Here is a 52405-nt window from a genome sequence, read left to right as displayed (position 1 = left end):
GCCGTAGATGGAGTCAATGAACTCACCGTTGGCGGCCCAGGTGGTCAGGCTGTTGCGAAGCTCGTACCAGTCTTGACCGTCCTCATTCGTATGAAAGAGGAAGCCGTCACGTTGATGGGTTGTGAAGTGTCCGAAGTTTACGATTTCCATGTGTTTCCCCTTAACCCCCAATCGTCCACCAGCCGCGGACAGGGTCGTACATCTGCAGATAGAAGTAGTAGAAGCCGTTCATTTCGTTCGGGAAGCCGCCCGTGGTGGAGCTGAAGCCACCGAGGACGGTCCCCGCAGGACTGTAAGCGTCCTGGTTTGCGCCCATGTAACCTGGTGAGACCCTGCGAAAGCTCAGGCTCGCTACGCGGTCGTTCGCGTGCGCGGCAGCGCGGGCCTCAATGCGGCTGTTAAGGTCGCCAAGCTGCTTCGTCCACAGGGCGCCGTCATCGGTCGAGCGCATGATCCAGTCACCGGCTGCCCCCAGGAACCCGATCAGCCCGCCGTTATGGTGGATATGGCGCGTCTGACCGGCATCGGTGTCGGCGAAGCTGAGATAATTGGCCGCGCTACTGATCTTCAGCGCGCCAGTGATGGTACCGCCGGACTTGTCCAGCTTAGAGGAGATGCTTTCGCCTAAAGAGGCGGACAACGCATCGATGTACGACCTGTCGTGGTAGTCTAGCAGCGCGGACGACAGCACTGATTTTGCTTCGGTCTTCGTGTAGATATCAACAACGTCATTGGCGAGATAGCCACGGAACGCCATTTCGTCCCCAGCGACCAATGGTTCGGTGAGGGTGAATGTCCCGGTAGGACCCGGTGCCAGGATGACGGTGCCGCCATCGCCGCTCCGGAGCTTGTATCCGTTCAGGAAGACGTCGCCGCGCGTGAAGCCCCCGCCAACTGTGAAGGGGCCCGTTCCTTCGGCGCCTGTCGCTACCGGAAAATCGACTTCGCGGGAGCCTCCGATGGATACCGTCACCGTTGGCGTCCAGCCAGCATCCGTCAACACCTTCACCACGTTCGGCGTCGCCGCCGTGTCAAGGTACTGGTCGCCGATATCCGCCACCGGCGGCTGTGACGTTCTAGCTCCATGGTAGCGGGAGGCAACAGCAACAGTGGTGTCCTTCGCTGTTTCAGCGGCGGTGCGGAGGCGGGCGGTTTCATCTCTGATGAGACCAGCGGCGTTCCGGATCTGTCCCGTGTCGGCCCGTATTGAATCGGTGGCGGTCCGGATGGAATCGGTCTCTGCCTTCACCTGTTTGGTGGCATTGAGGATTGACGTTTGCGCGATGGCCTGGCCAGCCACGGCCGCAATGATCCAATCCTGATGAGGCCCGGCGTCGCCTTCCACATGTTGAATCTGAATGTCCATCACACCGGTGTCCCGGTTGAAATAGGACACAATCCCGATGGCGTAGTCGAACGGGCTCGACTCCCGCGTCACGGCCACGAATGGGGACGGTACGAACAACTCGCGTTGAACGCCGGGATCTATGGCGAAGGTGACACTGCCGATATCGAGCGTCGCCGAAGTCGCGGAGCGGACAGAGAGGAAGCCTAGGGCGGCGATGTTCTGGATACGGTTTGCGGCCGGTCCAAGGACTTCATTGATTCGGCCAAGCGCGACGGTGATGCCCTGTTGAGAGACTTCCTCCCACGCAATCTTCACCGCGTCCAACGCGCGGATTCGGACATCGATCTCCTGCACGAACCCATTCCAGAACGGCGGGTTTGCGACGGTTTGCGGGGTAACGTGGAACCGCTCGGCGAGCGTCTTTTGTGCCATCGGTCGCCCCCGATTTATGACTTGATTTCAGAGGCGTCCAGAATGTCCGCCATATTTGCTTCCACTACCTTGCCCTTTAGTTGGACGCGGTTCACCGGTAGGATGACGGTTCGGCCCACCTTAATGGGCCGCGCCAACTGCACGTCATAGAGCGCATCGGGATTGAATACGGGGGTGGTCGTCGCCATTGTCAGAACCCTTAAGAGAACGCGAGGTCGTAGCGCTCGGCCACGTGGTAGACCACCAGCACGTTGTCGGTGGTCCCCTCTATCTGCATTTTGTAGGAGGACACCGCCACGCCGAGGTTGAAGGTGGCGCGACGAAGGATGGTGCCAGGCACCGGCGTGATTTCGTCAACAACCGCGTCCGGCGTTACAATCGTGGTGAACCCGGCACCTGTGCGGAGCTTGATGACGCACGTGTGGCGGTCATCGTCCCAATATTCTAGCCGGGTCGTTACCTCGATGGTGTCGCACGGCGCCGGGAGGGTCCGCGCGGTGGAGATGTGGCGGAGGTCCGAGCGTGGCCGTTCCGTCTTCACCTCGGAAAGCGCACCGATGCCGAAGCCCGGCATCACGTCCGTGGTGCCGGTAAGGACAACACGGAAGTTTACCAGAGGCGGGAGGCCCACAAGCAAACTCTGCTGATACTGCGCCAGCGGAGACCAGACTCCATTCACCTGAATTTCAGGCGTGATAAGCGTGCCGTTTGGCGCCGTTGTATCAATGTTCAAGTCGATATCAGAAATACCGTTTTCGAGAACAAGGGGCTGTAAAGCAACCTCAAGGCGTGGCGTCTTGAACTCGGCATAGTAGAGCGCGAACGGGATGTCGCGGGTCAAGTCACCTTGGACGAAGGCGCCGTCCGTGGAGTAGAACAGCGTTCCTTGGGCGTTCTTATTGCCGTTCACCGTGGCAATGAAGTGGTTGCCAGCGGTCACGATGAAGAAGGCGTAACGCTCGCCCTTTTCCAAATAGGTGGGGACAAGCGGAACCCGCGTCTTCAACGGATAGACTTTGAGGTCGGTCGCCGGAATGGTGACCATTGCCAGGACTTTGTCGAGAAGCGGCTTTCCGTTTTCGGTGCGGACGATACCGACCATGACGTCGCCGGTATGCGCCACACGGGTAAACGCGAGGTCAAGGCCGCTAATATACCCGGCTTCGGAATTCAGGAAGGTTTGCGCAATAAGTGAACCGTTCACGCCTTCGGTGACGTCGACGTAACCCCAATACTCTTCTTCATAGGTGTCCGTCCAAAACTGAGTGACACGCGCGAAGATGTGGTTCGGCGCCGTCCAATAGTTGTCAATCGTAAGATCAACATAGAACGTCTCGCCATTGCGGGTGAAGATGCGGGTAGAAGGGTCATAGGTGCCCGTGTTCCACCACGCGCCGTTCGTGCAGACTGTCATGGACGAACCGTATCGGATACGGGTCCGGCTCCGCGACAGCTTCTTAAGCTGAGACGTCTGAAATTGGAATTGGGAGAGCGACAGCTCGCTGTCATTGCCGTCGATACGGACCCGCTGCGCTTCCGTGAAAGCAGGAAGGACGAAGTTTGACCGGACATCCACGGCGGGATCAATCGGGTTCGCAAGCGCAAGCTGCGCGACACGTTGCGCCGCTGGCGGGAACCTGATCCCTTCCTCAACCTTCGCCAGGAAGTCAGCGTGGACGGTGTCCGACTTATCGTCCGTAAGGAAGCGGTCGGCATCGTAGGAGGTGTAGGTTTCCGGCAACTCCGCGCTCGTCTTCAAACGGCCGATATCGCGCGCCATTTCGAGAACAAGCGTCTTTGGAGCGATGCCGCGAAGCGCGGATTGAATGCCGGTCACGGTGGTGTCGAGTACGTCAAGGCGGGAGCCGGTCCGATTCCGCCAGAGTTCTAGTGAAGCGGTGCGGTCGGCAACGGCGCGTGTGGAGACCACGCGGTTTTCCGTCACCATCGTAACTGACTCGATGCCGCCAGGTGTAAGGCGGATGTAGGCCACGGCAAGAACGTTTGCGTCGATTGCTGGCGGGGTAGGGTCCGCCGCTTCGATGCCGGACACCGTGTTGACGTTTGCATAACGCCTGTTTTCGGTGGCTACCGACCGGGCTTCCGTTTGCTCTGTGTCAACGTCCACAAGAAATGTTCGCGGTTCCAAGGCAGTGTCGACCGCCTGGCCCCACACTACTATGGTGACAATCTTGTTAGTGGCCGCCGGAAGCGCGTTGATGAGGTCAAGGACAACACCGCCTTCATCGTCCCGGAAGTATACGGCACCGTCTACATAGAGGCGGCCGGAACCAACGGTTACTTGCGCCGGTCCAGACTGGACAACTGAAAAGCCGGTGAACTTCTTTCCGGGTTCGATCCCGTCTTTTACGACGTGGTCAAGTGAGGTCCGGGCATAGGCGCCAATGTTGTTGAGGTCTTGATTCGTTATCTGCTGGTCGTCAGAGATGACCACAAGGCGCTCGCCCATAATTCCCTCGCTCTACTTCAAAGTGTTTCGCACCCGGTCGCCGAATTTAAAGCTTCCATCGAACGGGATGCCGCCCCCGAAAGTCCGGCGCCTCAACGTTTGCGTATCCACAAGAATACGGTCGCGGACGGCCTTGCTTCGACGGATTGCAGCATAGACCCATTTGAGTTTCGTTAGATTCTCTTTTGTTGAGAAAACCCCGCCGAAGTAGCTACGGTTTGCGTAGGCGGCCCGGCGTATCTTTCTGCTCTTCGATTCCACAAGTAGTTCCGCATGGAATGGCTTCATGCCGATACGGACCCGGTTGGCGAACGAGTGCGCGCGCGCCCACGGCGCGTCGACGTCAGGGTCCTGCAAACGGACCCTGTCAAACAGGTGCCATTCCGCGCGGTCATCCGTGACGAACTTCCGTTTCAGGAATTGGCCCACGAAGAGCGAGGGACCGGCGGGCGCTGTGTCTGAAATCCGCTCATACTTTACATCGATCGGCTGCAAGCTCGGCGCCGCCGTGCTTAGGTGCAATTCCGATTTCTTCGCATCATAGGTACGATCAAGCGAGAACGTTACGATTTGCGCCGCCGTGTTCCGGCGTGTCACGAAGCGGCCGCGAGCGAAGCCGCCAACGAACAGCGCGGGTCCTATTTCGCCAGGGATGTGGATCCGGTCATAAACGGCGGCCGTCTTCGTTTCGGTGACGGTCTCCACCGTGGAGCGGCGAACCGAGACTTCGCGGCCATCTGGATAGCGGATCACGGCGCGGCGGCCATAGATTGCTTCCGCTCTATCCAGCCTGGCGAAGGCGTGACCGGCGAAGGATGAAGGCGGGGCGATGCCATCCGGGCGACCGAAGGCGTCGGCGCCCGCCATGCCCCGTTCGGTGTGGAGATAGACTCGTATCTCCGGCATCCTGGCGAGCCAGGCGTCGCGCTGTTCCTTCGTCACTGGACGCATCGCGAAGGCGCGTTGCGGGAACCGGACGGTTTCCAACAACGTGGCATCCACTAGACTTAGGGTCCGCCGGATTCCCTCTTCGGTTCCCTTGAGCCGGTGCAACTCGAATTGTTGCGCAACGACGTCCCGCTTCTTCTCTTCGGTCCATTCGTCATTCCAGATATCCACGGCGAAGCGGTAGGCGAGCCACGGCAAAAACCTGGCGTCAATCTTCATGGGGTCCACGAAGCTGGCGAGGCCGTCAATGGGAAGGTCCGGGAACGCGGTTGCCCGTTCCGCGTCCCGCTCAATCTTTGTGGTGTGCGGGATGATGCTTTCAAACATCGAAGCGCTCAACCTCTACGTCAACGGCAACACACACCGGTAGGTCATAGTGGGAGGCCACTACATCGGCCACCGGCGAAGTCAGAATAACGTTCTGTACGCCGCCAACGGTCAAGGCGGCTATGATGCCGGATAGGGTGGCGTCATAGCCTACCTTCCGGATCCGCTGCAGGTAGGCCGCCAGCGAGGTCAAGGCGTTCGCCCTAACGGTTGCCGCCTCTGGACCCGGATAGACCACCAGGCGGGCGCGTATAGAGAAGGGCGCCACGGTCGGCGGCTGCACTGTCACGGAGTCCGTAAGCGGGCGCACCGCTTCGCCTGACAATGCGACCCGGACGGCTTGAAGGACCGCCGAGGACGGCCGCGCCAGGATACGGGAAACATCGGCGTTTACGGGTTGCGCGAACAAGGCGCGGCCGACAAGGCGTTCCTGATCCGAGGCGGTTTCTGTTGCCACATCTTCGGAAGCAAGCACGGTAACGGCTACCTCGCCGGGTGCCGGGGAATGAACTCCAACATCCACCACGGCGGCGTGTGCCGACAACGCGTGGAACTCATAAGATTGCCGAGGACCGGCCACGGCCCCGGTGTAGATCCCCAACTGGACCCGGCGGCGGAACCGTTCGGTGTTTTCCCCTTCCATAGGGGTGACGCCGAAGAAGGCGCCGATGACGGCGAGGTCGTTGCCGAGCGAAGCCGTGATGGTATTGGCGAGGCCCATGTCGTTGATGCGTTGCCGAAGGTTCAATTCACGGTAGGCGAAGGCTTCGATAAGCTTGATGATGGGGTCGCTTTCTACAAGCGCATTGTTCGCGGGGTCCAGAGAAACGAAGTAATCAATCGCCGCTTGCCGAATGGACTCGTAGTTCAACGCCTCCACGAAGTCCGGAACCGGGACCATTGAAAGATCAATGACGCGGAAGAATTCGGCGGGTGCTTCTGTCATCTCACATAGATTCCGGTCAACGTTAGGGTTTGCCCGTCCGGCAGATAATCGCCGGTCAACGCAAACTCTATAGCCCCGTCGCCCATCGCCGTCATTGAAGCTTCCCGCAATACGAGTCGCGGCTCCCATGCCGCCAACGCCTCGGCAACGGCTACATAGATGTCCACGGGCAATTCATCGTTCACCGGTCTGTCTACAAGGTTCGGGACATCGGACCCGTAGTCGCGACGCATGACGCGGGTTCCCTTGCGGGTACTGAGGATGTCCACAATGGATTGCCGGAGGTGGTCTATTCCGTCCAGCGGCTTCCCGGTTGCCGCGTTCATTCCGCGCATCTTGATCCCCTTAAGCTGGCGGCCCCGTTTCATCGGTGCCACGGGTCACGTCCTTGTGGGTGTGGTCGTCGCCGATGTTCTTTCCGTTGTGGGTGAGGGTGGCGGATTCCAGTTCGATGGACCCCGCCTTAATCTTGAGACCGTCACCGGATCCGGTGATGGAAGCGCCACCGCCGATGTTGAGGGAGAAGGCGCCGCCCTCGGCGACGTCCATCTTGTAGGACTTCGCTTCGTGGTCGTACTCAACGGTTGTCCCGTCCGGGTACTTGATGACGTGGGTGTTCCCCTTCGTCCCGGCTTGCGTCTCGCCGGTGGCTACGGCCCCAAGGATGACGGCTTGTGACAGGTCGCCGGACTGGCTGGCAAGAATGACTTGCTCGCCCTCTTCGTAGCTCGAATAAATGGATGTCTTCCCGGCGCGAGGCGTCGCCATCGGAATCCAGTCTGTTTCAAGTTCTCCGGCCTTGACCCGATAACGGCCCTTTTCATGGTCAACGGAAGATACCGTTCCGATGACGATTCCGTTGGAAACTCGGCGCTCGATATCGGCGAGCCGCTTGTCGTACTTATCCGCCATCAAACCATGTCCTGCAGACCGGTGGCGGTGATGTCCTCATATTTGGGTTCGTTGCCTGGCCCGGTCTCCGGGACGAAGCCGAGGAGGACCGTGGTCGGCCGTCCCGTGTCTTCGGTGACGTGGGTCCAATATGCCACCTCAACTTTCAAGATGGACACGTAGAGGGACACCGTGTTGTTTTCCGCAACGAAGAGGTCGACGTCGTTGACCCTTACGCTTTCAACCTTGTCCGCCAGGGTAGCGTTGACGCGCAACGCCTCTTCGACCTGCCAGGCCACGTCAAGCGATTCAGCGGTGACATGGTAGACTTCGATTTGCATCTCCATGACCCGCCGGACCGGCGAGTTCAAACCGAGAACGCCGGGCTGGTGGTCCGTGGATGCATCCTTGCTTTCGCGGATGAAGAGAACGTTTATCTCCGGGAGGTGGTCCGCGTCCGGCGGCGTCGAATCCGTATCGAAGACGCGGCCGCTTGCGGCGGTCGGATACGTGCCTTCTACCGGTGTTTTCAGGTAGTCAGCGACGGCGGCAACAACTTCTTTCCGAGGGCTGGCCACATCTACACCTTCCGAAGTTGGAGCTTCATCATTCCAGACGACGACTCGTCCTTGTTGAGAATGGAGAACCGGCCCGCCGGGACCCGCACGAAATCCTTCGTAGAAGGGACGAAGCCGAGGTCATCAAGCCTGACGTCGATAATGGTCCGCCGGTTCGCTACCGAAAGGCTCCCGCCTTCCGCGCCGTCCACCGTCTCTACGTCATAGATGCACGTCAGCGGTGCCCCGCTCGGCGTCTTGTCAATGAGGACGCCGGGAGCTTCGGCGCGTTCATAGACAAGAGAAACGGCGAAGGTGTCCACCACCACCGCCGTCATGTCGTCTAACAGTTCGTCCCAATCCATAAGCGGGGGACCGCCCCGGCTTAAGCCGAAGCGGACTCCTTGGCTTCGAAGAGAGCTTCCGGCACCGTGCAGATAAACAGCGGGTAGGAATACACTTCGGGACGCATCCAGAAATCCCGGTCCTTGTCGCGGAGAATAAGCGAGTAGACCGGTCGGCCGATGGTGTTCGCCCATTCGAAGGACTCGCCAGGCGCGAAGGCTTCTTGGAAGACACCGGGCGCATTGATGGGGAAGAACTTGCACCGGGTACTGCGGACGCCGAAGGCTTCCTTGCCGGAGTTATCCCCTTCCGCGTCCGTCTTCTTGAAAGTCTTGGAACCCTTGTAGTTGATAAACAGGATCCCACCATATTCAAAGGTGGCGTAGGAACCGGCCCGGAAACCGGACTGTGTCGCCACACCAAAGGCACGGTTCAAGGTGTTCGCCTGAGACTGGTTAAGGTACGTGTCCGTAACCTTGGCGTGGCCCGTCAACTTATCGAAGAAGGAGTCGCCGGCAAGGCCAACAACAGACGAATTCGGAAGCCAGCGTTCGTCAACAACGTCTTGAACCCGGCGGAGGACATCCCGGCACTTCTGCTCAACATTGGTTCCGGCGGTGTCCAGCGCGAAGTCGATCGCAGCCGGGCGGGTAATGGTCCATTCATTGAACCAATCGACCACAACGGACCCGGAGGCGTCCATTACCTTGCCGAAGACGGCGCCGAGGCGCATGAATTCCCAGGTGGCTTCTACTTCGCGCATCAAGCGCTGTTGGTATCTTGCCACGTAACCAATTGCCGTTTCCAGTTCGGACTCGGTGCCGAAGGCGCGAACGTTCTGGATTTCAGACGCTTGAAGGGTGTGGCCCTTGGCGATACGCCGCGTCGGGAACATGCGAATGTTCCGGTCGTCGCGCCGACCTTCGGCGAGCGGTTCGCCGCGAAGAGTGGTGGGAATGAGTTCGAAGCCGTTGCCGCGCTTCTCCACGGATACCGTGGTCGTTGCAATCGGAACATTATCGAACAGGTTCATGCTCGAAATCAGGCCCGGCTGATATTCATACGTCTCAATCGCCGTCGTCATAGACGTGGCGGAGAAAGCGTCGTCGTTGAAAATATCCATATGCATTTGAGAAAGTCCCCGTTTCCAACAACGCCGCGCTTACTTCGTGCGGACGATGATTCCTTTTGCTGCAAGAGCGGTGATGGCCGCCGCCTTGTTCGGTGCCGAAATGCCAGCGGGCCACACCAGTTCGCGGTCGTTCACTTCGCAATCGCGGGCATGAAACACCACGGGTTGATCCGCCGTTGAAGCATCCGCCGATGTGAATAGAACGGCGTAAGCCGTAGCCGAACCGGTGTCCGGGTCCGCAGCGGTGGCCGCCATCGGAACCAATTTCTTGTCGGCCGTAAGTTGAGCCAGGACCATGCCGGACAAACCAACGGCCCCCGCCTTGAGGGTGCCACGGTCACGGGACCGCATTCCGGTCGCACCGCCCGCTTCGCTGATGATATAACCGCCTTCGCGGCGACCGATGTCCGTGAGAACCGTAGACATTTCCGTTTTCTCCTATTGCCGCCGCTTAACGCTTGCGCGCGTGTGCCTTTTTCCAAGCCGCCGCTTTATCTTCGGCGCTCATGGATTTATGTCCGCCCTGTCCGGCTCCCTTGACCTTCGGCGCCGCAATGGCGGAGGTCTCCGGAGCGTCGCCCGAAGCGGCCGCGTCCATGACCTTGGCACGGGCATCCGCTACAGACATCCGGGAGTTGATGGCCGCTTCCGCGTTGAAGGTGACGCCGAGGCGGGCCGCCTGTTTCGCTACGGCGAAGAGGCCGGAACAACGTTCGGTTTCAGCCTTGACGGCGGCATTGGAGAAGGCGGCGGCATTCTTGCCGGCATCACCTTCTTCTTCGTCGGCCTTCGCCTTCTTGCCTTCGTCCTCTTCGTCACCCTTGCCTTCTTCTTCCGTGGCGGCGGCCTTGCTCTTGTCTTCCTTATCTTCCGGCTTGGAAGCTGTGATGTTGGCGCCTGGCTTGCCTCGGTTCGTAGACATAAGTTCTGTCCTCATCTGTGAAGCGCTCATCCGGGTTGATCCCGAAGTTTGCATTTCGTCAACGTGCTCTTCAAAAGCTTGCAAGGCTTCGTCCAGCGTCCCTACTTCATCAGCGAGACCCGACTCCACCGCGAGGCTTCCGCGAAAGATTTCAGCGTTTGTAGCCCGGATTTCTTCGCCGGTCATTCCACGATTCTGCGAAGCGAGGTCCACGAACATATCCATCAAGTGGTCGACGTCCGTTTGCATTCTGGCAAGCGTTCCCTCGCCAAGCGGCTCATGTGGGTTCCCGTCTGTCTTGTGTTCACCCGCAAAAATGTACGTCCATTTGACCCCGGCCATCTTGTCCGCCGCGCTCCGGTCCACATGGGCGCCGAGGACGCCGATGGACCCGACTTCGCCGGTCCGGGCAACCCAAATTTTACTTGCGGATGATCCGAGACCATAGGCGGCGGAACACATGATTTCGTTTGCGTGTGCCCATACCGGCTTCCCGGACGTAGCGGACGCAACCTTGATGAAGTCGGCGCAATCGAAGCAACCGTTTGCTTCGCCGCCGCTACTGTCAATTTCCAGCATGAGTCCGCGAACGGACGCGTCCAGAAGGATTTCCGCGACCGCGTTCTGGATAAGCCCGTAGCTCATCATTCCACATTCGGCATCAAGCCAAGTGCCGCGACGCACAAGCGAACCCACGATAGGAAGCACCGCGATTCCATCACGGTCCATGTAGGCGCCACCGGCGAGGCGACGGGAACCGCCTGGCGCCCTCGCTTCGCGGGACGGCCGTTCGAACGCGGCGACCACTTCCGTGCGGTCAATGCGCTCGCCGCTCAAGATGCGGGGGCCGATGGCGTCAATGATACCGGTCCCGATGTCACCCCGGAAAAGAAGCGGCCGATTGAAAATCAATGACGCCAGGTGTGGAAGGTCACGCATCGTCTTCGGCCTCTTCTTTTTCGTCTTCGTCTTGATCCGGGTCCGGCTCGGCGCCGGGGACGGGACCCGGAGTCGCCTTCGCCCGCGTACTGAACTCAAGGCCGAGTCTGTCCTCTTCCTTACGCTCCTCATCAATCTCGGCGTCTAGGTCTTCACGGTCATAGCCGCGTTCTGCTACCGATTGCGTCCGGCTTTTCAGGCCGCCGCCGATGGCTTCAAGCTCCGCCTTTATATCTTTGGCGGGGTCAATCCATTCCTGGCGTGGAGCGAGGTGGTCGGCGGCCCAATATTGGGTCGGGTCCTCATCATAGCCGGGGAGGTCTACCAGACCGGCCATATAGGCGCGGTCCACGAACTGCATCCACACCATGCGGCAAAGCTGGAAAATCAGGGTGTTGTAATTCCACTGATTCACCCGGCGGCGGAACCGTATGATATCGGTCCGCACATTCGAGAAATTACCTTTTGTCATGTCTCCGGTAACATACGCGTAGGGGACACCAGTCCCCGCCGCTATCTTCAACGCGTTACGATACTGGAAAGGCTCATAGCTTCCACCAACGTCCGCCGGTGTGGCAAACTTCACGTCCTTGTCGTCGCCGAGGTCAATAATCGCGCCGGGCTGCATTGGCGCCACCGGTTCGTCATCGGCGCCGTCTATGTCATCATCATTGGCAATCGGGTTGTCACCACGTCCAACAAGGAACGCGGTGAACAGCGCGGCCGTGCTTTTCCGCTCAAGTTCGGCATCGTCATAAATCTCCATCTTGAAGATTTTAACGAGGACTCGAGCGATGGACGGGACGCCACGGATTTGCCCGGCCTGTTTGGCTTCGATTACGTGAATGACTTCTTCGGCCGGGACCCGGACGCGGTCCCGCATCAATCCACCAGCTTGCGCCGGGACATCGTCATATGGATGGAATCGCCAGAAGTGGTAGGCTACGCGTCGACGGATGGCGTCGTACTCGATACCGGCGCGGATTATGTTCCCGCCGTTGCCGTTGCCGTTGTAGGCAACATCGAGCATTTCGCTTGGCAGAAGTTGCAGTTGAAACGGAACTGTCCACATATCACCAGGACGGCGGGACCGGATCCGAACGAAGCATTCACCGGTTAGTCTGACTTCGCGGGCGACCCGCTCTTGGATCCCGTAATAGTCTGACATGCCATCGGCATCAGCCTCTTCCGTCCACCGCCAGAACAAGTCTATCAGTGCGCGCTTGGCCTTCTTGTTTTTGGTGCGGGGACGCGGCTTGATGCCGTCACCCACGGACGCGCTAACCCATTCATCAATGGCGTTTCCACACATGCTTTCGTTGTCATAAAGCCAACGAACACGCGAAACCAACGTGGGGCCAGCCGCTTGGATCGCGGCATTGATGTGCCGCTTCGGAGGGTTGAATCCCTTGAGACGACGGCCATGTCCGGCTGCTTCAAATGATGGATTAGACGCGGCGCCAAAGCGGAACGCGTTGGCAAACTTCCTAAACGCATTCATCAAAAACCTCGCGACGAATCAATATAGAAGACGCGTTTCCGCTTCTTTCCGGTGCCCTCGGCGATGTCTTCGTCGATGCCATCCAACGCGGCTTGCATCTCGGCAAGGGATCGATACTGAACCCGCTTGTCGCCGTGCTGGACGGACAACGCGCCGGAGCGCATTGCCTTAACGAGCTTCACCCGTTGCGCCCTCAAGGCGTCAAGTTCTTCTTCCGATAGAACCGCCATCGATCAACCCATGAATGGAGACGCAACAACGCGCCGCTTCTTCTTCTTCCTCGCCGTTATCGCACCCGCGTTTTTAGGTGTCGATTCCGCTTCCTGCGAACCCGGCTCTTCCGGCGCGTCTTCTGCCACTGGCTCCGGTGCCTTCTGTTCTTCCTGTTTCACGGGGTTTCCCTTCTCTTTCATGGTGCGCTCAACGGTGGCGGCACGCCGGTTCAAGTTGATGCCGCCGAGGATTAGACCTTGCAAGGCGGCGTAGGCGTAGACGCGGCAGTCAAACGATTCATTCCTGGCTTTGTCCGGAAGGTGCCATTCAATGTGTTTGAAGCCCTTCGTGAACCGGACGACCTTCCGCTCCGCCGTTAGCTGCTGGAAATATTCCTGATCCCGGTCCATCGGGAAGTGGCACGCACCGGCGCCGCTCACACCGGCCCCGACCTTCGCTAACCGGGCTGTCACGACTTCCTTCGCGGAGTCCACGCCGATGGCGTAAAGGTTAATCTTGCCCTTGTTGTTGCGGCTCGGCTTCTTCGGCCACACCGGACGCTTCCCGGCATAACCCTTGATCCCCCAAATTCGGCGGCCTTCGCGGGGACGAACGTAGCGGTATGCGTCCTGTGTGTTGGCGCCGCCGGTATCGATGGCCGTTGCCATAATCTTCATGCCGTCTTCAAGCGCGGGGTGACGGAACCGGGTCCGTAAGATTTCATCCAGTTGATCCCACACCTCCAATTCGGAGGGGTCGCCGGGAAGAACGTGGTAGGCAACGGACCAGGACTCCTCATCACGTCCCCACGCCACCACTTCCAATTCCAAGCGGTCCGGCTGCACGTCGACCCCGGCAGTCAGCAACGCGGTTCCCGCTGGCAACTCGGCGTCGAAGCCTGACATGAATTCTTCGCGCTTCGCGAAGAGGGTTTCCGGGTCCAGCTTTTCGCCGCCGAGGCTTTCCCACTCCTCGCCTAGAACGTTGTTAATGAAAGGTTGCAGCTTGGCGGGATCATCCTTCACCAGAAGGAAGCGGCGAACACACTGTTCCCATGTATACCACTGCGAATACAACGCGGAGAGGTGATAACTACGCGTCTTCGCGTCCACGGGGACCGCTGTCGGGATCCACTCCGCGTCGCCGCCATGCCCCTTTTCCCGGCACAAGTGGCGCTTCCGGTGTTCGGGGTGCCGGTGTTCGCATAGCTCGCCAGTATTGGGATCATGAGCGGAACAGACGAAGGCGGCCGTTTCCGGCTTGCCGGGTTCCCATTTAATCTTATCCCATGTGATGGGCTGCAGGGTCCCGCACTTCTCGCACTTCACGTTGTAGTAGCGTTGATCCCCTTCGCGGAAGGCGGGACCGATACGCGAAGTTTCCTTGTAGAGCGGGGTTGATAGCTTGAAGATTTTCCGCCGCGCCAGGTGCGCCGAAGTTCTGTCCACCGCCAAGGAAACGGGGTCGCCGTCATCGTCCGCGCTTTCCGGGTAGCCGTCGACCTCATCAAGGACAAGGTAGCGCATCGGGAGACCGCGAAGCCCGGCGCCGCTGTTCGCCCCGGTCATCACCAAGACGCCGTTGTCGAAGTCCTTTTGTTCCTGAGTATTGCCGGAGTCCCTGGACCTGGCCGGGGGTATCTTTTCCCGGAGCGATGGCGACCCCTCAATCATGGGATCAATTCGCGCCTTCGAAAACTTCTTCATCATGGAAATGGTCGGCATCACGTACATGATGGGACCCGGCGCATGATCTATGACGTAGCCAACGAAGTTGAACCCGGCTTCGGACATCCCGATTTGAACGCCCTTCATGACGTTCACGGTCTGGATGGGAGAGTATGCCGAAAGGCAGTCCATGATTTCGCGGAGGTAGGGGACGCGGGATGTCCGCCACGGTCCCGGCTCCGGGCTGCTCTTGGACGATAGCTTGCGGTTTTTGTCCGCCCACTCGGAGACCGTGTAAGGCGGATCCGGGCGGAGCGCGGCCATATGGTCGCCGAATATTTGGGCGGCCTTATTGATGGATACGGCATCAACGCGCGCGTTCATTCGTCACCGTCTTCCGGCATCGGTTGATCCGCTGCTTCGTTCAATGCCTTCCTGATATGGGCTTCCAACAGGCCAATGAATGTTCCGGGGTCGACGCCAAGTTCGCCCGCCATTTCGGCGCCGTGGCGCGGCGCGAAGTTCAAGAACATATCGCGGGTCGCTCTACCGGCGGCGCGTTGTGCCCGTCTCACTTCGTCCAGCGAGACAAGGCTTCCTTCAAGGACGGCCAATTCTATGCGGCGGATCGCCAAGTTTACTTCGGCTGTTTCCGTCTTAATGAGGAATTCGCCGCGCGCCATATCGGTATTGCCGGACTTCTTCCCGCGCTTCCCGGTGGTCTCCCCGTCACCCCGGCGGCTCCGCATGTATGACGGGTTTGTGTTGGCGAACCACAGCACGCGTGCCTTCTCTTCATCAAGGCTTCCATCATCAAAGACGGCGTCCCCCATCGAACCGCTCTTGATTCTGGCGTGGACGGCGGGAGGCGTCACGTTCACGGACTTAGCGAAGGCATGGACGCTTATCCCCTGACGTTGTTGACGCGGTGACAATTTTTGATCCCTTATCTATACATGGTGCATATTCTGGCTTATACCTACGTTTGCAATTTGCAAATACACGAAACCGCAACGGGGTCCAACTCGAATGAAATCTTACAGTGTGAAGAGCAATGCAAAGCGCTTCGCCCGTGGCATCGCGGACAAGCATCAAGATATGATAGCGGCGGTCGAGCCGGTGGAGGTCTCGCCGGGCGCGCGGGAGTGGTTTCCCGCCATTGAGGTTCCAAAGGAACACAACGACGCTTTCCGTGAGATGATGCGGGAGACCTATTCCGACGTTGCCGTGCTCACCTTCGAACCATGCGAAGCAGCGGAGACCGCTGACATTCCAAGCTTCCTTCCTAAGAAACCTCACCATGAACCGCAGGAAGGCTCTATTGATGTCCGGGACTTCGGCGCCCGTGGCTCCATCTTCTGCGGGCAACCGGCGGAACCGCTGGTGTTTGATGCCGCCACCATCGCGGCCCGTCCGGAGCTTGCGCAAGTATCGAGGACGTTGACGGTAACGAAGGACGTGGCGGAGGATTGTGTCGAGTATCCCATATCGGACTTCGTTCCGCCGGAGCCTGTCCGCGCGCCGGAGGCGTTGACAAAAAAACAATCCGTTGGCCGCTTTGTCCGCGCATCCAATCCTAAAACGGTTTCCGTTGTCGTTGACTACGCCAAGGAAGCCGCAGAGCTACCGCCGCCGGTTCGATCCACACCGGAGGAAATCGCGGCGCGCCGTGCGGAGCGGCGTTCCCGGATCGAAGCGGAGAAGGAAGCCGGGACCTTCGGCAAGAAGGCGGAACGGATCAATAAGAAAAAGAAAATCATTGATCTCATTTCCCGCAACGGTGGCGCCACACAAGGCGAACTCGAAACCGCAACGGGATGGCAACGCCACACCCTGCGCGGCTACATCGCGGGCACCCTTCGAAAGCAGCTTAAGGTGGTCGGCCGCGTCATCGAATGTATCCGGGGGAAGGGGGAGGAGCCTACCCGGTACGTCGTAAAGATGGCGGAGACCGATGGGAAGGGAGGTGACACATGAAAGCGGTCCCTCTTATCGCCCTCGGCATCGCCTACGTTTGCGGCGCCGTCTTTACCTTCGGTCTCGTCTGGAACCGCATCCAATGCGTGGAAAAGCCGGGCTTGACCTGCACGGAAGTCCGCGTCGCTTCTTCCCTGGCGTCCGCCACGGGGTGGCCGCTGGCTCTCTCCGCCATCTATCAGGAAGGCGGTGACGAATGATTTACGTAGGTTTCACGGACCATTGGAGTTTCAAGCCCACGGACGAAGAACAAGACTTCATCCGCGCGAACTGGCCCGAATACCGAGATGACTACAACGGCAAATTCAGCGTGCCGCATACTAAGGCCCGCATGAGTTGGGATGAGGTTGCAGCGTGGACCGAAGCCGGGTTCAAGTTGGAATTGGAACCGTGCAAGTCCATGATGCTGGTGAAGCGGAAGGACATCCACGGACACGACGAAGATAGCGGCCACGAACAGTTGATGAGTGGGAAGCTCTTCAACGTGACGCTTCCGGATGTCGGCTTGCTTTTGATTGATGAAGTCAAATGGCTAGATGACGCTTGCACGGAAGAACTTCAAAGAAACCTAGATGACGGGTGGCGCATTTTGGCGGTTTGCCCGCCCAATGCGCAACGCCGACCCGACTACATCCTCGGCCGCCGGAAGCGGGGGGATGGCCTATGACCACCATTCGCTACAAGCGGAAGCGCGGCCGCGAAGAGGCGCCGGTGAAGGTCTGCCCATCCTGCTACGTCTATAACATGGCGGCCGTCCGGATGTGCCACGATTGCGGGCATGAGTTCCCACGGGTCACGAAGGCGGCGCGCCAGGAAGGCGAAGCCGCGTTGAAGCGGTGGACCGAAGCGGAGATGGAGCGCCAGGCGGACCGCGAGATGTTGGCCGCCTTGGAAGTGGTGGCAGCGGAGGGTGTGGAGTGATGGCCGAAGATTGGTTGATCCGGAAAAACGGTTACTACTACCGGCCGAACTCGCAAGGCTACACCTGCTTTGTCCACGAAGCTGGACGCTACACGAAGGAAGACGCCGAGGCGGAGCGGGATGGATGCGACCCCGGCGAAATCACAATCATGAAGGCGCCGCCGGTCCCGCCCACGGATGTCATTCCGGAAGACATCATGCGGGAGGCTATGAAGATTGCGGGCCGCCTCTACAGCGAGGTCGTGGATTCCGATGACGGTTCACACTCCATGGAGATGAATGGCGCCGCCATCATCATAGGATCCGCAATGATGGCGGAGCGGGAGCGGGCCGCTGAGATATGCCGGGAGCAACAGCGGACGGCGGAGGCAAGTCCAGAGTATCGGGACGCATGCCGCCGAGTGGAATCCCATATCTACAGAGGTGCGCAATGATTGACCTGGCCACAACGATCAAAGACCTATGCACGGTTCCCGTCATCTTCGCCAACAAGCGGGACAACGACTTGCCCGGCTTCATCGCGGCCTTGGAGAATAGGCGGGTCGCCATTGATGGCAGGATTTACGAACCCGGCGAGACAATCGATTTCAGCGGACTCACTATGGCTTTCGCGTGCGGTAGGATCATGATTATCAAAGGCGGATGGAGTTTTGTTCTTGCCCCGCCAGGCATCGCGGGCGCGTTCCTCGGCGCGACCATAATCATAAAGGCGCCAGTTGATGGCCGTGAGGTCGTCACCAAGGAAGGCACCGTTCGCTTCGGCTTGAAGGTAACGCCTTGCTAGACATCACGAATTAGACTTTAGAAGCCCGGTTGATCCGGGCTTTTTTTATGTCTGGATTACATAACCGGGAGTGATGGAACGCTATGCGTCACGCATAGACGTATAACACTTTGGATATTTCTGTCGCTAAAAAGAGCATGCGCCAGCCATGTCCCCCGCATGGGTGGTGCCCCAGGAAGGACCCGTGAAACAATTGTTTCACGATAATATGTAATGATACCAATGTGTTACCTGCGCATATTGCGTATTACATAGTTATGTATGTTTGTGCGCTGTAATGCATGCGGGGAATTGCATAACCTACAGGGTATGGCCACCCATCAATTGAAGTGATGGGTCACGTCCGCTTCTTGAACTTGCCTTCGGATCCGCGCCGCGTGGACTTGTTCTTATGGAGAGACGTGTAGCGTTGCAGTTGCCGGAGAACGTTGACATGTAGACGCTCGGCGCCATAGGTCTCGTTAGCGTTCGATATAGCATCCTTCGCCATGGCCTCGGCGATGGCGGCACCCTTTGCTTTCCTAATCGGTCCCCGTTTATCCTTGGAAAGCCAGGACGCACCAACTCTAACGAAGACGTGGCCACCCATGGATAGGTCGCGGGTCCTGTCGTCATCAGGGCCGCCATAGATGAAGGCGCCGGGGTGATGGACGGAACCGCACCATATCTTCGCGGTGACGCCGTCACCAGCCTGTTTAGCCCCATATGCCTTGAGCGGGATCACGGACCCGGAACCACGGATAACAGCGGTTAGCGTTGATGCCGTGGAATACGGCCTAATCCATATCCCCTTCTTCGCTCTACGTGCCGTTACGGAAAGGGACTTCGATGTTAGTTGTTCCGCCTTGCGCTCCACCTGGCGCGTGGAGTCATTGACGGCCACAGACAAGGCTTGATGGAGGCGGTGCCCCTGCAGCTTCTCCATGAGGGCGCGGACCTCTTGCGTCTTCCACTTCGCTGTAATTACGAGGCCATCGGCCATGTTGACCCCCTTTCAATGAAAAAGCCCGTCGCATCTGCAACGGGCTTCCCGGATCAAATCTTCTGTCAGTCCTACGCCGGGAACTGGACCTTGAGGTCGGCGATGATGTCCGCCTTCTTCTTCGAAGCGTCTACGGTGTAGCCGTTGGTTGCCGCGAACTCCGAAAGCTGATCCTTCGTCATCGCTTCAAGTTCGGCATCCGTAGGTTTACCCTTGGCTTCGCCATCATCGGAACCGTTGTCATCACCGGAGCGGACGAAGCCGATTCCGTTCTGGCTGTCTGTTGCCGTAGCGGTTTCCGCGTCGGTGGTCATGTTGGGACCACCACTTCCGGCACCATCGGGATCAACGAAGATGACGGCGGCTCCGGCTCGGTTCAAGCGCTGATAGGTGGAAACACTGATGTCCTCGCGGAACTTGCCTTCGCCCGTGGGTTCGAATGTTTCGGCTTCGCCTCTGTCGTTGGCTACCGTCATCTTGCGGGTGATCTGGACTTGCATGACATTTCCTCCCATCGGGGTAACGTAAAGTAATCCGGTGTAATGTGGCCCCGACGTTGCCAAATCGTCAACCCTGTATTTTTTTTCAACCTGTATTTTTTCATTCGGAAAAAAACACAACCGAAAATACATTCAACTTACTGTTTTTACTCAATATATATATATCTATTTTTTTTAGAGAAATATATATATAGATGTGTCTGCGCATATGCATATGCTGCGCTCGCATCTGTGTGTATCGCGCATTTGTGTGTATTTTTTCCGGAAAATTTCATACATCCATACAAAGCCAGCAAATACAGCAGCTTACATCTATTTTGATGTGTATTTTTTGATGTATTTTTCCGATGTTTGCGGAAATCTCGCCAGTTCAGCCGTTGACGCGTTGACAACGTGATATGCGTGGCGCATATATACCCGTGTTGGATGACAAACACGGAATGGAACCACGGACATGGCAAAGCTCACTTTCACACTCTTCGGCAAGACCCACGAAGCCGCCGACATGGCTTCGGCCTCCGCTCTGTTCTCTTCCTTGCGTGACAAGTCCGGGCGCGGTTCTTCGACCATGCCCCTCCCGGAAATCATGTTGGAAGGCGCCGTGGTTGGCCACTTCTCCTACAACGGCAAGGTTTGGGAAAATCCGTCCCGTGACTGGACGCCGGTCGCAACCCCAATCTTCAACCCTCATCAGGCCGCCGCTTGAATGCGCGTCTTCGTCGGCATGGAGACATCCGGCGTAGTCCGCCGCGCCTTCGCCGCGAAGGGTTGCGAGGTGATTTCCTGTGACCTTCTACCATCTCAAGACGGTGCCGACGTCTCCATGCCTGTTGCGATCAATGGGGGGGGGCACATCCAAGGCGATATCTTCGATGTGCTGGACCGCCTCGAGTCTCTTGGCTGGATGCCCGACCTCGGCATCTTCCACCCGGATTGCACCTACCTAACAGCATCGGCCGAATGGGCTTATGCTGATCCTGATTTCGCCAAGTATCCGGGAGTCGGATACCACCAAAACGTTGAACCCGGAACATTGACCGGAGCGGTTCGCCGGGAAGCCCGTGAAGAAGCAGTGGAGATGGTCCGCCGGATCTGGCGCCTCAAAATTCGCCGGAAGTGCGTGGAGAACCCGGTCGGCTATCTGTCCACGGCGTGGAGGAAGCCGACGCAAATTATACAGCCGAACCGGTACGGAGATGACGCCAGCAAGAAGACGTGTCTATGGCTTCTGAATGTTCCAGCGTTGATCCCCACGAAAACGGTGCGTGGCCGCTTCGTGAAGAAGGAAGGCCACCTAACGCGGTTCGTGGAGCGGTGGGACAATCAAACCGATAACGGCCAAAACCGGCTTTCACAGACCGATGACCGATGGCAGAAGCGAGCGGACACCTATCCCGGTATCGCTGCAGCCATGGTCGACCAATGGTTGAACCCATTTCAGGGTGCGCTTTTTGATGCGGTAGATGTTGACGATTTGCAAATAATGAGGAAAACAGCATGACGGAAGATCAATTAAAGAAGTTGGCTTCCACATGGGCGTCGGCCTCCTCCGCTAACAGGAAGCTCCGGAAGCTGGCGGCCGAACTGTTCCCGGTGGGGTCAACTGTGGCCTTCCCCCGTGGGGACTCAATTGTTCATGGGACCGTCCGGAAGCACGCGGAGTCCGTTGCCTACATCTCTGTGACGGACACCGGCACCGGGAAGCCGCACCGCGTCACCATCTCGGAAATCATCGAATACCAGCGGGGACCACGGACATGATGACGGAAGAGGAGCGCAAGGCGCGGCACCGGGAGCGCCAGAAACGATATCTGGCAAAGCCGGAATCGAAAGCTAAGGTCGCGAAGTGGAAGGAAGAGAACGCGGACAGGGTGCGGCTCCATAACTCCACCTACTACCGGAAGAACCGGGAAAGAATGCTGGCGGCGTCGCAGGTCTGGAAAGAGGCGCACCCGGAGAAGGTCAAAGAGCATCAGGACCGCGCCACCGCGAAGAGGCGAAAGACGGGCGAAGCTATGCCAACAGGGTTTGCAGAATGACGATCTCCGGGACCCTCTTTGATGCCGCCACCATCGCCGCCGCCTGGGTCTGCTGGCACCTCTACCGTGGCGCCCGTGATGCCATCTCCGAAATCAGAAAGGATCAACAGAAATGACCGAAACACATAGCGAAAAAGGCATCCCCTTGGACGGTGCCGTCGCGTTGCGGTGCGGCTTCGGGTCAAAGGCGAACCCATTCCCGAAGGGCACATGGCAGTCCCTTCGCTGGCTCGGTGAGTGGTATACGGAAAACGCGGCTTGCTTCCGCTCCCATGTGGAGTCCCGTCCTGTATTCATGAACGGCGGCCCGCTCACCTTCTCCTACCGGAACTGGCGCGGTGAAATCGGCACCCGCAACGTGCAGCCGGTCCGACTTGAGTACGGCGCCACGACCTGGCACCCGGTTCCGCAATGGCTTCTTATTGGGTGGGATATCGATAGAGCGGAGGAACGGTCCTTCGCTATTGCGGACATCAATCCGTCACCAGAGGGGGAGACCCCACCACCCGAGTCACATGTGGACGTGGAAGATGTCCGCGAACAGAAGCTCGCCACCATTGTCGCTCCAGACAACGGAACTCCGCACGAAGTGCTGTCTGCTGTTCTCGCATGTGCGAGGGCATGGGTTCCGGAAGCTCGCATTGTCGGGAATGTCAGAGCCGGTGACATTGTTCGCGCCATTGAATACCTACCAGCGCCCGAAACGAATGTGCAGTTGCCGCGAGACATCAGCACAGCCCCCAAGATGACCGACGTTCTTGTCTGGTGGCCGATCGTTAAGCTTGACGACGACGGCGAGCCGACCGACGAAGTCGTCGACGGTCGGTGGCTGATCAGTGAAGACCAGGGATACTGGATCGAGCCAGAGGTTATGAATGCCATTGGTGATCACCTCGGCGACGATTTCACCTATGCGGATAAGCCGAGCCACTGGATGCCATTGCCCACTGCGCTGTTTACCGCGTCGGAGGACAAGTGATGGAAGCCATAAAACTCGACGAGTTCCGCGCTCGCATCAAAGCCCAAGGCACGTCCGATCGCGCACACGCCGCCTTCAAATGCCCGATGTGCAAAACAATCCAATCTATGACCAGCTTCACCCGCGCCGGTACGGACGCTGAGACGGCCGAAAAGTATATTGGCTTTTCATGCGTCGGCCGCGTGACTGGCGCAGAAGGCCCACGCAAGCAACCTGACGGAAAGCCTTGCAACTGGACGCTCGGCGGCCTTTTCCGTTTTCACGAGCTGGAAGTGATTGACGACGCGGGCAAGGCACACCCGCACTTTGAGGTCGCCACCCCGGAAGAAGCGCAGGCACTTGAAGCGTCCATCACCACCACGGAGGGCCAGCCATGAGCGACCATCAGGAAATCTGGTGCCAGCCGGCAGATCAGCCAAAGCGGCAATTCCTCGTATTGTTCGATGATCCTCAGATGGAATTGGCCGTCTTCGACGATGAAGCGGAGGCCCGCGCCTATTGGGAGACGGCCAATCACAATTGGACCTGCTACCTCATGGGCACAATGCCGCGTTCCCCAGCACCCTCACCGAGGGCGGTGGGGGCACCATCAGTTGATCCCGCCCGCATCTTCCCGAAACCTTTGACCGTGGAGACGAACCGGCTTGCTACCTTCATCACGGAAGACGGGATGTCGGTGGCATGCTTGACCGGTGAAGACCACCATGAACGCGCCCTTGCCTTTGTGACGGGGGTCCAGCCGGGACGCCAGGAATGAAGAAGGCGCGCGGTATCTGTAGGTTCGTCGAGGTTTCGCCGGACAAGGCCGGTCGTATCATCATGCGGAAAGATTTTCGTTACCCTTGCCGCGCCCCGGATCCTCCGGTGCCGGACATCCCAGCGTCAATGTCAAAATCATACGGCTTCAGGTGGCCTCCACACCGGCAACAGATCGGCAAAGAAGAATGCGCTGAGTGTCCCGTCTGGACGCCACGCGAAGAGAAGAAGGAAGATGGAAATGCGCACCAATAACACAAGAGCCACCGAAATCGCGGAAGCCGAAGCCGCGTTGGCCCGCCTAACGAATGCTCAATACGCGGCCACGATGTCCAACGGCCGATACTATACCGATGGGAGCAAGACCAGGGACGACCACGAAATCGCCGAAGCCCGCCGCATCCTCGATGAACTGAAAAAAGATCAAGCCTAGTGCGTTGACGAATTGACAACAGTATATGCGTGATGCATATTCCCTTCATCGAACAAGGGAACATCATCATGCAGAACGTTGAAAGACAGTTGGAAGCCCGCCAGTCCCGCCGCATGCACGCCGAGGACCGCTTTCTAAACCGCATCGAGAAGAGGGAAGCCGCCGCAGAAGCGATGATTGGCGAACTCAACAGCGGCAAGCTCTACGTTTCCCCGGTCGGGGGAAAGTACCGCGAGGGCACCCGCGCCGACCTCATCGCCTTCTTGCTCCGCAGCAACTACGCTTGACCGCGAGCGAGTAGGAAGCGGGCACAGTGCCCGCTTCTATCATCCCTAATGCAGACAATTTGAATAAACATTGGTGATTTCACAACGCACTATGCATTGGGCATAGTGGAGAAACGCAGACAGGGGATATTGACTTATGTCAAACCAGAATTGCGGCGGACGAGTCGGCGGATACCAACGCTCCCGAACGAAAATTAATCTTGGCACCTTTTACAAGATGGAGCCGGTTGACAGGGGAAGGATTACAACCCTAATTGTTCTCCTAACGTTCTCATTTTTGGGTGTCTTGTATGTAACCTGTCATCGCCTATCCGAGATCAACGCGAACCTCGCCCCCCTGTAGCAATTGCCAATCTGGCGCCCGGAAAGGGCTGGACGCCATGCGGGTTATTGCCCGGAAGCCACCAGACGAGGGAACACCGTAGTAATCATGAAGATTGAACAGACACGTGAAGGCTTGCGGAGCCTTCTTAACGCCACGGAAATTAGCACGGAACCCGGACATTGTGCCGCCATAGCTTCGAATATTGATCCGAGCGGAACTGGTGCCCTCCTAAGTGGAGAAAGCTACGAAGAGGTTAAGGCGAGGGCATCCAACGCGGAAAACGAACTTCGGGCGATCCGCCGGGAGCTTGTGGAGCGCGGATTCGGAGGTGACGCCACCCACCTCCGCTTCGCCGTTGGCCTCGCCCTTGATAGCGGCACACCCACGGCGGCACTTGAGGCCGACCGGGATAACTGGAAGGCGCGCGCGGAATGTGCCGAAGAGGCGGTGGAAGCAGTCCGCATCGTCCTGATGTCCACGGAACACCGCGCCGAGGGCGCCTCCGTGGATCTGCTGGTTGATGCAGCCATAGACATCGAACGGGAGCGGAGCCAAGCCGCCTTAGCCGCTAAGGACCGGGAGTTTTCGGACGCCATACAACGGGTGCAACGGTCGCTTGCCATAGCCAAGGGCCGAGCCGAGAGAGCGGAAGAAGTGGCGGCCGCCAGGCTGGCCCACGCCACCAGCCTGATAAGCGCCGTCAACACCATGAACCGACACCTTGCAAAGGAACTCGGTGCCGCCAAAATCGTGCGGCTTTGATCCTTTCTCCGCGTTGATGTGTTGACATCAAAATATGCATGATGCATAGATTAGGCATCAACGCGGGAGAACACGAACATGAACGTAGCAGAAACCATCCTGGCTCAACTCGGCGGCAACAAGTTCCGCGCGATGACTGGCGCGAAGAGCTTCGTGGGAGGCTCCGACCTCCTGCAATTCGACCTTCCCCGTGGCTTCGCCGCCAACAAAGCCACGAAGGTTCGTATCACTCTGGATGTCTCCGACACCTACACCATGGCCTTCTACCAGTGGAACGCCAAGAAGCTGGACATGAAGCAGCTTTCCGAAATTCCCGGCGTCTATGCCGATGACATCCGCCGTATCTTCACTTCCGAAACCGGCCTAGACTGCACTCTAGGCCGGGCCGCCTGAAATCCACCGCCGCCGACTGGAAAAGCCCGGAGTGATCCGGGCTTTTCTTTTGGGAGGAGGTAGGGGTTACGGCCGTCGCCACGGCACCGGTTCGGCATCGCGGGTTGCAGCGGTTCGGAGCTTGCCGGATCCATCGGGAACACGAAGGGAACCGCTACTTCGGTTGATGACGACGACGCGGACTCCGCCGATTTCATGACGGCGAAGAACGGCGGGGACCACCGCAACAGCAACAGGCGTTGAAATCTGTTCCGTGGATGGCTCAAAGGCCGGGACGGCGTGAACCGCCGGAGCAACGGGCGGGATCGCCGCGACCGCTGCAAGTGGTGCCGCTGCCATTACGGCAAGAGCGAACAGTGAAGAAAAGAAACGCCTGGACAATGCCGAAGCCCTCCGGTTGATGGCGGAAGGCGAGGGGTTCACAGTCCTCCGCCTCCCGCGTGGTACGGTGCATATGCATGATGCATTTGCCCCTATACGGCCGCAACTTGATCCTTAGAGGTTAGAGGGATTCCGCAATCTCGGCATCAGGGTCTTGACGGCCGCCGCTGTTCCCGTAGCCGGTCAATCCTTCCACGGGGACCGAAACGAATGGCGTGTTCACCCCGGACGCAAAATAGCGGTTGCCTTTACCCACGGCGGCACCCGGTATCGTTTCCAGTATCTTCCGCCACTTCGTCCCCGCCCATTCCGTCCCCTTGAGGATGCGGCGGAAGTTTTCGTGGGACGTGGTGACATCGCAAAACATCTCGTCAATCTTGGCGCCGTGGACGCGGAAGCCGAGCCGGGCAAGCGAGGCGTGGGCGGAAGCCTTCTTCTTGTTGTCCACGTAGTCCGTGCCGAACTGGCTATGTTGAGCGACCTTGTCCTCTTCCCATGCCGCGATTTCGATAAGCTCGCCTATCGGACGTTCCCATGTGCCGCCCTCCGGCGTGTTGTGCCTGACGATGTGGCCCATGATATGTTGCAGGAAGCGGTCGGTGTCCCTGGCGGAATCCCGCGCGGTATGCTCCGCCCAATCGTTCCCCCGGATCCATTCCAAGGCTTGTTCCACCGTCACCGGCTTCGCACTATTCAACAGGTAGGCACCGGCGAGCATGGGGCCGAGCTGGTCGCCAAGACGTTGCGCGCCTAAGTGGACGGTAGCGGCGGCCGTGAAGACTCTGACGTATTCGCGGAGAACGGGAAGGTTCAAGATGGTCCGGGCGAGCAACCGCTTCGAAAACTCCGGTGTCATCAGGCCCACCATGTCGGACACCAACTTTTCATAGTGAGCCTTACCGGCCGCCTTTTCCTTCGGATCATCCGGAGGGCCGGAAAGCGTCAACTGTGTAAACCGGGTTTCGTCCGCGTAGCCTTCCACTTGCGTGTTGATGGACGCGAAGACGAACATGGAGCGGGCGCGGTAACCCTTCGTCTTCTGGTTTGATGTCCCCTTCAATATGAGGCCATCGCTTTCCGACGCCGCCACTCTAGCAAGGTCAAGGATGGAGCGGATCCGCGCCTGGCTTAACATGTCCTTCGGTTCGGACTCGTCAAAGATGATAGGCAACGCGTCCATGCCGAGGGCGCCGCGAATACCGGCTTCCGTGGTGTTGCCGACAACGGAATGTGCTGTTGATCCCAAAGCCGCCTTCACAATCTTGTCCATGACCGTGGATTTTCCGGACCCCGCTGGACCGTTCACCCATATGTGAGGGCGCCAGTTCAAGAAGCCGCACACCGGCGCCACCACGCACCAACCGGCGAGGAGGTAGCCGGAAAGCGCGGACTGCCATCGAAGCGATTTGCAAAGGGTAAGGAAGCGGCGGGACTCCTCGGTTGTGGCGGGGTCACCAACGGAAACCGGGATGAAGTCGCCTTCATCGTAGACGAAGCGGCTTGTGTGGTCATGGATGGCCACGGGTTCACCGTCAACGATAAGGGAGTCCCCGGAGTGGAATACGGCGGTCCTGCCTTCGAACCACGCGCCACGGCCGCGAACGGCGTTATGCGGGATGAACTTCCGGCGCTTCATACATGCTTGCATGCACGCATTGATGGCCGCGTTCCAGTTGACTCCGCCGTCCTTCGATTTGCCGGGGAACTCGAATTCCCACCATTGCAGCGGAGCCAGGCGGAGCATTGCGGCGCCCTTCATCTGCGAGGCGGAAAGCTCGATGACTTGCGCCACTTTCGCGGGCTGGAAGTAGCAGGTGGTTCCGTCGACGCCGAGGCACCGGAAATGTGGCGCCCCGAAGCCGTCCAGCGGGTGTTCCCGTGGTTCCCGCGTCTTCTCCTCCGGCTTCGCCCTGCCTTCATCCTCGCCGCCGTCTGGACCGTCTGGAATGCTATCCATGGGTGGCGGGTCCCGCTCATCCCGGCGCCGGTTCCGCTCCGCGTTGAAATCCACGATATTGGCAATCGGGTTCAATACGGCTTCGATATCGGCCCGGATGCGGTCAAGGCCGAATTGTTGCACCAGGTCGTCGTAATCGGTACGGGTAATATCCCCATCTTCGAACTGAGGGATGGCCACCCGACCCTTGACGGCGTCCGCCGCTTCCTTGGCTTTCGTGACCCCCGGATTTTCTACCGGCGTCAACGTCATCCGGTCATTATCGGCGGCGAACACGATGCGGGCACCCGGATACTTCTTCCGGATGGCGCGGGCAACCGGGAGGAGGTTGCCAGCATCGAAGGCGGCAATAGTCAGGAAGCCGGTCGCTTCGTGCATCCTGGCGCCGGTGGCGTAGCCCTCGGCGATGATGATGACGCCGTTACCGTCTTCCGGAGGCTTCCCGATGCTGTGATAATTGCCTTCCTTCGCCGTCCCCTTGATGAAGCGCTTCGTTCCATCGGGCTGAATAATTTGCGCGCCTACGATGTCACCAGACGGTGAAAACATCGGAACCACCAGATTACCGGCGCGGGCGACCTTCGGCTCCTCCTCCGGATCAATAATGTATTTGACGTTGGTTTTGAGGACGCGGAGACCGGCGAAGACGGGCAATCCCTTCTTCGCAAGATAGGCGTGGGAGGGGTCCGCCTTGCCAGTGGACTTAAGGATCAATGCAGCGGCGGATGCGGCGGCTTTGTGAAGCTCCGCTTGTGCAGCGGCGCGGTCGGCGGCCGCCTGTTTCATCCGGTCCTTAAGCGCGCGGCGTTCCTCATCTGTGAGGGTGGAAGGCTTCTTCGCGCACCATGTATCTTCAATCCCTAAAGCGTAGTCACCGAAGGCGCCAGCGGCGAGGCCATCGGCGTGGAGAACATACCAGACATGCATATTCCTCTTGCTCTTCTTGCCGAGAGCATTGGCCCTATGCAACTGGCCATCCGGGACCGGGTGCGGCCCCTTCGGCGAGGCGGTGTCGATGTTGACGCCCGCGCTCTTCATCGCGTCCAAGAAGTCCGCGACCACGTTGTTGATTTCCACGCCCTGCGCTTGCATGTCAGTCCTTAAAGAGTCTGGCGGCTACTGCTTCTTGCTCATTCCGGACCACCTCGGCGACGCCGCCAGCATTCCGGACGAACTTTGCAAATTTGATCTGTGCTTCCGTGGCGCGGCCGGTCCCGGACTTGACTTCCCAGGAACAAAAGATGGCGACCCTTGTACCCACCATCTCCGGCGTGATGACAACGGAGTCTATACCGATGAGGTCCCCGGAGCCGACACACAATCCGGCCTTTATCGGGTAAGCTTCCATCACAACACGTTCGCCGCCCTTGGCGCGGTAGACTTCACCGGCGCGGAGTTCGAAGGACTGTCCCGCCCATCCTTGCGCCGTGGTGTTCCGCCAGACCGTTCGCCCGGCTGATGACAACGCCAGCATGATCCGGTTCATCAACGCGGTGGCGGCCTTCATAGCAGTTCACCCAACACGGCCGGTTCCGCTTCTTTCGGCGCCCACTTTTCATAATCCGCTTCGATCTGCAGATAATTTACCGGGTGTTGGCGGCGTAAGCCGATTGGAGCCGTCCCTAAAATGTAGTGCCCCCGGAATCCTTCGCGAAGCGCCAACCATCTCATTTCAAGCCAGCGGCGCCGGCAGATTTCGAACAGCTTGAAATCTGCAATGGTGACGAATCCGCGCCTCTCAAGGATCACGCAAATTTTGATTGCCTTGATCTTCCACTCGGAAAGCGATGACGGGCCGGAAGCTCCGGCTATGACATCGGGGACATACTCCGGAAGGGTTTCCCGCTTCGCCGGGCAATGGTCGACCCAATCCTCGCGCCACACCCAACGTTCGCCATGAACGGGAAGATTAGGCGCGAAAGGCGCCCATTCCCGCGCGGCTTGGCTTTCGGCGCCCGTGCGGCCCCATCCGTGGGAAATATATTTCTCCACAAGCGCTTCTTTGGCGTCCTCCGCCTTGCATTCAAGGACGGTCACGCCGAGTTTTTTGGCAATTACCTTCATTTCATGGGAAGCGGTGCCGTGCGGAACCAACGCGGCGCGGTAGTCTGGACCACTGCAACCGGCCTCCCGGCTGGAATGCAGACCTTCCACGGCTTGCAAGAGAACCTTGGCGTTCAAGGTCATCTTCGCTTCCACGCCGATTTGCGCGCCGTCCACCTGGCGAACAAGAACGATGTCGAACCCGGCCGTTTCCGGGTAGGCCGTCCAACCTTCGGGAAGGGCTGCGATGAAGGTCGCGCACAACGCGGCCTCATTCGCAAACACGGCCTTGGATGGGCGAGGGGCCGTCATTGGGCGACACTCGTTTGCGCCTGGCGCTCACACACCTCGGCGTAATGCCGGAGGACTTCACCAGCGGCGGCCGGGCCGTACCACTTCACCAGTGAAACGGCGATGATGTCCAAGGCACCAAAGGCGGACACCTCCGCTGGCAAGCCCTGTTTCACCGTGGCGTCAAGCGTGGCCCGCATCCCGGCCTTCGAAGCCTCCCGGACGGACTGATGCTTGATCGCTTCTTGCTGCGTCATCTCGCCGGTGCGGATGTAGTCATGATAAGTTTTCGCCGTCATCGCGCGTATCTCCTTTGTGTCTTCTGATTTCGGGCGGCCAATACGTTGCGCGCCCATCCGTGGGGGTTCTTCATGCCGCGCTGTTTTCCGAGCGCGACGAGGTCATCAAGGCTTTGGGCTTTGGCTTGCTCTCGCTTCCGCTCCACGGTCGCCGCGTTGCGCTCGACTTCCTGCAAGTCGCCCTCAAGCTCTTTGACGGTCCGGCCCATGGAGGGATATTCAAAGCCGCACCCCGTGCAGACCGGCCCCGGCTTATGGACGCGGAAGCAGTTCGGGCATTGCCGGGTTGTCACGGCGGCCTCTTCATCCTCGCCGGATCCGCTGCGCGCCTTCTTCTCCCGGCCCGCCAGGGTCCAGTTGCGCTCATCGTCCGGCATGCCGTGGCCGCGTCCGCCTTTCTCCCGATCGATGGTATTCGCGGAGTGGTCCAGAATGAGCGCGTAAGGCTTCGGCCCCGCTGCTATCGCGGCGACGCGTCCCTCTTGCGTGTTGAGGTCGAAGCCGGGCGCGTAGACCGGCCGGAGGACGCGGCCCACCTGCTGCAGGAATAGAGAAAGCGAGTGGGTCGGCCGAAGCAGGATAGCCACTTCGATGGCGGGGAGGTCGAAGCCCTCGGAAACGAGGTCAACCGAAGAGAGAATTTCAATCCGGCCGTCTTCGAAAGCCTTGATGAGTTCGTCACGGTTCGGGCTGTCACCGTCGATGTGGGCGGCCCGGTAGCCAGCGTTTTGGAACTGCTCGACCACAGCAAGCGAATGCTTGATGGATACGCAAAACGCCATCGCCTTCCGGCCGTGCGCCAAGGTCCGGTAGTGCTTGACGACGTCCCCCACTACGGCGGCGCCGCCCATGCGCTTCTCAAGCTCGCCGCGATTGAAGTCGCCGCCAATCTTCTTGATGCCCGATAGGTCCGGCATCGAAGGCGCAAAGAGGCGGTACGGGGAAAGGTAACCTTGATCTATGAGCCAGGCCGTGGACGGACCGGACACCATGCGGTCGAACCATTTGCCAAGCCCGGTTCCGTCAAGCCGCTCCGGTGTGGCGGTGAGGCCAACAATCCGGGATCCTTTTTGCTTGTAGGAGTCGATGATTGACGCCCACGTCGCGGCCCCGGCGTGGTGTGCTTCATCGGGGATGTAGAGGTCGGGGGCACCGTACCAATCCAGCCGCCGCCGAAGCGTTTCGATGCTGGCGATTTGGACAAGCTGATGACGGTCGCCGGTGAACCCGGCGGCGATGATCCCGTAAGGAATTCCCACCTTATCAAAAGTCTTCGCGGTTTGCTTGATAAGCTCTTTCCGGTGGCAACCGAAGATGACGCGCTTGTTCCGCTTCGATGCGGATCCGGACATATATCCGGACAAGGCCGTTTTCCCGCCGCCGGTGGCCATAACAGCCAAGACGGATTGCACATCCCGGAGATTGTCCCGCGTCTCTGTGACGACATCAGCCTGGTAGGGACGAAGAGCGAAGCTCATGCCGCCACCTTCTGGCGCGGCGTGAAGTGGTGGGGACGGGCGGAGATGAAGGCGTTAAGCGAGGCCACGGACGCCATGCGGAGGTGTCTTGCGATGAACTGGACGCCGACCCCGTCCGCCCACATTTCTTTCGCTATTTGGAATTGCTGCTTTGTCATCTCATCTTCGCAATGTTTGCAAAACGTCAACGTTGGGATCAAGAAAAAAGAGGGAGTCCCTCTACGGGAACCGCTTCCGTTCGCGCCCGCTTCTTCTCGTCTGGACCGGCGAGAACCAACTTCATCCGCTTCGCGATATCTGCCTGATACTCGGCTTCGCGCTCGCAAAGGATGGCCGCGCATCCTTCCCAATACGCGGCGGCACCCGTGGTCCCGGTCCCGGCGAAGGGGTCCAGAACAACGCCGCCCTTTCGGCACACCAACCGAACAAGCCAGCGCATCAAGTCCACCGGCTTCACCGTTGGATGATTTGAGCCGAGCCGGTCGTCGCCATCGGCCTTCGCCGAATAGAAGAACCGGGCGGCGGAGCCTCCGGCATCGGTGTGACCGACAAACGCGTCCGTCCCCGCGAAGTCCCCGTATGCATTCGTTCCCTTCTTCGGGGTCTGCTTCTGTCCTGGCGTAGCCGGTGCGCTTTCAGGGAACATCGCCATGACTTCCGGCGAACCGTCCGTGATAACGTTAGCGGGAAATCTGCCTTGGGACGGGCGAGGGGCACCATCCTTGCCGAGGCCGGAGTTCGACTCGTTCCACGTACCGCCGCCGCCAGCGGACCCGCCCCATCCGGTGGCCTTCTCCGCCTCGATCTTGCAAGCCCGAACGTTGATGGCGCCGGTCCCCCAATACAGAAGGTTTTCCGCCACGGTGGCTTCGCGCATGCCGCCCTTGCCATCGGGCACCGCGCACGGCTTCCTTGCGATGCAAATAGGCTCTACGGCGGGTTTAAGGGCTGTTCCCCATCCATCCCATTCCATGGCCTCCGGGAGAATGGACGCGGAGACATCGCGGGAGTAGGCGGCGCGGGCCGCGTCCTTCCCGGTGTTGAGGTGACCGGAATTCCGCATGTCATTGGTGATTGTTTCCGACCCTATGACGTCGCCAATTATCCCGGCGCGGCGTCGGAAGGCGGCTTCAATGCGGCCCCGGATACCCTTGGACACCTTGCGTTTGTCCCGGCTCTTCGCCCATGCATTAAGCTTGGCGTAGCGGGTCCTTACCTCCGGGTGGACATCAAGCCATTCCTGAAACTTATGGGTCTCGATAGCCTTCGGCATATCGTGGGATTTCGGGAACCCGGTCCCGTAAAGCCACTGGCCCATATCCCGGATTTCAAATCCGGCGTCTTCGATAGCCACCGCCATCCGGTGATATGTCCGGGTCCCGGAGAAGGCGACAACGAAGCCGCCAGGCTTAAGAACGCGGAACACCTCTTGCCAGAACTCCACGGCAAAAGCCGTTTCCCCGGTGTCCCAATGTTTCCCCATGAAGCCAGCGGAGGCGCGGGAATAAGCCCCGGCGCTTCCCTCTTGTGGCACCGCTGGCGCCGCTGTAGCGGAGCCGAAGCGCTTGACGATGGACACCAGCGCATAAGGCGGATCTGTAACGGCCGCATCTACGCTGTTGTCCGGGATGTGCTTAAGGCTTTCCCGGCAGTCACCGGGCTTCAACACGACGCGCCCGTCTAAAAACGATTGATCCATGTTTAGAACAAGTCCCCTTGTTTCGGCGGCACCATTGGCTTCAACGGCTCCGGTTCCTGCTTCTTTGCGGGTGCGGCCCGCGTTTGCAAAACGTCAACACGATGGTCAAAGCAACGCCAGTTGCCCGGCTTCCCGTTCCGAAGCGACACATTGAACCCAAACGGCGCATGTGCGGCGCCGCAGACTTCGCAGGGGTGGAGGAAAGCGACGCTTCCACCCGGTATTTGCCTAAGCTTAGGCCTAGTGTCTTCCGGTGCAACCATTGATATTTACCGATATGCGTTGACATTTTGTAACCATATTCACGGTATGTTTGCAACCCTGTTCCGTCAACTTTTCTTCGGCTCCGGAAACAAATCTTGGATGGCTACGGGGACACCCTTGGCGGCCGCGATGCGGACAACCGCACGAACATACTTTTCCGGTATTGTTCCCCGCATCCCTTTGGCGCGGCGCTCCGGGTTGTCCCATCCTGATACCGTGGACCTATGGACATCAAGCAACCTGGCCAGTTCGGAGCGGGAGCCGGAAGCCAATATTTCGGTTATTCTGTCCAGTGGTGTGATATCAGCCAAAATGATAACCCGTGATATGAGATGATAAGAGTTGACAAAACCGAAAGTTTAATGCGAAGAATCACCCATTGCATTTTGCGTATTTTATTGGGGGGCAACAGCATGGCCTTAGAAAATTATAGATGGTTCGCCGAGAGACTCCGGGACAAGCGGATGACGCAACGCGCGCTTGCGAAACTGCTGGAAATGGATCCATCTTCGCTCTCTCTCCTTCTGCACGGGAAGCGGCGGATGCGGGTGGAGCAAGCCGCCGAAATCGCCAAGCTTCTCGGCGTCCCTGTTAATGAGGTCATGCGCCACGGTGGCGCCGATGTCCGCGAAGCGGTTGTGACCGCTCCGGCCACGCTCCCGATAGTGGGGTGGATAGATGGCGAGAACCGGGCGAAGCTGGATTGGAATTCCAAGGGGAGCCGGTGCGATATCCCCGGATATCCGCCAACGGCGGTCTGCCTTCAATGGCGCACTTCTCAAAACTCTGGTTCCCTTGTGGACGGCTGGATGTTGGTGACGACGCCGCCACGGGAGCCGGATGCGGAAGAGATGCTTGATAGGTTCTGCCTGGTCTGCATCAAAGACGGCGACGCCATGCTTAAGACGGTTCGCCGAGGCTACACGCCGGGTAAATACACTCTTCTTGATATGTTTTCGGAGCCGATGCACGACGTTGAGGTCGCGTGGTTCTCGCCGGTTCTGGCTATCCGGCCGAGCTAAAAAACTTCCTGAATATTTATTGTCAACTTTTATCATTACTGCGCATATCTTGTTGACACGTCCCGCTGAGGTTTGCATATTACAAACAATTGTTGATTTGCAAACGAGGTATAAGAGGACATGGGGCAAGCTGATTTTGCCGATTTTGGCCGAACCGACGATATTTCAAGTTCTGAAATTCCATCTATGAAAGCGGTTGTTTCCGTTGGCCGCCTTGTCCCTCGGGTGGTTCCGGAGAAGCCAGCGGATTCCCGCGAACTTACCGTGTCCGTCTGGCTCGGCTTCGCCCCGTGCGTGGCCGATGTTGTTGTTACCGGTGATGTCGTTGCCATCAAGCACGCCCGGCTTGAACCGAAGGCAAATCCGGGCCGCATCGGCTTAACCGACCGCGATCTGGACCGCGTGGCAATCGTCACCGGTTCCGGCGCCGTAAGTCTTCGTGACGCCATCAAGGCGCGCGCCAAAGAAGAGGCTTACGCATGACCCCGCGCAAAGGCCGCCACCAATACACCGAAGAAGCAGAATGGTTTTGGCCCCGCACCGAAGCCGGGTGGCACAAGCACCGGCGCGGTGACATCACTGCCACGGCGGCCGCGTCTCTCTTCGGGGTTTCCCCCTACATGACTCCCTTCGATATGTTCCACCGGATGGCGGGCACCATGGAGGTGGTGATTGAAGAGTCGGAGCGGATGCTTTGGGGTAAGCGTTTGCAAAATGCAATCGCCGAAGGCGTATGCGCCGACAACGGGTGGGAAATCGTAGACGGCTATGAATTCCTTTATGCCCGTTCGAAGCTCTATCCGGGCTGCGGAGCCTCGCCGGATTACATCATCAGGGACCCCGCGAACCCGGAACTCGGAGTCGGCGGCCTCGAAATCAAGAACGTTGATTTGTTCGTGGCGAAGGATGATTGGACCGATGAAGAGGCGCCCCCTCACATCGAATTCCAAGCTCAACACCAGATGATGGTTTGTGGCTTCCGCTGGAACGTCATCGCCGGACTCATCGGCGGCAACACGCCGAAGGTATTCCGCCGGGTCCGTGACGAAGAGGTGGTGGCGGAACTGGCAAAGCGTTGCGCCGAGATGCACGACCGCGTTCTGAGGAATGACCCGCCGACTCCTGACTACCTGGCGGACTATGAGACGATCCGCGCTCTCTATCGCAACGCTACCCCCACGAAGTCCTTTAGCTTGGATATCCCGGACCCGGACTCCGAACTGGACGCCGCCAAACTCCGGGAACTGATCCAAGCCAAGTATGACGCGGACATTGCCAAGAAGTTGGCGGAAGAAGACGCCAAGACGGCGGCCGCCGCGCTTCTCCACTACATCGGGGACACCGAAACCGTGTTTGGCGAAGACTGGAAGGTGTCCGCCACCACCACCCACAAAGACGCTTACACCGTTGAGTATAAGCCCACCAGCTACCGAAACCTTCGGGTATCCAAGCCGAAGCCAAAAGGATCAAAGAAATGAACGAATTGACAACCACAAGCCAGAACCGCAAGCCGCTTTCCGTGTTCTCGGACATGGCGTCCTTCGCTGATGCGCAACGCATGGCGAAAGCTCTTATTCATTCGGATCTTGTCCCCGTGGCGTATCGCGGCGAAGACAAGATGGGGAACGCCTTGATTGCGATGGATACCGCCAACCGGGTCGGCGTCTCCGCCATAGTGGTTATGCAGAACCTTCACATCATCGAAGGACGGCCGTCGTGGTCCTCTTCGTTCATCATTTCCGCGCTGAATTCATGCGGCCTCTTTTCGCCTATCCGCTTCAAGCTGGAAAAGCTCGGCGAACGGGAAGTGTCCTATGACGCCTGGGAAGGCGCGAAGGGTGAGCGCCGGAAGGTTACCCGGAAGATGCGGGTGAAGGATATGACCTGCATGGCCTACGCGGTGGAGAAGGACACCGGCGAAGTCCTGGAAGGTCCGGAAGTCTCCATTGCCATGGCCGTGGCCGAAGGCTGGTATACGAAGCCCGGATCGAAGTGGGTAACGATGCCCGACCTTATGATCCGCTACCGAGCCGCCGCCTTCTTCGGGCGCCTCTATGCTCCGCACGTCATGAACGGTATGCAGACCGCCGACGAAATCTCGGACGCCGTTGAAATCAAGGACATCACTCCGGACGCGGCCCAACAGGCTGCAGCGGGGACCGAAGAGGCGAAGCCAGCGGGCCGCCCCCGTGGCGTCCATGCCGCGATGAATGCGGGCAAGACCGCCGAGGAGGTGAAGCCACGCGGCCGGAAGAAGGCGGAGCCTCAAACCATCGAAGGTGAAGCCGAGGAGGTCAACGAACGCCAGGACGAAGAGCGAAGCTTTGCCGATGGCGTTGACAATTCGCAAACTATTGATGGTGACTACCGCAACGACGACACCTTCGGCGCCCCTGGCGATGACGAAGATGACGACTACACACCGGCGTGAATGACATGACCGAAGCAAAGATTGAAAAGCTCTTCACCCCCGCCGAGGTAGCCGACCGGCTCCGCGCTTCCCTCCCCACGCTGGCACGCTGGCGCGGGGAGGGGACCGGCCCCGCCTACATCAAGCGGCGCGGCCGCGTCTTCTACCGGGAAGACGATTTGGCGGCCTACGTGTCCGACAACTTGCGGACGAAGACGCGGGATTCCAACTAACCGTGCGGCGTCACCGGCGCCGCTAAAGTACCACCCTTTTTAGGCCGCCCCCATGAAGGAACGATTCATTCAAAAGCGGTTCAACCGGTCCAGCGTAAAGATCATTGAACAAGCGAACGGCATCATTGCAGCGTATCAGGCGCAAGGGTTCACCCTTACCCTTCGTCAGCTTTACTATCAGTTCGTTTCACGGGACATCATCCCGAACAAGCAAAGCGAATACAAGCGTCTCGGCTCCATCATCAACGACGCCAGGCTTGCCGGTCTGGTTGACTGGAACTCGATAGAGGACCGAACCCGCAACGTGCGCGGCGTCTCCACATGGGAGGATCCCGCCGAGGTCATCCGGTCCGCTCTTCACAGCTACCGTGAAGACCTTTGGAGAACCCAAAGCTTCCGGCCGGAAGTCTGGATTGAAAAGGACGCTCTTGTCGGTGTGGTGGAACCGGTTTGCCGCCGGTGGCGGGTCGATTACTTCGCGTGCCGTGGATACTCTTCGCAGTCCGAACAATACAGCGCTGGCAAGCGCTTCGCCGCGATGCGTGGCGAGGGTATCCGCCCGGTGGTCCTCCATCTCGGCGACCATGATCCAAGCGGCGTAGACATGACGCGGGACAACCGGGACCGCCTGGCCATGTTCGCCCGGCAAGGTGTGACCGTTAAGCGGCTTGCCCTCAACATGGATCAAATAGAACAGTACGACCCGCCACCGAACCCGGCGAAGGAAACGGACTCCCGCGCCGCTGGCTACATTGAGGAGTACGGCGACTCATCGTGGGAGCTTGATGCCCTTGAACCCACGGTAATTGACGCCCTCATTGAGGCGGCAATTACGAAGGACTTGGACCGCCAGGCGTGGGACCATGCAAAGACCGAAGAGGAGGAGCGGAAAGACCTTCTTCAAGCCACCTCGGATAATTGGGACGATGTTTCCGATATCGTTCGGAAGTCTCCGGACCAAATCGAACGGGTCGCCGAATTCGCGCGAGGTCTCGAATAATGGCCCGCGAGATATTCACCACACGCCTTGAGGTCACGGAACGGCACGACCGCGCCGTTGTGGCCAATTACGGGTTGCCATCGCGTCCAGTCATCATTCCCCTTGCCGGGGTAGACTTCGAACCGGACGGCGGCCGCTTCTACAAGGCCACGATGTCGCGGGAGACCGCCAAGGAATACAGGCTGGACATATGACGGTTCGCGATATCGACCACTTCGCGAACTGGCTAACGGACTGCGGCGCCGAGGTGTTGGAGCCGACGTCGGAATGGGAAATCTTGAGGGTCCGAACATCCTCCGGCCTTCTGGTAGTCCACCAGAACAGGAAGGGAATTCAAACGTGGCCTTCCTCCCTTCTGGATATCGCCCGGTCCTATAACGCCGGTATCAAGCTCGCCCTGGCGGCCACCAGGCGCCGCCGGAAGGCGTCTAAAACATATCAGGACTACGGCGCGCTTGTCCGGCGTGACGGTAACGGCTGCTTCTTCTGCTCCACCATCGTGGCGTCGCCTGAATCTCCGGTGCCTTCGGATTTCGCATGCACTGTTGAACACCTTGTTTGCATCGCCCACGGCGGTCCCGACCACCTGTCAAACAAGTTCCTGGCACATCGGAAATGCAATGAGATAGCCGGAAACCTGTCCGCCCCGGAGAAGATCAAGTTGCGGGAAAGGATGCGCGCGGAGAGATGCGGACAATGAGCAATTCCGAATACAACATGAGAGACCAAAAGACGGCCATGGCCGCATTAGACGAGGAGCGGCGGAACCGGGGGATGTCTCTCGGCGACATGGAAGAGCGGTCCGGCGTGTCCGTCAATTCCGTCTACGCGTGGCGGTCCTGCGCGAGGTCCCCGACGCTCTGCAACGCGGTAGCCATTGCCGAAACATTCGGCTTCGAAATCATCATGAGGAGGAAGACATAGATGCGTGCTTTTCTGCTTAAACTTTTGCGGTGGTCCAGCTTCATCACGTTCGCGTCGACCATCATGATTTTTCTGGTCTTTGCCATGGCCGGAGGCACCGCCATTCTGCTTTCAGTGTCCGGGTATGAACTCGGCTCCGCCGTCATGGCCGACGTGGCTACCGGACTCTTCGGTGCCTTCATCGTGGCTCTAGCGGGCTTCGTTCTGCTTTCCATCATCATCCGGCTCGCCCGCTTCGAAATCGAACCCTTCATAAGCTAGGCGTTGACGTTTTGCAAATAAAAAGGATCAAGAATATGAAAATTGAAAGGATGCGAACGACGGGGTTCTGGTATCTCGCCAGCCCGTATAGCCACCCCGAGCCGGAGGTTAGGGCGGCGCGCGCGGCGGCCGTTCTTCATGCCTCCGGTAAGCTTCTGGAAGCTGGCATCCACGTTTATTCGCCCATCCACGCCACCCATGCGGCCGCCGTGGAACATGAACTTCCGAAGGATCATGTTTTCTGGCTTGCCTTCAACAAGGCGTTTATTGATCCCGCCGTGGGTGTAGTGGTCGCCGGAATCGATGGGTGGACGGCTTCCGAAGGTGTCCGCCAGGAAATCACCTATGCGCAACAGGCGGGTAAGCCGGTCTATCTGCTGGACGATGACGGAACCCTCCGCGCCATCGGCATGCAAGACATCGTAGACTTCGCCGCCATCCGCGACTTCACGAATGACCTAGCCGGTATGTCTCCGGATCATATGGCGCGGGAACTTGAAGAAATCAGCGAGAAGATTGAGGGCGACACCGCTTGGCAAGAAGCGCTTGCGGCCGCTCTTCGTCAGTCACGCTTGAAAGGCGAGAGCCGATGACAAAGCTTCTTGATTACGTGGAGGAGGTCGCCACCCCGGAAGTTGCCGCATCGATCCGGAGGCTCCGGAGCGGCGAGGCGGGAACGCCTGGCGTCAAGATTATCCGGCACATCGCCCCACGCCAACCAGCGGAAGGCGGTGACGCATGAAGGGGATTTTCGCCGTCATCATTTGGTTTTCAATCGGTATGGGAGTTCAAGTCGCGTGGGTTAAGAACCACGGGAAAGAGCTTCCGGAAGATAGGTCGGTGCTATTCTTAGGCGCGGTTCTGTGGCCCGCGTATGTGGCCGTTGACATCTACCGCGCTGTTGGACACGCCCCCGCCAAGGAAGGCGGTGACGCATGAGCCGAGCCGAGCGGAAAGCCCTTGAAGTCCTCCGGGACCGCCAAGCCCGCTTCAAGGTGTCCGGATTGATGTCCGTCCACCTCGGAAGGAATACGGCGCAAACGCTACGGCAACTGGTGGGCGCCGGTCTCGTCGCCATCGAAGGCAACGCGCAACGCTTCGTCTACTCCATCACACCGGAAGGCAAAGCCGCGTTGGAAGGCGGTGGAGTATGAAGCCCGGCGAAGAACTCTCTATGGACGCAAGAGTCCTCATCACCGCGTGGTTCGGCTACGGTTCTAAAACATCCATGAAGGTGGGCGGCGACGGAGCGCAAAGCGTGATGACAGCACGGGCCACGGGCGCCATGAAAGAGCTTGTCGACGGCGGCTACGTCATCGCTTCGGAATTCAATCGCTTCGGCCGGATGCTCTACACCGGCACGGAAAAATGTGACGGACTCCGGCTATCCATGGCGAAGATGAAGAAGTTCGGCCGCTGGAGTCTTACGGAGCCGAACCCGGCGAGGAGAGGCGACCCGGAGGCAGTGAGATGAAGCCCGGCGACTTCTTCTATGAGGCTGGTCAAATCATATCTGGCATCGGGTCCGGTGGACTGTGCGCGTTTCTCTACCACGCCGAGATTGACAGACTCGGCGATTGGCTGGCGGAACGGTCACCACGGTTCAAGCGGTGGAGTCGGCGGTGACCGTCTACGTGGATCCGCCCGGCTACCGAATCGGCCGCCTCATCATGTGCCACATGGCGGCGGACACCCTGGCGGAGCTTCACGCCACGGCCGACTTCCTCGGCGTCCGCCGGTGGTTTCAGGACAAGCCCGGCGCACCTCATTACGACATCTGCAAAAGGAACCGTGCCCGCGCCATCGCGGCGGGAGCGGTCGAAGTCAACCGGCGGGTTCTCCTCGCCAAGGCAAAGGGATGCCAGCTATGAAACCCGGTGACGTTCTCTTCGAGGTTTGGGCCGAAGACGGAAACGGAAAAATCGCGTGGTCCGAATGGGTAGTTCGCTCGATCAGGAAAGGGACGGTTTACGCCACCCTTAAGGCTTCGTGGACGTGGGGGAAGAAGTCAAAGAAACACGGCGACTTCGGCTGGCTTGATCCTATTGGGCCAGAGTGGCGGGTTTCTTGGCCGGTGGATGGAGAGCCGCGTGGCCAGCTTGCCACCACCAGGCTTACCGCAATCAAAAAGGCGATAGCGCTTCAAAAAAGGTACGGCTCCCCGGATGACTACGCCGAGGCCGAAACCCATGCCAGCATCATCAAGCGACTCGAGACTATGTTGACGAAAGAGCGCGGCAAGAAGGCGCGCGCCAAGGCGAAATCCAAGCCCCCCGAAGATGTCCATACGTGAGAAAAATGGCCGGGGAGACCCGGCCATTCCATCACTTCTTCGGTTTCTCCGGGATCCGGGACCGCGCCGCCTCCGGGAGCATCAGGAAGACGCGGAGGAAGCTAAGGGCATAGTACGGCGGGTCAACGGCATCGTCTCGATCCGATAGCCAACGGTTCACGGTCATGACCGAAACGCCGAGAAGCCGGGAAAGCTTTGTCTGGCTCAATCGTGATTGATCGAACAGAAGCGCGAACTCGCGTTGGTTTTTATCGTTTGAGACGGTCATGGATTTCCCTTTCACCGTCTATATACATGGCGCATATCCGCGCGGCAATTACCGGATACTGCGAAGAGGGACAACGTTCCCGCCTCCGGTCATTATCGCCTTGACGTTATCGGCGGCGGTATCGGCGGCAATTTGGGCGGCACCCACCAGAAGGAAGGCGTAGCGCTTCGTTGTTGACGCTTCCATGTGGCCTAGTAGCTCGCCGACCTGCGATAGCTGCAGACCGCCAGACAAGCCCGCTGACGCGAAGAAGCGGCGGAGGTCGTGCCGGACTAGGTTTTCTATGTGGGCGGCCTTCATTAGCTCTGTCCATGGCTTCGACACGTTGACTAGGTGGGCACCCTTGCGGCGTCCCACGATGATGTAGGGGTTCCCTTCGACCTGCGGGATCGTGGCTAGGACATCCCGCGCCAGGCTGGACAACGGAACCACTTTCTCCCCGGTTTTTGAATCCGGAAGATGCAAGCCGTCATCCTTGACCCACTCCCACTTCGCGTTCTTGATTTCGCCGAGGCGGGCGCCAGTAAAGCATAGAAGCTCCACCAGGCCGATGAACCACGGCCGTTCTTTCCGCAACTTGTCCATGGCGATAAGAAGTCTAACGGCTTCATCGGCTTGCGGGTGTCTCCGCCGCTTCGTTTCCTTGTAGCGCTCCACGTCGACCGGGTTCGAGTTCTTTGGCCGCCACCCCCACGTCTCCGATAGGTTGAACGCTTTGTGAAGCATGGACATCACCCGGTTTGCCATGGTCGGCGTTTTCCGCATCTTGTGATGGAGGTCGGAGACTTGCGCCAAGGTGACATCAGCCACGGCAGTTTCCGGCTTCCAATGCTTAAGGATGTGGTTGTCGTAGGCGGCGGCGATTTCGTCCCGCCACGTCTTCTTGTTCTTCTGATCCGCGTGGCGCTCAAGGTGCCAATCCTTAAGCATCTGCATTGTGGCGCGGTTCGCCTTGTCTGACTTATCGGCGCCGGGGTCCTCGCCGTTGGCGACGCGTTGGAGTAGGGCGCGGGCTTGCTCCCGTGCCCCTGTCAGGGTCAATACACGTTCGTCACCGACCCGGTGATTTCGCTGCTTCCCGGTTCGTGTGCGGTAGTAGAGATAATATACCGCCTTCGTTTCGAGATAGCGGAGGCGGAGGCCGGGAACCTTTGGATCATTCCAAGATGTCCCCGGCTCCCCTTTCTTTAGAGGTTTATCGGACATGGCTTCCTTTCACGGGTTGATGCGGGCTAAACCCGCATCGGCATCAGAACAGCGAATTCACCAGTCGGTGACTCCGGCGTGGTAATAGTGATGGGGTCACCGGGTCCCTTGATGGCCAACTTGAGCTTCTTGGAACCGAACGCCTTCGCGATGCTGGCGAGGTAGTAAAGGTTGACGCCGAACGGCTCGAATGGTGCCGAGGCTTCACCAGGCGCGGAACCGGACAACTTCACTTCGCCGGGTGAATGAATTTGAAGGCTGAAACCGTGACCGTCCGCGTCCGTGATGCGAACCGCACGCGTGGAAATGGAGCCATGTGCCCCGGCGCCCCTGGCGATGGTAGCCAGCCGTTCGAACGGTTTTGCGTCAACGGTGGCAACGGCGTCGCCAAGAACCTTCGGGATGACCCGGCGCCAGTCCGGATAGGTGCCGTCGATGAGCTTCGACACCACTGTCCAGCCTTCGCGGGTGAATACGGCGTGGGATGGGAATCCGGCGTGCTTGTTCTTCATGTCCTCCGGCCATGCGTGGAAGTGGGCGAAGCACTGCGCGGGACCGATGATATCCAGGAGCGCTGAAACCGTTCCACGGGGAAGGATGGGCTTCGCGTCCCACTTTTTCAGAGGAGCCGGGGTCGCACCTTCGCGGACTGCGAGGCGGTGGCCATCGGTAGCAACAACGCGGAAGCGGTCGTCATCCACCTCAAAGCAGACGCCGTTTAGGTAGTACCGGGTCTCTTCCGTGGAGACCATTGGCATTACAAAGGCAACGGCGTGCTTGAAGACGCCTTCCGACATCGCGAAGGAACGGACCGGTTCGCCGGGCAAGCTGATTTGCGGAGCGTCTTCGATGTTGTTCGGGACGATTTCGGACCGCCAGGCGCCACAAGTGAAGGTCACGACATCATCGCTATCACCCTTGGCGATGGTGACGACGTCACCGTCCGCGCCGGACATGAAGGCCAGAAGGGTTTTCAGTGGGACGCACGTAGATCCGGAGCCGGTGGCCGGGATGGTGGCCGTCATCGCCTTATCAAGCCCGAAGTGGGACACCCGCATATAAAACTGGTCTAGTTCAATCGTCACGCAATTGAGGATGGGGATCCGAGGTCCAGCGATGTCCGCGTGCCGTGCCAAGGTGCGGAGCCGGGCGGTTAGCGCGCGGGCATCAACCGATCCGGAGATGGTGCCGGGTTTCAGCTTTGGGAGCTTCTTTGCGTTCTGTCTCTGCGACATCAGGGTTTCGCCTTCTTCATCATTGCGGACGCCGTGAAGGCGTAGGTGAGTAGCCAGATAATTCCAAAGATGCCGAGGCTAGGGCTTCCGCCCATGGCAGCAACGACTCCGGTGACACCGGCGGCCGCGAACAGCGAAACCGGGATGGCCTTAAGCGCGGCCTTATTGGCTGGACTGTTCCAGCGCTCTTTCATGCTCATTTCCGCTTGATCCTTTCAATCGCACCAATTCACCTTGCGGCCCTTCCGCCATTCCCTGGCGAAACCCTCCCGGAGCAATTGCGCCCCTATCTCTCTGTCGCCGACGTAGACGTTCACCAGAGGGCGGCCGAACTTATCATGGCCTTTCGCCGCTATCTTAGGCTCCTCGCCGTCCAGCAGTTCCCGGAGGCGATTTTTCGCCAGCTTGGCAAGGCGGCGTTCCTTCTGACATTTCCACGTCCGAAGCTCCGGCGTGTCTATGCCCACCTCATTGACGACCCCGGAGCCGAGGAGGCGGAGAAGTTGGCCGTCACATTTCAACGTGTCACCATCGGACACGGACAAGGTGGCGCAAAGGATAAGAGCGGATATCATACCGGGGAAACCTTCATCGCGCGGATAGCAGCGGCGATAACATCACGATGGTCGATGGCTCGCCTTCCGGGCGGATCATCTGGACCGTCCCAATGCATACTTACATTTATCGTCGCATGCTCCGCCATAGTGGCGGCTTCCTCAAGAACGGCGTCGCGCTGCATGTCAGCGGTGGCACTTCGACGCTTCGGACGGCGGTTCCACCAGTCGGCCGCTTCCTTCTTGCTTTCCATATCCGGACTTGTAGCGTGGCCGTGTTCACAACCGGCGGTCCAATTTGGGTGCTTAACCCACGACGCGTTTGCCCGGCGATATACGCCGGGTCCACCGCAGAACGGGCACGCTTTGAGCTTAGCCATCTAGACTTCCCCTGTATGCGCTACGCATATCGCCTTCTTGCTATACCGTCAAGCGGCGTGGTAGCTGACTGGTAGCAGATGGGTAGGAAGGCGTGATAATGACTAATATGGCCGGAAGTGCTAAGTCATTGATACTGATACGGTTTGATATCCATCGATTTCCACTGATAATAAAGGATCGCTGATTTGTAATCAGGGGGTCACGAGTTCGAACCTTGTCGGGGGCACCATTAAAATCAAGCATTTAGGTGCATCCTCTCCCCTTTGAAACTGCTCCGGGCTAATGTCTGCGGTAACAAAAGCAGAAAACCCGCCACAAGGGCGGGCTCTCTTTTGACGGTGGATCATTGCCTGAGAACCTAGGCAGATCGACGCGAACTGTGAAATCACCTTATTGGCACCTTGGCCCCTGGGGGTTCAATCGCGTTCCAGCAGACCGGGCGCGAAGCCGTCCCGCGTGGCCTCATCGAGTTGCCGGAACCTCCCATGACTTGCGCATCATTGCCACATCCTCGAAACCGGAAACGACAGCTTCCGCCTGGGGAACAGCTCTGCGCATGAACCCAAAACCACGAAGCAGAAAAACGCAGGAAATTGACCACGACGATCGATCCTGAAAGTCGGGTCAATTCTCGATGGCAATTTCCCGCAATCCCGGGTCGGCTCTCAGCAAATCAAAAATGCGCCAAAGGAACCATTGTGAACGCGTTCAAGGCAATAATGCCAATTGGCCGCTGGATCAGGCCGCTTTCTTGCGGCCCTTGGCTTTCGCGCCCGCCTTCTGACCAAGGCCCATTTCCTTTGCCAGGCGCGAACGCTCTTCGGCATAGGCCGGTGCAGTCATCGGGTAGCTGACAGGCAGCGACCACTTTTCGCGATACTCTTCCGGGGTGAGGGAGTGCGAGGCGTTCAGGTGGCGGCGGATGGATTTAAAGGACTTGCCGCATTCGAGGCAGGAGATGGATTCCGGCTTGACCGACTTCTTCACCGGGACTGCAGGCTCGGCGACGAAAGCGACAGGCGCTTCCGGCGTGTGGCCCAGTCCTGCAAGCGCACCATGTACAGACGAGATCAGATCGGTAAGAGCTGACTGCGGAACGACGTTCTTCTGAACATACGCGCATACGATATCAGCGGTCAGTGTGATCATCTCTTCGTTTTGGCCTTCGAGGTCTAGCAAGTCGGTCTCCTTGATTTCAGTCAAGTAGTTCCGTTTAAACGTCTGCAGTAGATCCGCAACCTCTTGCGGGTGTGACGAAAGGTCTTCTTTGGGATTGTTGGAAGACGGAGGCAGGGCTGACAAGACTTTCAGGGCGTTGGATGGCGGCGCCGTTTCGCCATCACGTTCTGTACATCTTTCTGTCACATTGGCCCGCTATATGAGTGACATCGGCATTGCTGATGAGCGCTGAATGAGTTCGCCGCTCGCAATCGCCGCCGTCGCTTTAGACTTTTGACCACGGATGTACTGGCACTGGTAGGTAAGCGATAATGAGGAAGGTCGGTGCGATTTCGCCCCGGCCTTTTTTATTGCCTCGCTACCGGAACGGGGCATTCAGGTATTCGGCTATGCCAGCTGCAGCTTGGTGGCCGCGTCTATCCTGCGTCCCCACGCTATGAAGTGCGGGTTGGCGAAATCCGCCTCGTGGGGCTGGTTGGTCTTCCCGTAGGTGAGGGGGTGCCCGTCCAGAGTGGTGGTTGCTCCACCGGCTGCTCGAAGCACCGCGTCGCCTGCCGCCGTATCCCATTCCATGGTCCGTCCGAACCGGGGGTAGACGTCGGCATCTCCCTCCGCCAGGAGGCAGAACTTGAGGGACGAACCGATTGACCGAGTCTCGGTGATGTTGGATGTCCGCAGAAAATCATCCGTCTCCGGCGTGTTGTGAGACCGGCTGGCAACCGCGATCGGAGAAGCCCCGACAGGACGGGCCTGTATCGGGCTGCGCTGAACGATCGAGAAGTCGGGACCGATCGTCAGCCGGCAGGCACCATGGCGGTCGCCGGAATATGCCACACCCAGCGCCGGCGCGTAGACAACGCCGGCAACAGGAACGCCACCCTCAATCAGCGCGATATTGACGGTGAACTCGCTGCGGCGCGCAATGAATTCCTTGGTTCCGTCGAGCGGGTCGACCAGGATGAAGCCCTGGTTTGAGATGCCTGGCACATGCCCGGCCGCGGCCGCTTCCTCCGCCACCACGGGAATATTCGGAAAGGCCTGCAGCAGGGCGTCCAGAATGATCCGCTCGGCGCACTCGTCCGCTTCCGTTACCGGAGAACAGTCGGCCTTGTAGCTCGTCGTTGGACCGTTCTCGTAGATCTGGAGGATAACTTCTCCCGCGTCGAGTGCGGCGCGTTCGAAGACGTCAAGCATCGTCGTCATGAATTTGCCACCGCCGCTCCAGAAGTTCCTGAATTTGCATCGCCGGCATCTCCCGCTGGGCTCCCGTTGACTTGAGGCGAAGCTCTGGCTTCTCCGAAGCTTCGCAGGCAGAAATGATGCCCGCGACGTTACAAATATCATCGGACAGGACACGCTTGTAGAGGCCCTTCGCCCCGCGTCGCGCACATTCTTCAAGCGGCCTATCGATACATACCTCGATAAACGCTCCCCGCTCGATCAGATCGCGAGCCAGCTGCTATCCTGCTTGTAACGCAAAATGAAGTTACAGCATCAAGCGGGGGACTTGCCCACTTGATGCTGTAAAAGTCGGGAGATGCTAACGTTTGCCGCCTGCCAGATGCTGCCGGCTGGCGTAAAGGGCAATGGCTGCCGCATTCGAAACGTTGAGGGATTTGATCGCGCCCGGCATGTCGAGACGTGCAAGTGCATTGACCGTTTCGCGCGTCTTTTGGCGCAGGCCCTTGCCTTCGGATCCCAGTACGAGTGCGATCTTCTCTCCGGCGAACGCGCCCTCCAGTGCCTGCGGTCCCTCCGAATCGAGTCCGATCGTCTGGAACCCCAGCCGTTGAAGCTCTTCCAGAGCCGTGGCCAGGTTGGTGACCTGGATGTAGGGGATGAGTTCCAGTGCGCCGGAGGCGGATTTTGCCAGGACGCCCGATTCGGTCGGGCTGTGTCTCTGTGTGGTGACAAGCGCGCCGGCGCCGAAGGCAACGGCTGACCGCATGATCGCGCCGACATTGTGGGGATCTGTCACCTGGTCGAGAACGAGCAGAAGCGGGCTTTCCTTCAGAGCCTCAAGTCTGCGCACCGGCAGCGGCCGTGTCTCCAGCATCACGCCCTGATGGATCGCGTCGGGGCCGAGCACCTTGTCGATGTCCTGCGGCGAGACGAATTCCACGGGGTAGGAGAGGGCGCCGGGATCGCCGATGTCCAGCCGCGCGAATGCGTTCTGGGTCACCGACAGCTTGATGATCGTGCGTTCCGGATTGTCGAGGGCCGCCCGCACGGTGTGCAGTCCATAAAGATGGACCTGGTCCGGCTGCAGCTGTGGCGGCTGCCATCCTGCCGCCTTCTCTCTCCTGCGAGGTGAAGGCGTTGGAATTTCACCGCGCTCGCGCTTGGCATCGCGAACGGCTCTGCGCAGGGTGGCGTAATGGCCGTCACGGCCGGACTTGTCGTTTTTGTCATTGTTGCTCATGCGGTCTTATAACCTTGGTGATGGCTGCGGCCTAGTCACTGGTGCCGGTACCTGCCAATCTGGCGTCAAATATTTTTTCGCGATTTTGGCGGAAAAGCTGTGTTGACAGACGGACATGAGGCCGTCATATACGCGGCGCAGTCGGAAGCCGAACCGCTTCGGACTGCGAGCTTGGTCTCACGATCCAGACGGAAAACTGGAGGGATGCCCGAGTGGTTAAAGGGGACGGACTGTAAATCCGTTGGCTCAGCCTACGTTGGTTCAAATCCAACTCCCTCCACCATTCCGTCTCTGGATCGTAAGGGCAGACCCGCGGGTATAGCTCAATGGTAGAGCAGCAGCCTTCCAAGCTGAATACACGGGTTCGATTCCCGTTACCCGCTCCAGTCTTTTCAATGACTTAGATTTTCCTCGTGTCACTCATGTCACCTCGTGTCACGGGCTCTATTTTTCCCGCTTTCCTACCCTTGCCTCGGCAACAAGCCGACTGGCCTCAAGACCATCCCCACGACTGTAGCGCCTCGTTGTTTTCGTCGTGGTGTGGGTGGCAAGATCCCGAGCAGCTTCGAGCGAACCTGTCGCCTCGACGGTCTCCGAAACAGCCCCAGCACGAGAATCCATAGACCAGACGTTCGACGGCACGCCGGCGGCATCTCTCACCTTCCGGAATTTCTCGGTGTACCGATTTTCCCAGTATGGCTTTCCGTGGTCCTCATCGATCACCACCGGGCCGATGTCGGGTATCCGGTAGGACTTCAGCGCTTCCGATACCAGCGGATAGCCATTCAGATCTCGCGCTACCGCGGCGCCGGTCTTGCTCGTCTTGAGCGTCAGGATCTTATCTTTTGATATATCCTTGGCCATGAGGCCACTCCAGCGGAACTCCCCACCTTCAGGCGGCGGCGCCCATTCACCGATCACATCGATTCGGCGGAGAGCCGTTTCGAACTTCACGGCCTCGACAAACCCGATAGACGGGCATTCCAACTCTGCACTTTTCTGCACGATCGCCAGGCACTGCTCATAGGTCATCGCGACCGTGCGCGGTGCGGGCTGCTCGAAGCGCATGTCCGACAGGATCAATCTCGCTTCAGCGCATCCAGGAAGCCGCTCACCGGCTCCGTAGGAGATTATCAGCCGGAGGAGCTTGATCGCGCCTGTGGCCCTCCTGTGGCCTTTCCCGCGCCATCTCGCGAACCATCGCTTGACGTCAGACGCGGTGAGGCCGGCGACATACCGATCCCCGATGTTTTTCGTCAGCACTCTCAGGCTGGGCTCATAGTCCCGGATCCTCGTGGAGTGCTTGACAGTATGCAGCGAACTCGTCGTGTCAGCCCGAAACATATCGATCAGCGACTTGAACGTGCCGTCGAACTTCTTCGGCGTCGTCAGGTCGACCAATTCTGCCTTCAGCTCCGCCGTGCGGCGCTGGCATTCTTCGGTTATTTCTTCGTCGGTGAGACCATCGGGGAGGCGAATAGCCGAGAGGGCGGCAGGTGAACCCTTTACCGCCCTCTTTGGATTCCAGTAGTGGATCCTCGTCCCGTCTCGATTGTCCCGGTACTGATAACCGGGTCTGTCAGTCCTCATCCCAGTTTTCCTTTCCGTATGGGGCACCATTGCCCGTTCGGATGATGGGCTGGACTGCGGATGTGTGGTCAATGCCGTCATGCTTGTGGATATCGGGGATAGCGGTAACAACCAGCGTTTTAATATCGATCTGGACCGCCATGCCCTGGCTCTTGGCTGCGCGGAAGATACGTTCCATGTCTGCCTGTCTGAAAGCGGCTCGCGTCATCCCTCACCCCTCCTTATGGCTGAGAGAGCGGAAGACATCGCGAGCGCGGCGGAGGTCTCCAATGGTAATCTTCGTGCTGCCGTACTCGGTGCCCCAATTTGTCTCGTGATCCTTCCACAAGCCATCAAGCTTCCCGGCGCGGACGGCGAACGGCGCCAGCGCCTCTCTCGCCTTCTGTAGTTCCGCATCAAGGGTGGAGGGAGCGCGACGGTTCCAGGCGGCTCCCGCATCCTCGACGGAGTTCTGGTACGGGCCTTCGCAGCCGCAATTGTCGCGGCCGTTGTCGCAGATGATCCAGAAGACACCGAGACCGTTGTTTTCAGGTTCTGCGTTCGGCTCACCACCACAGAACGGGCATGGCTTGAGTTCAACCGTCATAGCCGACCCTCCGGGGAAGGGGTGGACACAGCCGCCGTCGTCTGCGGCGATGGGTTTGCGGTATCTTCGAAAACGAAGTCCCATTCGTCGCAGAGGTACCCAATGGCTGCGCGGCAATCGGCGTCAAAAGACCTCCAGTCGCCGCGAATGACGCCGTTCTGGCTTTCCTCATGGCCGTAACGTTTCAGGAATTCTAGCGCGTCATCGTCGCTGGTGAAGGTCATTTCGGAATACTGCAAAGCGAGCAGCGCTCTTTCCCCGTCAGCAATACCGTTTCGAGCAATCGATATGTTGGCCTCGTCAACAGGCCCGCCGTCCGCAATGATCTGGTCTATACCCTTATCGAGTTCGTGCCGCTTGATGACCGCATAGATTTCCTCGATCACACGGGCGTCTTCGATCGCGCCGTCGAAAACCTCATCAGCGATCTTGCCCATAAGGTCGCGGCTCATGCCCGCCACATTCGGCTGGGGCGGCGCTGCGGCCGCAGCATCAATGCGAGCGCGGATCATCCCAGCGATCTTGTCGCGACGACGATCTGCCCCCGGCTCACGCGATGCATCGTCGCCTATCCCGAGGTAATTCAGGATCTCTCGCGCTGTATCGGTGTCATCGACAGTCCAGTCGCCCCACTCCACATTCGGTTGGGGTGA

Annotated in this window: 73 protein-coding genes and 2 tRNA genes (1 of these 75 cut by a window edge); 34 read left to right on the top strand and 41 right to left on the bottom strand. The window is 59.0% G+C overall.

Translation table 11 applies throughout. The features are described from left to right. The 17 genes in view from LH464_RS04430 to LH464_RS04350 are tightly spaced (at most 56 nt apart) and all read right to left on the bottom strand, a layout consistent with a single transcriptional unit that may run on beyond the window. Positions 1-150 carry the start of a hypothetical protein gene (locus tag LH464_RS04430; protein ID WP_226785163.1) on the bottom strand. 432 nt of this gene lie to the left of the window's left edge, so 150 of the gene's 582 nt are visible here — the first part of the coding sequence; the start codon lies at positions 148-150; its stop codon lies off the left edge, out of view. Positions 151-160: 10 nt separating this feature from the next. Next, a complete protein-coding gene (locus LH464_RS04425; protein ID WP_226785162.1) occupies positions 161-1780 on the bottom strand; it encodes a hypothetical protein in 1620 nt (539 codons plus the stop codon). Between the two features lie 14 nt (positions 1781-1794). After that, complete coding sequence (locus tag LH464_RS04420; RefSeq protein WP_226785161.1) at positions 1795-1968, bottom strand: hypothetical protein; 174 nt, start codon at positions 1966-1968, stop codon at positions 1795-1797. Positions 1969-1979: 11 nt separating this feature from the next. Beyond that, entirely contained in the window at positions 1980-4250 is a 2271-nt protein-coding gene (locus LH464_RS04415; RefSeq protein ID WP_226785160.1) for a hypothetical protein, read from the bottom strand. 12 nt (positions 4251-4262) lie between these two features. After that, positions 4263-5525, bottom strand: a complete 1263-nt coding sequence (locus LH464_RS04410; protein WP_226785159.1) for a phage tail protein I — start codon at positions 5523-5525, stop codon at positions 4263-4265. Further along, positions 5518-6471 (bottom strand): baseplate assembly protein, encoded by a 954-nt coding sequence (locus tag LH464_RS04405; protein WP_226785158.1) that lies wholly within the window; start codon positions 6469-6471, stop codon positions 5518-5520. The genes LH464_RS04410 and LH464_RS04405 overlap by 8 nt, the downstream gene beginning before the upstream one ends. After that, positions 6468-6806, bottom strand: coding sequence for a GPW/gp25 family protein (locus tag LH464_RS04400; RefSeq protein WP_315859582.1), 339 nt, complete (start codon positions 6804-6806; stop codon positions 6468-6470). Before LH464_RS04400 ends, LH464_RS04405 begins: the two co-directional genes overlap by 4 nt. 10 nt (positions 6807-6816) lie before the next feature. Continuing rightward, positions 6817-7383, bottom strand: coding sequence for a phage baseplate assembly protein V (locus LH464_RS04395; protein WP_226785157.1), 567 nt, complete (start codon positions 7381-7383; stop codon positions 6817-6819). After that, positions 7383-7940, bottom strand: a complete 558-nt coding sequence (locus LH464_RS04390) for a hypothetical protein (RefSeq protein ID WP_226785156.1) — start codon at positions 7938-7940, stop codon at positions 7383-7385. Before LH464_RS04390 ends, LH464_RS04395 begins: the two co-directional genes overlap by 1 nt. A gap of 2 nt (positions 7941-7942) precedes the next feature. Continuing rightward, positions 7943-8284 (bottom strand): hypothetical protein, encoded by a 342-nt coding sequence (locus LH464_RS04385; protein WP_226785155.1) that lies wholly within the window; start codon positions 8282-8284, stop codon positions 7943-7945. A gap of 20 nt (positions 8285-8304) precedes the next feature. Further along, positions 8305-9393, bottom strand: a complete 1089-nt coding sequence (locus LH464_RS04380) for a major capsid protein (RefSeq protein WP_226785154.1) — start codon at positions 9391-9393, stop codon at positions 8305-8307. Positions 9394-9426: 33 nt separating this feature from the next. After that, on the bottom strand, positions 9427-9822 hold the full coding sequence (locus tag LH464_RS04375; protein WP_226785153.1) for a head decoration protein: 396 nt from the start codon (positions 9820-9822) through the stop codon (positions 9427-9429). A gap of 25 nt (positions 9823-9847) precedes the next feature. Beyond that, positions 9848-11257: a S49 family peptidase gene (locus LH464_RS04370; RefSeq protein WP_226785152.1), complete on the bottom strand. Its 1410-nt coding sequence runs from the start codon at positions 11255-11257 to the stop codon at positions 9848-9850. Then, positions 11250-12758, bottom strand: a complete 1509-nt coding sequence (locus tag LH464_RS04365; RefSeq protein ID WP_226785151.1) for a phage portal protein — start codon at positions 12756-12758, stop codon at positions 11250-11252. Before LH464_RS04365 ends, LH464_RS04370 begins: the two co-directional genes overlap by 8 nt. Then, on the bottom strand, positions 12758-12988 hold the full coding sequence (locus LH464_RS04360; RefSeq protein WP_226785150.1) for a phage head-tail joining protein: 231 nt from the start codon (positions 12986-12988) through the stop codon (positions 12758-12760). The genes LH464_RS04365 and LH464_RS04360 overlap by 1 nt, the downstream gene beginning before the upstream one ends. Positions 12989-12991: 3 nt before the next feature. After that, on the bottom strand, positions 12992-14962 hold the full coding sequence (locus LH464_RS04355; RefSeq protein ID WP_226785350.1) for a phage terminase large subunit family protein: 1971 nt from the start codon (positions 14960-14962) through the stop codon (positions 12992-12994). Between the two features lie 56 nt (positions 14963-15018). Next, entirely contained in the window at positions 15019-15471 is a 453-nt protein-coding gene (locus tag LH464_RS04350; RefSeq protein ID WP_226785149.1) for a hypothetical protein, read from the bottom strand. Between the two features lie 196 nt (positions 15472-15667). Between LH464_RS04350 and LH464_RS04345 the strand changes: the two genes are divergently transcribed. From LH464_RS04345 to LH464_RS04320, 6 genes are read left to right on the top strand one after another with little or no spacing between them, the layout of a single operon-like run. Beyond that, positions 15668-16615, top strand: coding sequence for a DUF3489 domain-containing protein (locus LH464_RS04345; RefSeq protein ID WP_226785148.1), 948 nt, complete (start codon positions 15668-15670; stop codon positions 16613-16615). Next, positions 16612-16815, top strand: coding sequence for a hypothetical protein (locus LH464_RS04340; RefSeq protein ID WP_226785147.1), 204 nt, complete (start codon positions 16612-16614; stop codon positions 16813-16815). The genes LH464_RS04345 and LH464_RS04340 overlap by 4 nt, the downstream gene beginning before the upstream one ends. Beyond that, positions 16812-17282 carry a hypothetical protein gene (locus tag LH464_RS04335; protein ID WP_226785146.1) on the top strand — a complete coding sequence of 157 codons (471 nt, stop codon included), beginning with the start codon at positions 16812-16814 and terminating at the stop codon, positions 17280-17282. Before LH464_RS04340 ends, LH464_RS04335 begins: the two co-directional genes overlap by 4 nt. Then, on the top strand, positions 17279-17536 hold the full coding sequence (locus LH464_RS04330) for a hypothetical protein (protein ID WP_226785145.1): 258 nt from the start codon (positions 17279-17281) through the stop codon (positions 17534-17536). The genes LH464_RS04335 and LH464_RS04330 overlap by 4 nt, the downstream gene beginning before the upstream one ends. Next, positions 17533-17970 carry a hypothetical protein gene (locus tag LH464_RS04325; RefSeq protein WP_226785144.1) on the top strand — a complete coding sequence of 146 codons (438 nt, stop codon included), beginning with the start codon at positions 17533-17535 and terminating at the stop codon, positions 17968-17970. Before LH464_RS04330 ends, LH464_RS04325 begins: the two co-directional genes overlap by 4 nt. Further along, positions 17967-18320, top strand: a complete 354-nt coding sequence (locus LH464_RS04320) for a hypothetical protein (RefSeq protein WP_226785143.1) — start codon at positions 17967-17969, stop codon at positions 18318-18320. The genes LH464_RS04325 and LH464_RS04320 overlap by 4 nt, the downstream gene beginning before the upstream one ends. A gap of 337 nt (positions 18321-18657) precedes the next feature. Here the strand turns inward: LH464_RS04320 and LH464_RS04315 are convergent, their stop codons facing one another. Both LH464_RS04315 and LH464_RS04310 read right to left on the bottom strand, forming a co-directional pair. Beyond that, positions 18658-19302, bottom strand: coding sequence for a hypothetical protein (locus tag LH464_RS04315; RefSeq protein WP_226785142.1), 645 nt, complete (start codon positions 19300-19302; stop codon positions 18658-18660). A gap of 71 nt (positions 19303-19373) precedes the next feature. Next, complete coding sequence (locus tag LH464_RS04310; protein WP_226785141.1) at positions 19374-19802, bottom strand: hypothetical protein; 429 nt, start codon at positions 19800-19802, stop codon at positions 19374-19376. Positions 19803-20256: 454 nt separating this feature from the next. Here LH464_RS04310 and LH464_RS04305 point away from each other — a divergent pair, with 454 nt between their 5' ends. The 11 genes from LH464_RS04305 (at position 20257) to LH464_RS04255 (ending at position 25776) form a co-directional block, all read left to right on the top strand. Then, positions 20257-20508 (top strand): hypothetical protein, encoded by a 252-nt coding sequence (locus tag LH464_RS04305; protein WP_226785140.1) that lies wholly within the window; start codon positions 20257-20259, stop codon positions 20506-20508. Continuing rightward, positions 20509-21303 (top strand): hypothetical protein, encoded by a 795-nt coding sequence (locus LH464_RS04300; protein WP_226785139.1) that lies wholly within the window; start codon positions 20509-20511, stop codon positions 21301-21303. It begins immediately after the preceding gene. Then, a complete protein-coding gene (locus tag LH464_RS04295) occupies positions 21300-21563 on the top strand; it encodes a hypothetical protein (protein ID WP_226785138.1) in 264 nt (87 codons plus the stop codon). The genes LH464_RS04300 and LH464_RS04295 overlap by 4 nt, the downstream gene beginning before the upstream one ends. Beyond that, a complete protein-coding gene (locus LH464_RS04290) occupies positions 21560-21841 on the top strand; it encodes a hypothetical protein (RefSeq protein ID WP_226785137.1) in 282 nt (93 codons plus the stop codon). The genes LH464_RS04295 and LH464_RS04290 overlap by 4 nt, the downstream gene beginning before the upstream one ends. Before the next feature lie 112 nt (positions 21842-21953). After that, the gene (locus LH464_RS04285; protein ID WP_226785136.1) at positions 21954-22820 is read left to right on the top strand and encodes a WYL domain-containing protein; all 867 of its coding nucleotides are present in this window, start codon (positions 21954-21956) and stop codon (positions 22818-22820) included. Next, complete coding sequence (locus LH464_RS04280; RefSeq protein WP_226785135.1) at positions 22820-23197, top strand: VVA0879 family protein; 378 nt, start codon at positions 22820-22822, stop codon at positions 23195-23197. Before LH464_RS04285 ends, LH464_RS04280 begins: the two co-directional genes overlap by 1 nt. Continuing rightward, positions 23194-23577: a hypothetical protein gene (locus tag LH464_RS04275; RefSeq protein WP_226785134.1), complete on the top strand. Its 384-nt coding sequence runs from the start codon at positions 23194-23196 to the stop codon at positions 23575-23577. Before LH464_RS04280 ends, LH464_RS04275 begins: the two co-directional genes overlap by 4 nt. Positions 23578-23811: 234 nt before the next feature. After that, entirely contained in the window at positions 23812-24009 is a 198-nt protein-coding gene (locus LH464_RS04270) for a hypothetical protein (RefSeq protein ID WP_226785133.1), read from the top strand. A gap of 68 nt (positions 24010-24077) precedes the next feature. Continuing rightward, a complete protein-coding gene (locus tag LH464_RS04265; protein ID WP_226785132.1) occupies positions 24078-24296 on the top strand; it encodes a hypothetical protein in 219 nt (72 codons plus the stop codon). Positions 24297-24726: 430 nt separating this feature from the next. Further along, positions 24727-25383, top strand: coding sequence for a hypothetical protein (locus LH464_RS04260; RefSeq protein WP_226785131.1), 657 nt, complete (start codon positions 24727-24729; stop codon positions 25381-25383). Positions 25384-25461: 78 nt separating this feature from the next. Beyond that, positions 25462-25776 (top strand): hypothetical protein, encoded by a 315-nt coding sequence (locus tag LH464_RS04255; protein ID WP_226785130.1) that lies wholly within the window; start codon positions 25462-25464, stop codon positions 25774-25776. Between the two features lie 502 nt (positions 25777-26278). Here the strand turns inward: LH464_RS04255 and LH464_RS04250 are convergent. The 8 genes from LH464_RS04250 to LH464_RS04215 form a co-directional block, all read right to left on the bottom strand. Further along, entirely contained in the window at positions 26279-29206 is a 2928-nt protein-coding gene (locus LH464_RS04250) for a toprim domain-containing protein (RefSeq protein ID WP_226785129.1), read from the bottom strand. Between the two features lies 1 nt (position 29207). After that, complete coding sequence (locus LH464_RS04245; protein ID WP_226785128.1) at positions 29208-29621, bottom strand: hypothetical protein; 414 nt, start codon at positions 29619-29621, stop codon at positions 29208-29210. Beyond that, the gene (locus LH464_RS04240; RefSeq protein ID WP_226785127.1) at positions 29618-30469 is read right to left on the bottom strand and encodes a hypothetical protein; all 852 of its coding nucleotides are present in this window, start codon (positions 30467-30469) and stop codon (positions 29618-29620) included. Before LH464_RS04240 ends, LH464_RS04245 begins: the two co-directional genes overlap by 4 nt. Further along, a complete protein-coding gene (locus LH464_RS04235) occupies positions 30466-30747 on the bottom strand; it encodes a hypothetical protein (protein WP_226785126.1) in 282 nt (93 codons plus the stop codon). The genes LH464_RS04240 and LH464_RS04235 overlap by 4 nt, the downstream gene beginning before the upstream one ends. After that, a complete protein-coding gene (locus tag LH464_RS04230) occupies positions 30744-32225 on the bottom strand; it encodes a DEAD/DEAH box helicase (protein WP_226785125.1) in 1482 nt (493 codons plus the stop codon). The genes LH464_RS04235 and LH464_RS04230 overlap by 4 nt, the downstream gene beginning before the upstream one ends. Beyond that, positions 32222-32383 (bottom strand): hypothetical protein, encoded by a 162-nt coding sequence (locus LH464_RS04225; protein ID WP_226785124.1) that lies wholly within the window; start codon positions 32381-32383, stop codon positions 32222-32224. The genes LH464_RS04230 and LH464_RS04225 overlap by 4 nt, the downstream gene beginning before the upstream one ends. Positions 32384-32421: 38 nt before the next feature. Next, a complete protein-coding gene (locus LH464_RS04220; RefSeq protein WP_226785123.1) occupies positions 32422-33924 on the bottom strand; it encodes a DNA methyltransferase in 1503 nt (500 codons plus the stop codon). A gap of 329 nt (positions 33925-34253) precedes the next feature. Continuing rightward, positions 34254-34499 carry a helix-turn-helix domain containing protein gene (locus LH464_RS04215; protein ID WP_226785122.1) on the bottom strand — a complete coding sequence of 82 codons (246 nt, stop codon included), beginning with the start codon at positions 34497-34499 and terminating at the stop codon, positions 34254-34256. 51 nt (positions 34500-34550) lie between these two features. On the opposite strand from LH464_RS04215, the gene LH464_RS04210 reads away from it, so the two are divergent. From LH464_RS04210 to LH464_RS04140, 15 genes are all read left to right on the top strand, one after another. Further along, entirely contained in the window at positions 34551-35210 is a 660-nt protein-coding gene (locus LH464_RS04210; protein WP_226785121.1) for a helix-turn-helix domain-containing protein, read from the top strand. A 186-nt stretch (positions 35211-35396) separates the two neighbouring features. Continuing rightward, complete coding sequence (locus LH464_RS04205; RefSeq protein ID WP_226785120.1) at positions 35397-35693, top strand: hypothetical protein; 297 nt, start codon at positions 35397-35399, stop codon at positions 35691-35693. Continuing rightward, positions 35690-36688 (top strand): YqaJ viral recombinase family nuclease, encoded by a 999-nt coding sequence (locus LH464_RS04200; RefSeq protein ID WP_226785119.1) that lies wholly within the window; start codon positions 35690-35692, stop codon positions 36686-36688. Before LH464_RS04205 ends, LH464_RS04200 begins: the two co-directional genes overlap by 4 nt. Continuing rightward, positions 36685-37641 (top strand): recombinase RecT, encoded by a 957-nt coding sequence (locus LH464_RS04195; RefSeq protein ID WP_226785118.1) that lies wholly within the window; start codon positions 36685-36687, stop codon positions 37639-37641. Before LH464_RS04200 ends, LH464_RS04195 begins: the two co-directional genes overlap by 4 nt. A gap of 5 nt (positions 37642-37646) precedes the next feature. Further along, a complete protein-coding gene (locus LH464_RS04190; RefSeq protein WP_226785117.1) occupies positions 37647-37853 on the top strand; it encodes a helix-turn-helix transcriptional regulator in 207 nt (68 codons plus the stop codon). Positions 37854-37905: 52 nt separating this feature from the next. Further along, entirely contained in the window at positions 37906-38853 is a 948-nt protein-coding gene (locus LH464_RS04185; RefSeq protein WP_226785116.1) for a hypothetical protein, read from the top strand. Then, positions 38853-39047 (top strand): hypothetical protein, encoded by a 195-nt coding sequence (locus tag LH464_RS04180; protein WP_226785115.1) that lies wholly within the window; start codon positions 38853-38855, stop codon positions 39045-39047. The genes LH464_RS04185 and LH464_RS04180 overlap by 1 nt, the downstream gene beginning before the upstream one ends. A gap of 502 nt (positions 39048-39549) precedes the next feature. Further along, positions 39550-39777, top strand: coding sequence for a helix-turn-helix domain-containing protein (locus LH464_RS04175; RefSeq protein ID WP_226785114.1), 228 nt, complete (start codon positions 39550-39552; stop codon positions 39775-39777). Beyond that, the gene (locus LH464_RS04170) at positions 39778-40038 is read left to right on the top strand and encodes a hypothetical protein (protein ID WP_226785113.1); all 261 of its coding nucleotides are present in this window, start codon (positions 39778-39780) and stop codon (positions 40036-40038) included. 35 nt (positions 40039-40073) lie between these two features. Further along, positions 40074-40631 (top strand): DUF1937 family protein, encoded by a 558-nt coding sequence (locus tag LH464_RS04165; protein ID WP_226785112.1) that lies wholly within the window; start codon positions 40074-40076, stop codon positions 40629-40631. Further along, positions 40628-40780, top strand: coding sequence for a hypothetical protein (locus LH464_RS04160; protein ID WP_226785111.1), 153 nt, complete (start codon positions 40628-40630; stop codon positions 40778-40780). The genes LH464_RS04165 and LH464_RS04160 overlap by 4 nt, the downstream gene beginning before the upstream one ends. 193 nt (positions 40781-40973) lie before the next feature. Continuing rightward, positions 40974-41192 carry a hypothetical protein gene (locus tag LH464_RS04155; RefSeq protein ID WP_226785110.1) on the top strand — a complete coding sequence of 73 codons (219 nt, stop codon included), beginning with the start codon at positions 40974-40976 and terminating at the stop codon, positions 41190-41192. Beyond that, the gene (locus tag LH464_RS04150; RefSeq protein WP_226785109.1) at positions 41189-41512 is read left to right on the top strand and encodes a hypothetical protein; all 324 of its coding nucleotides are present in this window, start codon (positions 41189-41191) and stop codon (positions 41510-41512) included. Before LH464_RS04155 ends, LH464_RS04150 begins: the two co-directional genes overlap by 4 nt. A gap of 148 nt (positions 41513-41660) precedes the next feature. Beyond that, positions 41661-41909: a DUF4031 domain-containing protein gene (locus LH464_RS04145; RefSeq protein ID WP_226785108.1), complete on the top strand. Its 249-nt coding sequence runs from the start codon at positions 41661-41663 to the stop codon at positions 41907-41909. Then, positions 41906-42331: a hypothetical protein gene (locus LH464_RS04140; protein WP_226785107.1), complete on the top strand. Its 426-nt coding sequence runs from the start codon at positions 41906-41908 to the stop codon at positions 42329-42331. The genes LH464_RS04145 and LH464_RS04140 overlap by 4 nt, the downstream gene beginning before the upstream one ends. 31 nt (positions 42332-42362) lie before the next feature. Here LH464_RS04140 and LH464_RS04135 read toward each other — a convergent pair whose 3' ends face one another. From LH464_RS04135 to rlmB, 10 genes are all read right to left on the bottom strand, one after another. Then, positions 42363-42599 carry a helix-turn-helix domain-containing protein gene (locus LH464_RS04135; protein WP_226785106.1) on the bottom strand — a complete coding sequence of 79 codons (237 nt, stop codon included), beginning with the start codon at positions 42597-42599 and terminating at the stop codon, positions 42363-42365. A gap of 48 nt (positions 42600-42647) precedes the next feature. Then, positions 42648-43805 (bottom strand): tyrosine-type recombinase/integrase, encoded by a 1158-nt coding sequence (locus tag LH464_RS04130; protein WP_226785105.1) that lies wholly within the window; start codon positions 43803-43805, stop codon positions 42648-42650. Positions 43806-43831: 26 nt separating this feature from the next. Continuing rightward, positions 43832-45040 (bottom strand): DNA polymerase III subunit beta, encoded by a 1209-nt coding sequence (locus LH464_RS04125; protein ID WP_226785104.1) that lies wholly within the window; start codon positions 45038-45040, stop codon positions 43832-43834. Next, the gene (locus LH464_RS04120; RefSeq protein ID WP_226785103.1) at positions 45040-45240 is read right to left on the bottom strand and encodes a hypothetical protein; all 201 of its coding nucleotides are present in this window, start codon (positions 45238-45240) and stop codon (positions 45040-45042) included. The genes LH464_RS04125 and LH464_RS04120 overlap by 1 nt, the downstream gene beginning before the upstream one ends. Positions 45241-45255: 15 nt before the next feature. Then, the gene (locus tag LH464_RS04115) at positions 45256-45615 is read right to left on the bottom strand and encodes a thermonuclease family protein (RefSeq protein ID WP_226785102.1); all 360 of its coding nucleotides are present in this window, start codon (positions 45613-45615) and stop codon (positions 45256-45258) included. Then, a complete protein-coding gene (locus LH464_RS04110; RefSeq protein WP_226785101.1) occupies positions 45612-45974 on the bottom strand; it encodes a Lar family restriction alleviation protein in 363 nt (120 codons plus the stop codon). The genes LH464_RS04115 and LH464_RS04110 overlap by 4 nt, the downstream gene beginning before the upstream one ends. A 739-nt stretch (positions 45975-46713) precedes the next feature. Beyond that, positions 46714-47124 carry a MucR family transcriptional regulator gene (locus LH464_RS04100; protein ID WP_226785349.1) on the bottom strand — a complete coding sequence of 137 codons (411 nt, stop codon included), beginning with the start codon at positions 47122-47124 and terminating at the stop codon, positions 46714-46716. 417 nt (positions 47125-47541) lie between these two features. Further along, positions 47542-48357: a 3'(2'),5'-bisphosphate nucleotidase CysQ gene (gene cysQ, locus LH464_RS04095; protein ID WP_226785100.1), complete on the bottom strand. Its 816-nt coding sequence runs from the start codon at positions 48355-48357 to the stop codon at positions 47542-47544. After that, positions 48341-48598 (bottom strand): adenylyl-sulfate kinase, encoded by a 258-nt coding sequence (locus LH464_RS24775; RefSeq protein WP_390624921.1) that lies wholly within the window; start codon positions 48596-48598, stop codon positions 48341-48343. Before LH464_RS24775 ends, cysQ begins: the two co-directional genes overlap by 17 nt. A gap of 96 nt (positions 48599-48694) precedes the next feature. Further along, the gene (gene rlmB / locus LH464_RS04085) at positions 48695-49576 is read right to left on the bottom strand and encodes a 23S rRNA (guanosine(2251)-2'-O)-methyltransferase RlmB (protein WP_226785099.1); all 882 of its coding nucleotides are present in this window, start codon (positions 49574-49576) and stop codon (positions 48695-48697) included. A gap of 198 nt (positions 49577-49774) precedes the next feature. Between rlmB and LH464_RS04080 the strand changes: the two genes are divergently transcribed. Then, positions 49775-49859, top strand: a tRNA-Tyr gene (locus tag LH464_RS04080). A 29-nt stretch (positions 49860-49888) separates the two neighbouring features. Beyond that, positions 49889-49962 (top strand) — tRNA-Gly (locus tag LH464_RS04075). Positions 49963-50020: 58 nt separating this feature from the next. Here LH464_RS04075 and LH464_RS04070 read toward each other — a convergent pair. The 4 genes from LH464_RS04070 to LH464_RS04055 all read right to left on the bottom strand — a co-directional run. Continuing rightward, on the bottom strand, positions 50021-51166 hold the full coding sequence (locus LH464_RS04070) for a hypothetical protein (RefSeq protein WP_226785098.1): 1146 nt from the start codon (positions 51164-51166) through the stop codon (positions 50021-50023). Then, complete coding sequence (locus LH464_RS04065) at positions 51156-51374, bottom strand: hypothetical protein (protein WP_226785097.1); 219 nt, start codon at positions 51372-51374, stop codon at positions 51156-51158. Before LH464_RS04065 ends, LH464_RS04070 begins: the two co-directional genes overlap by 11 nt. A gap of 3 nt (positions 51375-51377) precedes the next feature. Continuing rightward, a complete protein-coding gene (locus LH464_RS04060) occupies positions 51378-51752 on the bottom strand; it encodes a Lar family restriction alleviation protein (protein WP_226785096.1) in 375 nt (124 codons plus the stop codon). After that, positions 51749-52405, bottom strand: a 657-nt coding sequence (locus LH464_RS04055; RefSeq protein WP_226785095.1) for a hypothetical protein, incomplete at its 5' end; no start/stop codon positions are given. The genes LH464_RS04060 and LH464_RS04055, both read right to left, overlap by 4 nt.

The organism is Pseudorhizobium xiangyangii (assembly GCF_020531965.1).
GTDB lineage: Bacteria > Pseudomonadota > Alphaproteobacteria > Rhizobiales > Rhizobiaceae > Neorhizobium > Neorhizobium xiangyangii.
The sequence above is the reverse complement of the archived record's forward strand: the minus strand, read 5'-3'. Positions and strand labels throughout refer to the sequence as shown.

What these genes read in the sequence shown, in the direction of transcription:
- LH464_RS04425 (WP_226785162.1), bottom strand. Translation starts at nt 1,780, where the DNA reads ATGGCACAAAAGACGCTCGCCGAGCGGTTCCACGTTACCCCGCAAACC.
- LH464_RS04420 (WP_226785161.1), bottom strand. Translation starts at nt 1,968, where the DNA reads ATGGCGACGACCACCCCCGTATTCAATCCCGATGCGCTCTATGACGTG.
- LH464_RS04415 (WP_226785160.1), bottom strand. Translation starts at nt 4,250, where the DNA reads ATGGGCGAGCGCCTTGTGGTCATCTCTGACGACCAGCAGATAACGAAT.
- LH464_RS04410 (WP_226785159.1), bottom strand. Translation starts at nt 5,525, where the DNA reads ATGTTTGAAAGCATCATCCCGCACACCACAAAGATTGAGCGGGACGCG.
- LH464_RS04405 (WP_226785158.1), bottom strand. Translation starts at nt 6,471, where the DNA reads ATGACAGAAGCACCCGCCGAATTCTTCCGCGTCATTGATCTTTCAATG.
- LH464_RS04400 (WP_315859582.1), bottom strand. Translation starts at nt 6,806, where the DNA reads ATGCGCGGAATGAACGCGGCAACCGGGAAGCCGCTGGACGGAATAGAC.
- LH464_RS04395 (WP_226785157.1), bottom strand. Translation starts at nt 7,383, where the DNA reads ATGGCGGATAAGTACGACAAGCGGCTCGCCGATATCGAGCGCCGAGTT.
- LH464_RS04385 (WP_226785155.1), bottom strand. Translation starts at nt 8,284, where the DNA reads ATGGATTGGGACGAACTGTTAGACGACATGACGGCGGTGGTGGTGGAC.
- LH464_RS04380 (WP_226785154.1), bottom strand. Translation starts at nt 9,393, where the DNA reads ATGCATATGGATATTTTCAACGACGACGCTTTCTCCGCCACGTCTATG.
- LH464_RS04375 (WP_226785153.1), bottom strand. Translation starts at nt 9,822, where the DNA reads ATGTCTACGGTTCTCACGGACATCGGTCGCCGCGAAGGCGGTTATATC.
- LH464_RS04370 (WP_226785152.1), bottom strand. Translation starts at nt 11,257, where the DNA reads ATGCGTGACCTTCCACACCTGGCGTCATTGATTTTCAATCGGCCGCTT.
- LH464_RS04365 (WP_226785151.1), bottom strand. Translation starts at nt 12,758, where the DNA reads ATGAATGCGTTTAGGAAGTTTGCCAACGCGTTCCGCTTTGGCGCCGCG.
- LH464_RS04360 (WP_226785150.1), bottom strand. Translation starts at nt 12,988, where the DNA reads ATGGCGGTTCTATCGGAAGAAGAACTTGACGCCTTGAGGGCGCAACGG.
- LH464_RS04355 (WP_226785350.1), bottom strand. Translation starts at nt 14,962, where the DNA reads ATGGCCGCGCTCCGCCCGGATCCGCCTTACACGGTCTCCGAGTGGGCG.
- LH464_RS04350 (WP_226785149.1), bottom strand. Translation starts at nt 15,471, where the DNA reads ATGGGGGACGCCGTCTTTGATGATGGAAGCCTTGATGAAGAGAAGGCA.
- LH464_RS04345 (WP_226785148.1), top strand. Translation starts at nt 15,668, where the DNA reads ATGAAATCTTACAGTGTGAAGAGCAATGCAAAGCGCTTCGCCCGTGGC.
- LH464_RS04340 (WP_226785147.1), top strand. Translation starts at nt 16,612, where the DNA reads ATGAAAGCGGTCCCTCTTATCGCCCTCGGCATCGCCTACGTTTGCGGC.
- LH464_RS04335 (WP_226785146.1), top strand. Translation starts at nt 16,812, where the DNA reads ATGATTTACGTAGGTTTCACGGACCATTGGAGTTTCAAGCCCACGGAC.
- LH464_RS04330 (WP_226785145.1), top strand. Translation starts at nt 17,279, where the DNA reads ATGACCACCATTCGCTACAAGCGGAAGCGCGGCCGCGAAGAGGCGCCG.
- LH464_RS04320 (WP_226785143.1), top strand. Translation starts at nt 17,967, where the DNA reads ATGATTGACCTGGCCACAACGATCAAAGACCTATGCACGGTTCCCGTC.
- LH464_RS04315 (WP_226785142.1), bottom strand. Translation starts at nt 19,302, where the DNA reads ATGGCCGATGGCCTCGTAATTACAGCGAAGTGGAAGACGCAAGAGGTC.
- LH464_RS04310 (WP_226785141.1), bottom strand. Translation starts at nt 19,802, where the DNA reads ATGCAAGTCCAGATCACCCGCAAGATGACGGTAGCCAACGACAGAGGC.
- LH464_RS04305 (WP_226785140.1), top strand. Translation starts at nt 20,257, where the DNA reads ATGGCAAAGCTCACTTTCACACTCTTCGGCAAGACCCACGAAGCCGCC.
- LH464_RS04300 (WP_226785139.1), top strand. Translation starts at nt 20,509, where the DNA reads ATGCGCGTCTTCGTCGGCATGGAGACATCCGGCGTAGTCCGCCGCGCC.
- LH464_RS04295 (WP_226785138.1), top strand. Translation starts at nt 21,300, where the DNA reads ATGACGGAAGATCAATTAAAGAAGTTGGCTTCCACATGGGCGTCGGCC.
- LH464_RS04290 (WP_226785137.1), top strand. Translation starts at nt 21,560, where the DNA reads ATGATGACGGAAGAGGAGCGCAAGGCGCGGCACCGGGAGCGCCAGAAA.
- LH464_RS04285 (WP_226785136.1), top strand. Translation starts at nt 21,954, where the DNA reads ATGACCGAAACACATAGCGAAAAAGGCATCCCCTTGGACGGTGCCGTC.
- LH464_RS04280 (WP_226785135.1), top strand. Translation starts at nt 22,820, where the DNA reads ATGGAAGCCATAAAACTCGACGAGTTCCGCGCTCGCATCAAAGCCCAA.
- LH464_RS04275 (WP_226785134.1), top strand. Translation starts at nt 23,194, where the DNA reads ATGAGCGACCATCAGGAAATCTGGTGCCAGCCGGCAGATCAGCCAAAG.
- LH464_RS04270 (WP_226785133.1), top strand. Translation starts at nt 23,812, where the DNA reads ATGGAAATGCGCACCAATAACACAAGAGCCACCGAAATCGCGGAAGCC.
- LH464_RS04265 (WP_226785132.1), top strand. Translation starts at nt 24,078, where the DNA reads ATGCAGAACGTTGAAAGACAGTTGGAAGCCCGCCAGTCCCGCCGCATG.
- LH464_RS04260 (WP_226785131.1), top strand. Translation starts at nt 24,727, where the DNA reads ATGAAGATTGAACAGACACGTGAAGGCTTGCGGAGCCTTCTTAACGCC.
- LH464_RS04255 (WP_226785130.1), top strand. Translation starts at nt 25,462, where the DNA reads ATGAACGTAGCAGAAACCATCCTGGCTCAACTCGGCGGCAACAAGTTC.
- LH464_RS04250 (WP_226785129.1), bottom strand. Translation starts at nt 29,206, where the DNA reads ATGCAAGCGCAGGGCGTGGAAATCAACAACGTGGTCGCGGACTTCTTG.
- LH464_RS04245 (WP_226785128.1), bottom strand. Translation starts at nt 29,621, where the DNA reads ATGAAGGCCGCCACCGCGTTGATGAACCGGATCATGCTGGCGTTGTCA.
- LH464_RS04240 (WP_226785127.1), bottom strand. Translation starts at nt 30,469, where the DNA reads ATGACGGCCCCTCGCCCATCCAAGGCCGTGTTTGCGAATGAGGCCGCG.
- LH464_RS04235 (WP_226785126.1), bottom strand. Translation starts at nt 30,747, where the DNA reads ATGACGGCGAAAACTTATCATGACTACATCCGCACCGGCGAGATGACG.
- LH464_RS04230 (WP_226785125.1), bottom strand. Translation starts at nt 32,225, where the DNA reads ATGAGCTTCGCTCTTCGTCCCTACCAGGCTGATGTCGTCACAGAGACG.
- LH464_RS04225 (WP_226785124.1), bottom strand. Translation starts at nt 32,383, where the DNA reads ATGACAAAGCAGCAATTCCAAATAGCGAAAGAAATGTGGGCGGACGGG.
- LH464_RS04220 (WP_226785123.1), bottom strand. Translation starts at nt 33,924, where the DNA reads ATGGATCAATCGTTTTTAGACGGGCGCGTCGTGTTGAAGCCCGGTGAC.
- LH464_RS04210 (WP_226785121.1), top strand. Translation starts at nt 34,551, where the DNA reads ATGCGAAGAATCACCCATTGCATTTTGCGTATTTTATTGGGGGGCAAC.
- LH464_RS04205 (WP_226785120.1), top strand. Translation starts at nt 35,397, where the DNA reads ATGAAAGCGGTTGTTTCCGTTGGCCGCCTTGTCCCTCGGGTGGTTCCG.
- LH464_RS04200 (WP_226785119.1), top strand. Translation starts at nt 35,690, where the DNA reads ATGACCCCGCGCAAAGGCCGCCACCAATACACCGAAGAAGCAGAATGG.
- LH464_RS04195 (WP_226785118.1), top strand. Translation starts at nt 36,685, where the DNA reads ATGAACGAATTGACAACCACAAGCCAGAACCGCAAGCCGCTTTCCGTG.
- LH464_RS04190 (WP_226785117.1), top strand. Translation starts at nt 37,647, where the DNA reads ATGACCGAAGCAAAGATTGAAAAGCTCTTCACCCCCGCCGAGGTAGCC.
- LH464_RS04185 (WP_226785116.1), top strand. Translation starts at nt 37,906, where the DNA reads ATGAAGGAACGATTCATTCAAAAGCGGTTCAACCGGTCCAGCGTAAAG.
- LH464_RS04180 (WP_226785115.1), top strand. Translation starts at nt 38,853, where the DNA reads ATGGCCCGCGAGATATTCACCACACGCCTTGAGGTCACGGAACGGCAC.
- LH464_RS04175 (WP_226785114.1), top strand. Translation starts at nt 39,550, where the DNA reads ATGAGCAATTCCGAATACAACATGAGAGACCAAAAGACGGCCATGGCC.
- LH464_RS04170 (WP_226785113.1), top strand. Translation starts at nt 39,778, where the DNA reads ATGCGTGCTTTTCTGCTTAAACTTTTGCGGTGGTCCAGCTTCATCACG.
- LH464_RS04165 (WP_226785112.1), top strand. Translation starts at nt 40,074, where the DNA reads ATGAAAATTGAAAGGATGCGAACGACGGGGTTCTGGTATCTCGCCAGC.
- LH464_RS04160 (WP_226785111.1), top strand. Translation starts at nt 40,628, where the DNA reads ATGACAAAGCTTCTTGATTACGTGGAGGAGGTCGCCACCCCGGAAGTT.
- LH464_RS04155 (WP_226785110.1), top strand. Translation starts at nt 40,974, where the DNA reads ATGAGCCGAGCCGAGCGGAAAGCCCTTGAAGTCCTCCGGGACCGCCAA.
- LH464_RS04150 (WP_226785109.1), top strand. Translation starts at nt 41,189, where the DNA reads ATGAAGCCCGGCGAAGAACTCTCTATGGACGCAAGAGTCCTCATCACC.
- LH464_RS04140 (WP_226785107.1), top strand. Translation starts at nt 41,906, where the DNA reads ATGAAACCCGGTGACGTTCTCTTCGAGGTTTGGGCCGAAGACGGAAAC.
- LH464_RS04135 (WP_226785106.1), bottom strand. Translation starts at nt 42,599, where the DNA reads ATGACCGTCTCAAACGATAAAAACCAACGCGAGTTCGCGCTTCTGTTC.
- LH464_RS04130 (WP_226785105.1), bottom strand. Translation starts at nt 43,805, where the DNA reads ATGTCCGATAAACCTCTAAAGAAAGGGGAGCCGGGGACATCTTGGAAT.
- LH464_RS04125 (WP_226785104.1), bottom strand. Translation starts at nt 45,040, where the DNA reads ATGTCGCAGAGACAGAACGCAAAGAAGCTCCCAAAGCTGAAACCCGGC.
- LH464_RS04120 (WP_226785103.1), bottom strand. Translation starts at nt 45,240, where the DNA reads ATGAGCATGAAAGAGCGCTGGAACAGTCCAGCCAATAAGGCCGCGCTT.
- LH464_RS04115 (WP_226785102.1), bottom strand. Translation starts at nt 45,615, where the DNA reads ATGATATCCGCTCTTATCCTTTGCGCCACCTTGTCCGTGTCCGATGGT.
- LH464_RS04110 (WP_226785101.1), bottom strand. Translation starts at nt 45,974, where the DNA reads ATGGCTAAGCTCAAAGCGTGCCCGTTCTGCGGTGGACCCGGCGTATAT.
- LH464_RS04100 (WP_226785349.1), bottom strand. Translation starts at nt 47,124, where the DNA reads ATGATCACACTGACCGCTGATATCGTATGCGCGTATGTTCAGAAGAAC.
- cysQ (WP_226785100.1), bottom strand. Translation starts at nt 48,357, where the DNA reads ATGACGACGATGCTTGACGTCTTCGAACGCGCCGCACTCGACGCGGGA.
- rlmB (WP_226785099.1), bottom strand. Translation starts at nt 49,576, where the DNA reads ATGAGCAACAATGACAAAAACGACAAGTCCGGCCGTGACGGCCATTAC.
- LH464_RS04070 (WP_226785098.1), bottom strand. Translation starts at nt 51,166, where the DNA reads ATGAGGACTGACAGACCCGGTTATCAGTACCGGGACAATCGAGACGGG.
- LH464_RS04065 (WP_226785097.1), bottom strand. Translation starts at nt 51,374, where the DNA reads ATGACGCGAGCCGCTTTCAGACAGGCAGACATGGAACGTATCTTCCGC.
- LH464_RS04060 (WP_226785096.1), bottom strand. Translation starts at nt 51,752, where the DNA reads ATGACGGTTGAACTCAAGCCATGCCCGTTCTGTGGTGGTGAGCCGAAC.